This is a genomic window from Flavobacterium sp. (assembly GCF_041392005.1).
In the GTDB taxonomy this organism is placed as follows: Bacteria; Bacteroidota; Bacteroidia; order Flavobacteriales; family Flavobacteriaceae; genus Flavobacterium.
On the sequence record NZ_JAWKMX010000001.1, the window covers coordinates 1 to 57,671 of the forward strand.

At 31.8% G+C, this 57,671-nt stretch carries 61 protein-coding genes and 1 pseudogene (1 of these 62 running past the window's edge); 34 read left to right on the forward strand and 28 right to left on the reverse strand.

The window, feature by feature from the left end; translation table 11 throughout:
• The 5 genes and pseudogenes from R2808_RS00005 to rpsF all read right to left on the reverse strand — a co-directional run.
• Positions 1-261: pseudogene (locus R2808_RS00005) on the reverse strand (NAD-dependent DNA ligase LigA); the annotation flags it as partial.
• A 4-nt stretch (positions 262-265) separates the two neighbouring features.
• Entirely contained in the window at positions 266-739 is a 474-nt protein-coding gene (locus tag R2808_RS00010) for a DUF6495 family protein (RefSeq protein ID WP_371268861.1), read from the reverse strand.
• A 62-nt stretch (positions 740-801) separates the two neighbouring features.
• A complete protein-coding gene (rplI, locus tag R2808_RS00015; protein WP_371268862.1) occupies positions 802-1,245 on the reverse strand; it encodes a 50S ribosomal protein L9 in 444 nt (147 codons plus the stop codon).
• Positions 1,246-1,309: 64 nt separating this feature from the next.
• Positions 1,310-1,606 (reverse strand): 30S ribosomal protein S18, encoded by a 297-nt coding sequence (gene rpsR / locus R2808_RS00020; protein WP_371268863.1) that lies wholly within the window; start codon positions 1,604-1,606, stop codon positions 1,310-1,312.
• A 2-nt stretch (positions 1,607-1,608) separates the two neighbouring features.
• Positions 1,609-1,950 carry a 30S ribosomal protein S6 gene (rpsF, locus tag R2808_RS00025; RefSeq protein ID WP_371268864.1) on the reverse strand — a complete coding sequence of 114 codons (342 nt, stop codon included), beginning with the start codon at positions 1,948-1,950 and terminating at the stop codon, positions 1,609-1,611.
• Positions 1,951-2,087: 137 nt separating this feature from the next.
• Between rpsF and R2808_RS00030 the strand changes: the two genes are divergently transcribed.
• Positions 2,088-2,786: a LytR/AlgR family response regulator transcription factor gene (locus R2808_RS00030; protein WP_371268866.1), complete on the forward strand. Its 699-nt coding sequence runs from the start codon at positions 2,088-2,090 to the stop codon at positions 2,784-2,786.
• Here the strand turns inward: R2808_RS00030 and priA are convergent.
• From priA to menD, 6 genes are all read right to left on the reverse strand, one after another.
• Positions 2,783-5,230, reverse strand: a complete 2,448-nt coding sequence (gene priA, locus R2808_RS00035; RefSeq protein ID WP_371268867.1) for a primosomal protein N' — start codon at positions 5,228-5,230, stop codon at positions 2,783-2,785. The two genes, R2808_RS00030 and priA, sit on opposite strands and share 4 nt — an antisense overlap.
• Positions 5,231-5,338: 108 nt before the next feature.
• The gene (locus tag R2808_RS00040) at positions 5,339-5,905 is read right to left on the reverse strand and encodes a chalcone isomerase family protein (RefSeq protein WP_371268868.1); all 567 of its coding nucleotides are present in this window, start codon (positions 5,903-5,905) and stop codon (positions 5,339-5,341) included.
• A 20-nt stretch (positions 5,906-5,925) separates the two neighbouring features.
• A complete protein-coding gene (locus R2808_RS00045) occupies positions 5,926-6,852 on the reverse strand; it encodes a YihY/virulence factor BrkB family protein (RefSeq protein WP_371268869.1) in 927 nt (308 codons plus the stop codon).
• Position 6,853: 1 nt separating this feature from the next.
• Complete coding sequence (gene nadC / locus R2808_RS00050) at positions 6,854-7,711, reverse strand: carboxylating nicotinate-nucleotide diphosphorylase (protein ID WP_371268870.1); 858 nt, start codon at positions 7,709-7,711, stop codon at positions 6,854-6,856.
• A 90-nt stretch (positions 7,712-7,801) separates the two neighbouring features.
• Positions 7,802-8,143, reverse strand: coding sequence for a DUF2853 family protein (locus R2808_RS00055; protein ID WP_371268871.1), 342 nt, complete (start codon positions 8,141-8,143; stop codon positions 7,802-7,804).
• A gap of 81 nt (positions 8,144-8,224) precedes the next feature.
• Positions 8,225-9,886, reverse strand: a complete 1,662-nt coding sequence (gene menD, locus R2808_RS00060; protein WP_371268872.1) for a 2-succinyl-5-enolpyruvyl-6-hydroxy-3-cyclohexene-1-carboxylic-acid synthase — start codon at positions 9,884-9,886, stop codon at positions 8,225-8,227.
• A gap of 72 nt (positions 9,887-9,958) precedes the next feature.
• Here menD and R2808_RS00065 point away from each other — a divergent pair, with 72 nt between their 5' ends.
• Entirely contained in the window at positions 9,959-10,456 is a 498-nt protein-coding gene (locus R2808_RS00065; RefSeq protein ID WP_371268873.1) for an N-acetyltransferase family protein, read from the forward strand.
• A gap of 2 nt (positions 10,457-10,458) precedes the next feature.
• Here the strand turns inward: R2808_RS00065 and R2808_RS00070 are convergent, their stop codons facing one another.
• Positions 10,459-11,043 (reverse strand): glutathione peroxidase, encoded by a 585-nt coding sequence (locus tag R2808_RS00070; RefSeq protein ID WP_371268874.1) that lies wholly within the window; start codon positions 11,041-11,043, stop codon positions 10,459-10,461.
• A gap of 74 nt (positions 11,044-11,117) precedes the next feature.
• On the opposite strand from R2808_RS00070, the gene R2808_RS00075 reads away from it, so the two are divergent.
• The 10 genes from R2808_RS00075 (at position 11,118) to R2808_RS00120 (ending at position 22,277) form a co-directional block, all read left to right on the forward strand.
• Positions 11,118-11,495: a potassium channel family protein gene (locus R2808_RS00075; RefSeq protein ID WP_371268875.1), complete on the forward strand. Its 378-nt coding sequence runs from the start codon at positions 11,118-11,120 to the stop codon at positions 11,493-11,495.
• A 55-nt stretch (positions 11,496-11,550) separates the two neighbouring features.
• Positions 11,551-13,413 carry an ABC-F family ATP-binding cassette domain-containing protein gene (locus tag R2808_RS00080; RefSeq protein WP_371268876.1) on the forward strand — a complete coding sequence of 621 codons (1,863 nt, stop codon included), beginning with the start codon at positions 11,551-11,553 and terminating at the stop codon, positions 13,411-13,413.
• A 182-nt stretch (positions 13,414-13,595) separates the two neighbouring features.
• The gene (locus R2808_RS00085) at positions 13,596-14,450 is read left to right on the forward strand and encodes an O-methyltransferase (RefSeq protein WP_371268877.1); all 855 of its coding nucleotides are present in this window, start codon (positions 13,596-13,598) and stop codon (positions 14,448-14,450) included.
• A gap of 83 nt (positions 14,451-14,533) precedes the next feature.
• Positions 14,534-15,223, forward strand: coding sequence for an ABC transporter ATP-binding protein (locus R2808_RS00090; protein WP_371268878.1), 690 nt, complete (start codon positions 14,534-14,536; stop codon positions 15,221-15,223).
• A 167-nt stretch (positions 15,224-15,390) separates the two neighbouring features.
• Positions 15,391-15,966: a cob(I)yrinic acid a,c-diamide adenosyltransferase gene (locus R2808_RS00095; RefSeq protein WP_371268879.1), complete on the forward strand. Its 576-nt coding sequence runs from the start codon at positions 15,391-15,393 to the stop codon at positions 15,964-15,966.
• Positions 15,967-16,066: 100 nt separating this feature from the next.
• A complete protein-coding gene (locus R2808_RS00100) occupies positions 16,067-16,288 on the forward strand; it encodes a DUF2795 domain-containing protein (RefSeq protein WP_371268880.1) in 222 nt (73 codons plus the stop codon).
• An 80-nt stretch (positions 16,289-16,368) separates the two neighbouring features.
• Positions 16,369-19,728 carry a preprotein translocase subunit SecA gene (secA, locus tag R2808_RS00105; protein WP_371268882.1) on the forward strand — a complete coding sequence of 1,120 codons (3,360 nt, stop codon included), beginning with the start codon at positions 16,369-16,371 and terminating at the stop codon, positions 19,726-19,728.
• A 134-nt stretch (positions 19,729-19,862) separates the two neighbouring features.
• Positions 19,863-20,471: a uridine kinase gene (gene udk / locus R2808_RS00110; protein ID WP_371268883.1), complete on the forward strand. Its 609-nt coding sequence runs from the start codon at positions 19,863-19,865 to the stop codon at positions 20,469-20,471.
• A 5-nt stretch (positions 20,472-20,476) separates the two neighbouring features.
• On the forward strand, positions 20,477-20,821 hold the full coding sequence (locus R2808_RS00115) for a septum formation initiator family protein (protein WP_371268884.1): 345 nt from the start codon (positions 20,477-20,479) through the stop codon (positions 20,819-20,821).
• A 79-nt stretch (positions 20,822-20,900) separates the two neighbouring features.
• Positions 20,901-22,277, forward strand: coding sequence for a methylmalonyl-CoA mutase subunit beta (locus tag R2808_RS00120; RefSeq protein WP_371268886.1), 1,377 nt, complete (start codon positions 20,901-20,903; stop codon positions 22,275-22,277).
• 196 nt (positions 22,278-22,473) lie between these two features.
• Here R2808_RS00120 and R2808_RS00125 read toward each other — a convergent pair whose 3' ends face one another.
• Positions 22,474-22,650 carry a hypothetical protein gene (locus R2808_RS00125; protein ID WP_371268887.1) on the reverse strand — a complete coding sequence of 59 codons (177 nt, stop codon included), beginning with the start codon at positions 22,648-22,650 and terminating at the stop codon, positions 22,474-22,476.
• 49 nt (positions 22,651-22,699) lie between these two features.
• On the opposite strand from R2808_RS00125, the gene scpA reads away from it, so the two are divergent.
• The 3 genes from scpA (at position 22,700) to R2808_RS00140 (ending at position 28,556) form a co-directional block, all read left to right on the forward strand.
• Positions 22,700-24,826, forward strand: a complete 2,127-nt coding sequence (gene scpA, locus R2808_RS00130) for a methylmalonyl-CoA mutase (RefSeq protein ID WP_371268888.1) — start codon at positions 22,700-22,702, stop codon at positions 24,824-24,826.
• The gene (locus R2808_RS00135) at positions 24,827-25,882 is read left to right on the forward strand and encodes a hypothetical protein (RefSeq protein ID WP_371268889.1); all 1,056 of its coding nucleotides are present in this window, start codon (positions 24,827-24,829) and stop codon (positions 25,880-25,882) included.
• A gap of 259 nt (positions 25,883-26,141) precedes the next feature.
• Positions 26,142-28,556, forward strand: a complete 2,415-nt coding sequence (locus tag R2808_RS00140; protein WP_371268890.1) for a T9SS type B sorting domain-containing protein — start codon at positions 26,142-26,144, stop codon at positions 28,554-28,556.
• Here the strand turns inward: R2808_RS00140 and R2808_RS00145 are convergent, their stop codons facing one another.
• Complete coding sequence (locus R2808_RS00145) at positions 28,557-29,057, reverse strand: hypothetical protein (RefSeq protein ID WP_371268891.1); 501 nt, start codon at positions 29,055-29,057, stop codon at positions 28,557-28,559.
• 146 nt (positions 29,058-29,203) lie between these two features.
• On the opposite strand from R2808_RS00145, the gene R2808_RS00150 reads away from it, so the two are divergent.
• The 7 genes from R2808_RS00150 to R2808_RS00180 all read left to right on the forward strand — a co-directional run bounded on the left by R2808_RS00150 (position 29,204) and on the right by R2808_RS00180 (position 34,891).
• Positions 29,204-29,968 (forward strand): ParA family protein, encoded by a 765-nt coding sequence (locus R2808_RS00150; RefSeq protein WP_371268893.1) that lies wholly within the window; start codon positions 29,204-29,206, stop codon positions 29,966-29,968.
• Between the two features lie 7 nt (positions 29,969-29,975).
• The gene (locus R2808_RS00155; protein WP_371268894.1) at positions 29,976-30,872 is read left to right on the forward strand and encodes a ParB/RepB/Spo0J family partition protein; all 897 of its coding nucleotides are present in this window, start codon (positions 29,976-29,978) and stop codon (positions 30,870-30,872) included.
• Complete coding sequence (locus R2808_RS00160) at positions 30,872-31,438, forward strand: DUF5683 domain-containing protein (RefSeq protein ID WP_371268895.1); 567 nt, start codon at positions 30,872-30,874, stop codon at positions 31,436-31,438. Before R2808_RS00155 ends, R2808_RS00160 begins: the two co-directional genes overlap by 1 nt.
• A gap of 46 nt (positions 31,439-31,484) precedes the next feature.
• The gene (gene dapB, locus R2808_RS00165) at positions 31,485-32,192 is read left to right on the forward strand and encodes a 4-hydroxy-tetrahydrodipicolinate reductase (RefSeq protein WP_371268896.1); all 708 of its coding nucleotides are present in this window, start codon (positions 31,485-31,487) and stop codon (positions 32,190-32,192) included.
• A gap of 24 nt (positions 32,193-32,216) precedes the next feature.
• The gene (locus R2808_RS00170; protein WP_371268898.1) at positions 32,217-32,576 is read left to right on the forward strand and encodes a four helix bundle protein; all 360 of its coding nucleotides are present in this window, start codon (positions 32,217-32,219) and stop codon (positions 32,574-32,576) included.
• 44 nt (positions 32,577-32,620) lie between these two features.
• Positions 32,621-34,198 carry a signal peptidase I gene (gene lepB / locus R2808_RS00175; protein WP_371268899.1) on the forward strand — a complete coding sequence of 526 codons (1,578 nt, stop codon included), beginning with the start codon at positions 32,621-32,623 and terminating at the stop codon, positions 34,196-34,198.
• 78 nt (positions 34,199-34,276) lie between these two features.
• Positions 34,277-34,891: a WbqC family protein gene (locus tag R2808_RS00180; protein WP_371268900.1), complete on the forward strand. Its 615-nt coding sequence runs from the start codon at positions 34,277-34,279 to the stop codon at positions 34,889-34,891.
• On the opposite strand, the gene R2808_RS00185 is transcribed toward R2808_RS00180, so the two are convergent.
• The 8 genes from R2808_RS00185 to R2808_RS00220 all read right to left on the reverse strand — a co-directional run bounded on the left by R2808_RS00185 (position 34,892) and on the right by R2808_RS00220 (position 41,473).
• Complete coding sequence (locus R2808_RS00185; RefSeq protein ID WP_371268901.1) at positions 34,892-35,923, reverse strand: endonuclease/exonuclease/phosphatase family protein; 1,032 nt, start codon at positions 35,921-35,923, stop codon at positions 34,892-34,894.
• Entirely contained in the window at positions 35,923-36,771 is an 849-nt protein-coding gene (locus R2808_RS00190) for a rhomboid family intramembrane serine protease (protein ID WP_371268902.1), read from the reverse strand. The genes R2808_RS00185 and R2808_RS00190 overlap by 1 nt, the downstream gene beginning before the upstream one ends.
• Positions 36,772-36,922: 151 nt before the next feature.
• Complete coding sequence (locus R2808_RS00195) at positions 36,923-37,681, reverse strand: rhomboid family intramembrane serine protease (RefSeq protein ID WP_371268903.1); 759 nt, start codon at positions 37,679-37,681, stop codon at positions 36,923-36,925.
• Positions 37,678-39,549 carry a DNA mismatch repair endonuclease MutL gene (gene mutL, locus R2808_RS00200; protein ID WP_371268904.1) on the reverse strand — a complete coding sequence of 624 codons (1,872 nt, stop codon included), beginning with the start codon at positions 39,547-39,549 and terminating at the stop codon, positions 37,678-37,680. Before mutL ends, R2808_RS00195 begins: the two co-directional genes overlap by 4 nt.
• A complete protein-coding gene (locus R2808_RS00205) occupies positions 39,550-39,837 on the reverse strand; it encodes a riboflavin synthase subunit beta (RefSeq protein WP_371268905.1) in 288 nt (95 codons plus the stop codon).
• 7 nt (positions 39,838-39,844) lie between these two features.
• Positions 39,845-40,081: a hypothetical protein gene (locus R2808_RS00210; protein ID WP_371268906.1), complete on the reverse strand. Its 237-nt coding sequence runs from the start codon at positions 40,079-40,081 to the stop codon at positions 39,845-39,847.
• 103 nt (positions 40,082-40,184) lie between these two features.
• Complete coding sequence (gene ribH / locus R2808_RS00215) at positions 40,185-40,688, reverse strand: 6,7-dimethyl-8-ribityllumazine synthase (protein WP_371268907.1); 504 nt, start codon at positions 40,686-40,688, stop codon at positions 40,185-40,187.
• 5 nt (positions 40,689-40,693) lie between these two features.
• Positions 40,694-41,473, reverse strand: coding sequence for a tol-pal system YbgF family protein (locus R2808_RS00220; RefSeq protein WP_371268908.1), 780 nt, complete (start codon positions 41,471-41,473; stop codon positions 40,694-40,696).
• Between the two features lie 148 nt (positions 41,474-41,621).
• On the opposite strand from R2808_RS00220, the gene R2808_RS00225 reads away from it, so the two are divergent.
• From R2808_RS00225 to R2808_RS00265, 9 genes are all read left to right on the forward strand, one after another.
• Positions 41,622-42,701 (forward strand): DNA replication/repair protein RecF, encoded by a 1,080-nt coding sequence (locus R2808_RS00225; protein WP_371268909.1) that lies wholly within the window; start codon positions 41,622-41,624, stop codon positions 42,699-42,701.
• Positions 42,702-42,714: 13 nt separating this feature from the next.
• A complete protein-coding gene (murB, locus tag R2808_RS00230; RefSeq protein ID WP_371268911.1) occupies positions 42,715-43,722 on the forward strand; it encodes a UDP-N-acetylmuramate dehydrogenase in 1,008 nt (335 codons plus the stop codon).
• 87 nt (positions 43,723-43,809) lie between these two features.
• Positions 43,810-44,013, forward strand: a complete 204-nt coding sequence (locus R2808_RS00235; protein WP_371268912.1) for a membrane or secreted protein — start codon at positions 43,810-43,812, stop codon at positions 44,011-44,013.
• A 14-nt stretch (positions 44,014-44,027) separates the two neighbouring features.
• Positions 44,028-45,137, forward strand: a complete 1,110-nt coding sequence (locus tag R2808_RS00240; protein WP_371268913.1) for a glycosyltransferase — start codon at positions 44,028-44,030, stop codon at positions 45,135-45,137.
• Positions 45,128-45,694, forward strand: coding sequence for an RNA polymerase sigma factor (locus R2808_RS00245; RefSeq protein ID WP_371268914.1), 567 nt, complete (start codon positions 45,128-45,130; stop codon positions 45,692-45,694). Before R2808_RS00240 ends, R2808_RS00245 begins: the two co-directional genes overlap by 10 nt.
• A 94-nt stretch (positions 45,695-45,788) precedes the next feature.
• Positions 45,789-46,664 (forward strand): lipoyl synthase, encoded by an 876-nt coding sequence (lipA, locus tag R2808_RS00250; protein WP_371268915.1) that lies wholly within the window; start codon positions 45,789-45,791, stop codon positions 46,662-46,664.
• Complete coding sequence (locus R2808_RS00255; protein WP_371268916.1) at positions 46,664-47,317, forward strand: DNA alkylation repair protein; 654 nt, start codon at positions 46,664-46,666, stop codon at positions 47,315-47,317. Before lipA ends, R2808_RS00255 begins: the two co-directional genes overlap by 1 nt.
• 1 nt (position 47,318) lies before the next feature.
• On the forward strand, positions 47,319-48,323 hold the full coding sequence (gene gap, locus R2808_RS00260) for a type I glyceraldehyde-3-phosphate dehydrogenase (protein ID WP_371268917.1): 1,005 nt from the start codon (positions 47,319-47,321) through the stop codon (positions 48,321-48,323).
• 118 nt (positions 48,324-48,441) lie between these two features.
• Positions 48,442-49,884: an ATP-binding protein gene (locus R2808_RS00265; protein ID WP_371268919.1), complete on the forward strand. Its 1,443-nt coding sequence runs from the start codon at positions 48,442-48,444 to the stop codon at positions 49,882-49,884.
• On the opposite strand, the gene R2808_RS00270 is transcribed toward R2808_RS00265, so the two are convergent.
• Together R2808_RS00270 and lpxK are read right to left on the reverse strand one after the other, a co-directional pair.
• The gene (locus tag R2808_RS00270; RefSeq protein WP_371268920.1) at positions 49,873-50,688 is read right to left on the reverse strand and encodes a purine-nucleoside phosphorylase; all 816 of its coding nucleotides are present in this window, start codon (positions 50,686-50,688) and stop codon (positions 49,873-49,875) included. The two genes, R2808_RS00265 and R2808_RS00270, sit on opposite strands and share 12 nt — an antisense overlap.
• The gene (gene lpxK / locus R2808_RS00275; protein ID WP_371268921.1) at positions 50,678-51,667 is read right to left on the reverse strand and encodes a tetraacyldisaccharide 4'-kinase; all 990 of its coding nucleotides are present in this window, start codon (positions 51,665-51,667) and stop codon (positions 50,678-50,680) included. The genes R2808_RS00270 and lpxK overlap by 11 nt, the downstream gene beginning before the upstream one ends.
• 101 nt (positions 51,668-51,768) lie before the next feature.
• Here lpxK and R2808_RS00280 point away from each other — a divergent pair, with 101 nt between their 5' ends.
• Complete coding sequence (locus tag R2808_RS00280) at positions 51,769-52,863, forward strand: Nif3-like dinuclear metal center hexameric protein (RefSeq protein WP_371268922.1); 1,095 nt, start codon at positions 51,769-51,771, stop codon at positions 52,861-52,863.
• Between the two features lies 1 nt (position 52,864).
• Positions 52,865-53,644: a zinc ribbon domain-containing protein gene (locus tag R2808_RS00285; RefSeq protein WP_371268924.1), complete on the forward strand. Its 780-nt coding sequence runs from the start codon at positions 52,865-52,867 to the stop codon at positions 53,642-53,644.
• A gap of 184 nt (positions 53,645-53,828) precedes the next feature.
• Here the strand turns inward: R2808_RS00285 and R2808_RS00290 are convergent, their stop codons facing one another.
• The gene (locus tag R2808_RS00290; RefSeq protein WP_371268925.1) at positions 53,829-54,452 is read right to left on the reverse strand and encodes a hypothetical protein; all 624 of its coding nucleotides are present in this window, start codon (positions 54,450-54,452) and stop codon (positions 53,829-53,831) included.
• A gap of 1 nt (position 54,453) precedes the next feature.
• A complete protein-coding gene (locus R2808_RS00295; RefSeq protein WP_371268926.1) occupies positions 54,454-55,707 on the reverse strand; it encodes a DNA cytosine methyltransferase in 1,254 nt (417 codons plus the stop codon).
• Between the two features lie 150 nt (positions 55,708-55,857).
• Here R2808_RS00295 and rluF point away from each other — a divergent pair, with 150 nt between their 5' ends.
• Positions 55,858-56,646, forward strand: coding sequence for a 23S rRNA pseudouridine(2604) synthase RluF (gene rluF, locus R2808_RS00300; RefSeq protein WP_371268927.1), 789 nt, complete (start codon positions 55,858-55,860; stop codon positions 56,644-56,646).
• Here the strand turns inward: rluF and R2808_RS00305 are convergent.
• Entirely contained in the window at positions 56,643-57,137 is a 495-nt protein-coding gene (locus tag R2808_RS00305; RefSeq protein WP_371268928.1) for a GNAT family N-acetyltransferase, read from the reverse strand. The genes rluF and R2808_RS00305 overlap by 4 nt on opposite strands.
• Before the next feature lie 80 nt (positions 57,138-57,217).
• A protein-coding gene (locus R2808_RS00310; RefSeq protein WP_371268929.1) for a GEVED domain-containing protein crosses the window boundary here: on the reverse strand, positions 57,218-57,671 show its 3' end. The gene runs 3,038 nt beyond the window's last position; only the last 454 of its 3,492 coding nucleotides appear in the window; its start codon lies off the right edge, out of view; its stop codon occupies positions 57,218-57,220.

Genomic DNA, 57,671 nt, shown 5'->3' on the forward strand with positions numbered 1-57,671 from the left:
TTTTGAATAGGAATTGTCTAACGAATACATTCTGTATTCGTGCTGAACCGTTTGAAAATTTTTTGTTACCGTTCCTCCTACGCGTTGTGTAGGCGAATTTTCATCAAAATAGTCAGGATACTTTGCTTCTAAATCTTGAAGTTTTTTAAGTTTAGCATCAAACTCAAAATCAGAAATAGTAGGATTATCTAGCACGTAATAGCTATAATTATGCTCGTTTAATTCGTTGCGCAATGCTGTAATTTCTGCAAAAACATCCATAATATTACTGGTTTAAAAGTGCTTGTAGTTTTGTGTATAATTCGCCTTTGCTAATTATACCACCTTGTTTTACAAGTTTAAAAAGTTCGCCATTTCTATCGTTTGCAATTTCTTTTTTTCCTTGATGAATTTCAACCAAATTAGAGGTAATGTTTTGGCTAAGCCAATTAATTCCTTCCTTTGTTAAAAAATTTATATCAGAATTTAAGGTTTTAATTACATACGAAAAAACGGTAGTATTAACGCATTTAAAAAGAAAAACAAAATGCTCGGAGAAATGGTCTATATACGAAACATTTGTCATAGCTCTATCCCAAATCATATCAGAGAAAACATCTATTTCTTGTTCTGCTACTTCTGGTTTGCTTTTTTTAAGCTCGTCCCATTCTTTTTTATCTATAGATTGCGTGGCTAAAAAAGTAATAAATTCGGGGTGTAACTCGTTTAATTGCTCTTTTGTTAATCGTATATACTTCATCTTGTAAAAATAAAAAAAGTCCAACAAAAATGTTGGACTTTAAAAAATATTTTTAAACAAAATTATGCTTGTTCTGCTACAATTTCGTAAGGTAATTCTACTACTACTTCTCTGTGTAAACGTACCGTAGCGTTATATTTACCTAATCTTTTTACAATACCACTTGTAACATATTTTCTATCGATTGTATGACCATTAGCTTGTAATGCTTCTACAATATTAGTGTTTGTTACTGAACCAAATAATTTTTCGCCACCAGCTTTAGCAACAATCTTAATTTCTAAGTTTTTAAGTGCTTCGGCTATTGTTTTAGCATCGTCAATTAATTTTTGTTCTTTGTGTGCTTTTTGTTTTAAATTTTCGGCTAGCACTTTTTTAGCAGATGGCGTAGCCAATACTGCAAAACCTTGCGGTATTAAGTAGTTACGACCGTAACCGTTTTTTACAGTTACTACATCGTCTTTGAAGCCTAAATTTTGAACGTCTTTTTTAAGAATAATTTCCATGTTGTTGTCCTTTTTTAAAATTAGAAGTTAGTTCCGCTATGCGGAACAACAACTTAAATTGTTTTTATTTTAATAAATCGGCTACGTATGGCATTAAAGCTAAATGACGTGCTCTTTTTACCGCTACCGATACTTTACGTTGGTATTTTAATGAAGTACCTGTTAAACGGCGAGGTAAAATTTTACCTTGTTCGTTAACAAATTTCAATAAGAAATCAGCATCTTTATAATCTACATATTTGATACCTGATTTTTTAAAACGACAATATTTTTTTTGCTTGTTAGTATCAATATTTAAAGGTGTTAAATATCGAATATCGCCTTCTTTTTTTCCTTTTGCAGATTGTTCTAAACTTGCCATAATTAGTTTGATTTAGCTTTTAATTTTTCTCTTCTTCTTTCTGCCCATGATACAGCGTGCTTATCTAAAGCAACTGTTAAGAAACGCATAACGCGTTCATCGCGACGAAACTCGGTTTCGTAACCCGCAATTAGTTCTCCTGGAGCTTTAAACTCGAACAAATGATAAAAACCACTTTTTTTGTGTTGAATTTCGTACGCCATTTTCTTTAGGCCCCAATCTTCTTTCGATACCATCTCTGCCCCATTAGAAGTAAGATAATTTTCAAACTTGCTTACTGTTTCCTTTATCTGTTGCTCAGATAAAACGGGATTTAAGATGAAAACAGATTCATAATGATTCATAATAAATACTTTTTTATTTAAAATTGGGTGCAAATATAGACTATTTATTATTTTTAATAGCATAAATTTTAAAATATTTTAAAAAACATTTTGTTTTTAAAGTAATATGGTTAACTTAGTCGATAAAATGCTTAAAAATGAAGTTGAAATGTATTGTTGTTGACGATAGTGCTACACAAAGGATCTTAATAACCAAGCTTGTTAACGAAAATATTAATCTCGATTTAATAGGAGATTTTGCTAATGCCTTAGAAGCTAAAACCTGTTTATCTATTAGTGCTATTGATGTAATTTTTTTAGACATTGAAATGCCATTAATTAGTGGTTTCGATTTGTTAGATGGTTTAAAGATAAAGCCTCAAATTATTGTTATATCGTCTAAATCTGATTACGCCATAAAAGCATTTGATTATGACGCAACCGATTTTTTACAAAAACCTCTTTCTAAAGAACGCTTTAACAAAGCGGTAAAAAGAGCCGTCGCTTTGCATTCGTTAAAAAGCAATAATCAGAATAGTAATGATGGCGAAACTATTATTATAAAGAGTAATCTTAAAAGATTTAAAGTTTCAATAAATAAAATTAAATGGGTAGAAGCTTTTGGCGATTATATTAAAATAACAACCGATACCGATAGCTACATGGTTTTATCGACTATGAAAGCATTTGAAAATAAACTTCCACAAAACAAATTCGTACGAATTCATAAATCGTATATTGTTAATATAGAACGAATTGATAAGTTTACGAGTAAATTTGCCGAAATTAGTGGAACAAAAATTCCAATAAGTAGAACTAAAAAAGAAATTATTCCTGAAGCGCTTGCCAAACTTTAATTTACATCTACGTTACTTGTTATTTTAACACTTTTATATTGTGCTATTGCTTCAAAGCTAGTAAGCACTTTAGTAATGGTTAATTTTGTATTTCCTAAATGAGTTTGCGTAGGAATTTTTATTAAAATGGTGCGAATATACTGGTTGCGTATTCTGCTAATCATTGGTTCTTCTGGTCCTAATATCGGAACATTTAAACTTTGTTTTAATACATTATACAACCATAGGGAAGCATTTTTTAGATGTTCAAAATCGCGATGTTTAATGGTAATTCGTATTAATCTGTAAAATGGCGGATATTTAAAATTATTGCGTTCGTAAATTTGTTCTTTATACATTGCTAAATAATCGTTATCTACTACTTGCTGAATGGTTGTATGATATGGATTATACGTTTGAATAACAACTTTTCCTTTTTCATTTTTTCGTCCTGCTCTACCTGCAACCTGCGTCATCATTTGATATGCACGTTCATACGCTTTAAAATGCGGTTGGTTCAACAAATTATCGGCGTTTAAAATCCCTACTAGAGAAACATTATCGAAATGTAATCCTTTGGCTAACATTTGCGTTCCTACTAAAATATCGTATTCTTTATTTTTAAAAGCATCAATAATTTTTTCAAAACCAAATTTTCCACGAGTAGTATCTTGATCCATTCGACCAATTTTTATTTTTGGAAACAAGGCTTGCAATTCTATTTCAATTTGTTCGGTTCCAAAGCCTTTTGTATTGATTTCTACAGAATTGCAATTATGGCAATGGGTTGGTTTGGCTATAGTATGGCCGCAATAATGGCATTTTAGTTGATTTCTTAATTTGTAATAGGTTAAACTTACATCGCAATTTGGACAGTGTGGTACATGACCGCAAGTTGTACATTCTAAAAACAAAGAAAATCCTCTGCGATTTTGAAATAAAATAACTTGTTTTCCTTTTTCAATTTCTGCAGTAATATTTTCCAATAATACATTAGAAAAATGACCTGTCATTTTTTTTCTAAAATACTTATCTTTTAAATCGACTAATACAATTTCGGGTAACACCACATTTCCATAGCGTTCGGTTAAGGTGGTAATTCCATATTTATGAATAGTAGTATTGTAAAACGATTCCAAACTTGGCGTAGCACTTCCTAATAACACTTTTGCCTGGTGTTGCTTGGCTAAAACAATTGCTGCATCGCGAGCATGATACCGAGGCGCTGGTTCTTGTTGTTTATAGGTAGCTTCGTGTTCTTCATCTATTACAATTAAACCTAAATTAGAAAAAGGCAAAAACAAAGCACTGCGAACACCAATTACTACTTTTGCTTTTTCAGAATTCTCTAAAACTTGGTTCCAAACCTCAACACGTTCGTTATTTGAATATTTAGAATGAAAAACAGCAACCTCGTTACCAAAATATGCGGTTAACCGTTGTACTAATTGCTCAGTTAAGGCTATTTCGGGCAATAAAAATAAAACTTGTTTGTTTGTCTTTATATAGTGTTCTATTAGTTTAATATAGATTTCGGTTTTCCCAGAAGCGGTTACGCCGTGAAGCAAATTAACATCAACATTTTTAAAATTATTTTCTATTGAAGCTAAAGCTTTCGCTTGCGAAGCACTTAGCTGAAAATTTGCATTTTCTTCTTTTTCAAATGAAACTCTATCGTGGTTAATGTAATATTCTACAAAAATTTCTTTACCTAACAACGGTTTTAAAACACCCGAAGAAACGCCTGAAGTTTCTAATAATTGTTTTACCGAAATTGGATTTTTTTCTTGCGCTTGCAATTGAAAATAATGCAATACCAATTCTCGTTGTTTTTTTGCACGCGATAAAACTTCTAACAATTGTGTTAACTGGTCTTGCTGCAAAAATTCATCTTGTAATTTAATGTAACGCGTTAACTTGGGTTTATAAACTTCTTTTATTTCTTCGTGAAGCGAAATAGCGCCTTTTGCAATTAATTTGTTTATTACTGGAAAAACTGTTTTTTTACCTAAAATTTTGATTATTTCTGCAACCGTTAATGATGATTGTGCTTCTAAAGCTTCAATAATTAAATATTCGTCGTCTTTTAACTGTACGCTATCTATAACTTTGCTTTTTGACGAAATAAGTGTTTCGCTTTCTAATACAAATGCCGATGGTAATGCGGCACGAAAAACTTCGCCAAGCGAACACATATAATAAGTAGCTATCCACTGCCAATGTTTAATTTGAAGATTGTTAACGATTGGTTTTTCGTCTAAAATTTGATGAATTTCTTTTGCAGTATAAAGCAGTGGTGGTTTATTATGTTTTTCTAAAACCAATGCCGTATAAATTTTAGTTTTTCCAAAAGGAACAGCCACCCGCATACCTGTTTGTATATAGTTAAATTCGGTTTCTGAAACTTGGTATGTAAATGTTTTAGCTACGGCTAGCGGCAAAACTACTTCTATAAAATACTGCATTGTACAAATGTAAAAAGGTAAAAGGTAAAAGACAAGTAGAAACAAATGTGTTACAACAAAAAAAGCGTTCTTTTTTGAAGAACGCTTTTGTATTAGACTAATTAAGATTTATTTTCCTAACATATCTTTCTTTAAATCTTTATCTACAGGATTGTTAGATAACCAAATTCCGAAAAATGCTTTTTGAAAATCGTCGCCTTCTACTACTCCTTTTTTAACGCCATTTTTAAAAGCTACTATACCTGTTCCTGGCACAAAAACTAATGTAAAATCGTCGCCTTTACTAATTTCTTCTTTAAAAAAAGAAATAAGTTTTGCCATTTCGTCTTTAAATTGTGCGGTATTTCCGTTTGTTGATTTTTCCATTCCTTCGTTTAAAGCTGCAATCATTTTTGATGAAGAAATCATACCTGAAACAATATTTAGCTTAACCGCTTTTGGTGTTTTTGGACTTAAAATTTCAGCAGTATTATTAGATTTTTTTGGTAGATATAATGAACCCACATACAAGTCAATCCACATTTTTTCTCTAACACCTGCCCCGTTCAAAATTAAATTTTGTCCTTCAATTGATAATTTGCTATTCAATTTTACACCCGATAATTCTGTTTGCGCTTGCATTGAGAATACTGTCGAAAATACAGCTACAAGCATTACAATAAATTGTTTTTTCATAATTGTTAATTTTAGTTTTGTTAAATATATAAATTTTTTCTTTTCAATTTACTTAGGGTAGCATTTAATTCGAAACCTAATAAAAGTACCATACAGTTAATCCAAATATAAAACATTAGTACAAGAAGTGTACCAATTGATCCATAAAGTTCGTTATAACGTGCAAATTTTTCAACATAAATTCCAAAAACGTATGACGACACTAGAAATAACAATGTGGTGATAAACGTTCCGTAACTAAAAAATTTTACATCTCTAGTTTCGCGCGTACCAAATTTGTATAATATTGATGTTGCTATTAAAATCATTAACGTAACAAATAAATAGCGCCCCCATTGAATTAAAATTACTTCGTTAGTAATAAAACCTCTAGCTTTTATTTGTTGAATTAAAACCTCGAAAAATAAGATAGCGACTACAGTAATTATTAACAAAAAAGATAGCGATAACGATATGGCTAAAGCCATAAAATATTGCTTAAAAAAGCCACGAGTAACAGTAATATGCTCTGACATTTCGAAGCCTCCAAAAATAGCATTAACACCATTTGTCATTAAAAAAATAGATAAAATAAAACCCGATGAAAGCAAACTATTATAACTATTATTCAAAATATCGTAAATGGTTAGTTGTATAGCATCATAAGTATTTGGCGGTACATTTATAGAAACAAAATACAAAAAATCTTCTTGAAAATTATCTATAGGAATATACGGAATTAAGTTTAAAATAAATAAAGCAAAAGGAAATAATGCCATAAAAAAACTAAACGCAATGGCACTAGCTCTATACGAAAATGCACCTTTTAAAATACCCATAACATACATTTCTAATATATCGTATAGCGACATACCTTCTAACGAACTGAATGTTATTTTTTTGGCTAAACCTATTAATTGCTTTACAACAGGTATTTTGTTGAGTTTGTTTTCAACGGCTTCAGACATTTTAAATTGCTTTTAAACTTAAATCCATATTGTAAACCGAATGCGTTAAAGCACCCGATGAAATATAATTTACCCCACATTCTGCATACTGGCGAATGGTTTTTTCGTTAATATTTCCTGACGATTCCGTTAGGCATTTGTTACCAATAAGCTGTACTGCTTTTCGAGTGGTTTCAAAATCGAAATTATCTAGTAGAATGCGATAAACACCTTCCGATTGTAGAATTTCGTTTACCTCGTCTAGGTTTCGAGCTTCTACAATTATTTTTAAATCTTTACTGTTTTCTTTTAAGTAGGTTTTGGTTTTTGCAATAGCTTTTGTTATGCCACCAGCAAAATCGATGTGGTTATCTTTTAACATTACCATATCATATAATGCAAAACGATGATTTTCGCCACCGCCTATTTTTACCGCCCATTTTTCTATAGCTCTAATTCCTGGTGTAGTTTTACGAGTGTCTAAAACTTTCGTATTTGTTCCTTCTAATAAATCAACAAAAACTCTAGTTTTGGTTGCAATAGCACTCATACGCTGCATAGCGTTTAGAACCAAACGTTCTGCTTTTAAAATAGACTGAGAGCTGCCATGAACATGAAAAACAACATCGCCGTATTTTACAATACTTCCATCGTCAATAAAGGTTTCTACTTTTAAATTTTTATCTACAAAATCAAAAATCATTTTAGCAAATGCCACGCCTGCAATTATACCATTATCTTTTACCAATAATTTTGCGCTTCCTTGTGCGTCTTTTGGAATACAAGCCAGCGAACTATGATCGCCATCGCCTACATCTTCTCTTATAGCGTTGCTAATAATTAATTCTAATTCTTTTTGAAATTGTGCTTCTGAAATCATACTACTAAAATTCTTGTGCTAAAATAGGTAATTTTTTGATAAAAAAAATCCCGATAAAAAAATCGGGATTTGCAAGTAAATTATTTTTAATTATTTATAAACTGATTCTTTTTTAAAGTGTTTTGCTAATAAATAATATACAACTGCTCTATATTTATTGCGGTTAGAACGACCATATTGTTCAATTACAGCATCAATTGCTTTATCTAATTCTGGTCCGTCTTTTAACCCTAATTTTTTGATTAAGAAGTTATTTTTTACTGTTGCTAATTCTTTTTCATCTGTTCCTGAAACTGTTGAAGAATCGGCATTATAAATTGATGGCCCTAAACCAACAGTTACTTTTGTTAAAAAATCCATATCTGCAGTAACATTGCATTTTTCTTTTAAGTCGGCAGCATATTTTGCAATTAACTCGTCTCTTTTACTCATAATTGTGTTTTTTTAATCGTTAATATTATCTCAAATATACTTAATTTTATTATTAAACACTATGTTTTGCCTTTTTTTTATTTATGAAGCCAATTTTTTAAAAAAATCTTTTAAAACCTTATCATTTTCCTTTTCTGGAGTAAACACTTCTAAAAGCGTAGGCTGCTTGTTTTTTTCGAATAAAAGTTGCAAATTTTGCTCGACTTCTGATTCGTTTTTAGCCATTAAATACTTTATGTTAAACATTTTACACAAGCATTCTGCTGTTAAATTATGTGTTGTTTCAAAAAAATGATTAAATGTTTTATTTTCTTGATGCCCTGGTAATATTCTAAAAATACCGCCTCCTGAATTATTAATTAGTATTATTTTAAAATTTGTAGGAATATTTCCATTCCAAAGTGCATTGCTATCGTAAAAAAAACTAATGTCGCCAGTTAATAAAACTGTAGGCTTTTCTGATGCTACTGCCGCACCAATTGCTGTTGATGTACTGCCATCGATACCGCTTGTGCCACGATTACAAAAAACTTCAATTGAAGTCTCTAAATTCATTAATTGCAAATACCTAATAGCCGAACTATTGCTTACTTGCAGTTGAATATTCGAAGGTAATTTTGTTACAATTGTTTCGAAAACTTTAAAATCAGAAAAAGGTGCGGTTGCTTGAAACTTCTCTTGATTTTTCTTGCGTAAAGCAGCAATATTTTGAACAAATTGTTGATAACTTGAATTATGATTCGATTGAACTACTGGCAATAATTTATTGAAAAAAGTAGTTACATCTGTTTTAATGTAATTTGTTAAACAGCCATACGTATCATAAGCGCGAAGTGTATCGATATGCCAATGATGTTGTGGTTGATAGCTTCGTAAAAAGGCTTTTACTCGTTTAGAAACCACCATTCCGCCAAAGGTTATCAACAAATCGGGTTGTAATTGTTGAAAATTTTCATCAGAAAATGGAGTAATAATAGTATCTATGTTTGAAATAAAAGTTGAATGATGCAAATTTGAAGTTTTTTCAGTAAACACAACAATACTTTCATCTCGCGCTAATTTTTCTAAAATTTCAGATGAAAGTGTATTTGGAAATAATTCGCCAACCAAAATCATTTTTTTAGCCGCATTATTCCATAGTTGCACAATATCTTCAGAAATTTGAAATGTTTCTACAGAATTATTATTGTTTTTAAAAACGGATTTTACGGAACAAAAATCTTGTGTGTCGTACAAAGGTTCTTCAAACGGAACATTAATATGAACTGGCCCTTTTTGATTTACCGAAACTGTAATTGCTTCAAACATTAAACTATCATTTTCAATAGAAGCATCTTCATTTAAATTTGCATTAAAAAGAGAATGATTACTAAAAACATTTTCTTGACGAATGGTTTGTCCGTCGCCAATATCAATTTTTTCTTTGGGTCTATCAGCAGAAATAACAACCAAAGGAATTTGACTATAAAAAGCTTCGGCAACTGCCGGATAATAGTTTAACAATGCCGAACCCGAGGTGCATACGACAGCTACTGGTTTACGCAATTGTTGCGCCATTCCAAGTGCAAAAAAAGCCGCACAACGTTCGTCTACAACACTATAACATTGAAAAGCATTATTATTGGTAAACCCAATTGTCAATGGTGCGTTTCTCGAACCTGGAGAAATAACAATATGCTGAATTCCTTGTAAACGACAAACTTCGATTACGCTTTGAGCCAAAGGAATTTTAGGATAAATCATAGTAAAAATTTAGAACAACAAAGATACGAACTCACCTTATTTTTAATTACTTTTACGTTATAATATTTTAGTATGTCCATACAAATTAGACCATATTTAGTTACAGATTGTGAAGCTATTTTAGAAATTATTAATGATGCTATTTTAAACACTACAGCTTTATACGACTATAACCCAAGAACATTAACACATCAAAAAACTATTTTTCAAGATAAATTAGATAAAAATTTCCCAATATTGGTTGCTATTGAAAATGAAACAGTGGTGGGTTTTGGTTATTATAGTGAATTTCGCTTTCGTGAAGCCTATAAATTTACCGTAGAACATTCTGTTTATGTACATCAAAATCATCAAGGAAAAGGAATTGGAAAACTACTTTTAGTTGAATTAATTGAATTAGCAAAAAAACAAAATATTCATACGATGATTGGTGTAATTGATGCTGAAAATACAGCAAGTATAAAGTTACACGAAAAGTTTGGCTTTGATAAAGTAGGTTTAATTAAAGAATCGGCATATAAATTTGACCGATGGCTTCATTCGGTGTTTATGCAACTTTTGTTAAAATAAGATTATTTCCCTTCAATCCAATTAATAATTTTTTCATCATTTGGAAGCGTTCGAGGTGAAATTATCATTTCCAATTCGCCATTTTCATTGAGTAAATATTTTTGAAAATTCCATTCTACTTCGCTATCAGCTACGCCATTTTCACTTTTTTGGGTTAAAAATTGATATATTTCAGCCATGTCATTTCCTTTAACTGAAATTTTACTCATCATAGGAAAACTTACACCATAATTGCGCTGACAAAAAGTGGCAATTTCTTCGTTTGAACCCGGTTCTTGACTTAAAAAATTATTAGCAGGAAAACCAATAATTACAAAATTTTTATCTTTATACTGTTGATAAATTGCTTCCAATTGCTCATATTGTGGCGTTAATCCACACTTAGAAGCAGTATTAACCACCATAATTTTTTTCCCTTTTAAAGTTTCAAAATTAAAATCGTTTCCTTCAATGTCTTTTACTTTAAATTGATGTATTGATTTTTTTTGCATGGTTTCAGTAGTTGTCAATTTTTTATTTAAACTTTCTTGTTGTTTGCAACCAATAATGGTAAGTCCAAACATAAAAAGTTGTAGTAATTTTTTCATTTTTGTATTTTTTTCAAAGTTACGAATTATTGTATCTTTACGCACTTATTTTCAATAATAAAAATCTTCCAACTATGTTTTTTATAAAAACTATTGTTTCTTTTTTAAAAGACGATGAATATCGCGATTTACTAATTACAACTATAATTATTTTAGCTGTAGGCACAATAACGTATCATTATTTAGAAGGTTGGAGTATTATTGATTCCTTGTATTTTTCGGTGGTTACATTAACTACTATTGGTTATGGCGATTTTTCGCCACAAACCGATTCTGGTAAAATATTTACTATTGTTTATATAGTTGTTGGTATCGGAATGATTTTAAGTTTTATCAATACTATTCAACATCATTATACCATGATGCGTCATAAAGAAAAACGCGACATAGTAAAACATTTAAGCCGAACCGATGTTCACACTAAAAAAGTTATTGAAAGAAATAACAATTAACTTTTGTACCAATCAATTTTCAAATTGACTCATTTTCAAATTTTCAAATTAACCTATGAATTATCTTTCAGTAGAAAATATTTCTAAAGCTTACGGCGAACGTATTTTATTTGAAAACATTTCATTTGGTATCAATAAAGACCAAAAAATCGCATTTATTGCCAAAAACGGTTCGGGTAAAACTACCATTATGAATATGTTAGCAGGTTTTGACGAACCCGATAGCGGCCAAGTGGTTATTAGAAAAGATTTGAAAATGGCATTTTTGTCGCAAAATGACAACTTACAACCCGAATTAACCATTGAAGAAAGTATTTTTGCCAGTGATAACGAAGTATTAAAAATTATAGAGAAATACGAAAAGGCACTCGAAAATCCGGAAGACGAAGAAGCGTATCAAAAAGCATTTGATAATATGGATCGTCACAATGCTTGGGATTTTGAAACCCAATACAAACAAATATTATCCAAATTAAAATTAGACGATTTAAAACTGAAAGTCAAAAACCTATCGGGTGGACAAAAAAAGCGACTTTCGTTGGCTATTATTTTAATCAATAAACCCGATTTTTTAATTTTAGATGAGCCTACCAACCATTTGGATTTGGAAATGATTGAATGGCTTGAAGAGTATTTTGCCAAAGAAAACCTCACGCTATTTATTGTTACCCACGACCGATTTTTCCTAGAGCGTGTTTGTAATGAAATTTTAGAATTGGATAACGGAAAATTATATCAATACAAAGGAAATTATTCCTATTATTTAGAGAAAAAAGAAGAACGTGTAACTTCTGAAAATGCAAGTATTGATAAAGCAAAAAACCTATTTGTAAAAGAATTGGAATGGATGCGTCGCCAACCAAAAGCACGTACAACCAAATCAAAATCGCGCCAAGATGACTTTTATGTGATTAAAGAAAAAGCTATGAGTCGCCGCAAGGAAAATGTGGTGGAACTCGAAATCAATATGGAACGCATGGGTAGCAAAATTATTGAATTGGCAAAAATCAATAAAAACTTTCCCGACAAGACTATTCTTAAAGATTTTAGTTATGCCTTTCAACGTGGTGAACGCGTAGGAATAATTGGTAAAAATGGTACTGGAAAATCGACTTTTTTAAATATAATTACGGGAACTATTAAACCTGATAGCGGTAAAGTAATAGTTGGCGACACCATGAAAATTGGATATTACACGCAAAGTGGAATCAATCCAAAACCACAACAAAAAGTAATTGATATTATTAAAGAATACGGTGAATATATTCCGCTTACTAAAGGCAAAATTATTTCGGCATCACAATTACTAGAACGTTTTTTATTTGATGCTAAAAAGCAATACGATTATGTAGAAAAATTGAGTGGTGGCGAACTTAAACGTTTGTATTTGTGTACGGTTTTAATCCAAAATCCTAACTTTTTAATTCTTGATGAGCCAACCAACGATTTGGATATTGTAACCTTAAATGTACTGGAAAATTTCTTATTGGATTATCCAGGATGTTTATTGGTCGTAAGCCACGACCGTTATTTTATGGATAAAATTGTTGATCATTTATTTGTTTTTAGAGGCAATGGCGAAATTGAAGATTTTCCTGGGAATTATTCCGATTGGAGAAGTTACGAAAACAGTACTGAACCTGTCAGTTCGAACGAAGTCGAAAACAAGGAAAAAAACAACTGGAAAGAAAAGCAAATAAAAAATGGTTTGTCGTTTCAAGAACAAAAAGAAATTAGCAAAATTGAACGCGAAATAAAAGATTTGGAATACCAAAAAAAGGAAATCGAAAAATTATTTGCCGATGGAAAAGTAGCCGACGATACCATTGAAACCAAAGCCAACGAATTGCAAAAAATCATTCAATCATTAGAAGAAAAAGAAGAACGCTGGTTTGAATTAAGTGCAAAGATGGAATAATAATAGTAAATAGTGAGTAGCTGAATTTTCACTTTTTAATTTTGACTAAAAATGCTACAAAAACAAGAAGTTTAGAAGTTAAAATAAATTAAAATTAATTTCTCAAAGATTCACTAAGATAACCCAAAGATTATATAAGTTTTTTTACTTTGTGTAACTTACTTAAAACTCTGTGAAACTCTGTGTTAAAACAACTAAAATCATATATAAAATTTAAATGGAATGCCCAAAACGAACACGGCATTCACTCGCCATTTGTGTTTGATTTAATTACAAAATGTTTTTATGACACAACAATTTATCCCGAATACGAAGTATTAAAACAGTATAGAAAATCACTTTTAGCAAATAAAAATACTATTGAAGTTACCGACTTTGGTGCGGGTTCTCGTGTTTTTAAATCCAATACACGCCAAATTTCAGCTATTGCTAAAAACGCAGGAATTTCAACCGAAAATGCGAAGCTATTATTCCGAATGGTTCGCTACTTTCAACCAAAAAATATTTTAGAAATCGGAACTTCTTTAGGTTTAGCTACAAACTCATTAGCATTAGGTAATCCAATTACTACATTAACAACATTGGAAGGTTGTAAAAACACTCAAGAAATAGCTATAAAATTATTTGAAAAACAATTTCAAGGAGCAAATGGTAGAGATTTTACTTACCCAAAGCCAAATGTAATATTTGTCAACACTGAATTTAAAAGCTATTTAAAATCTTTCGACTTTCAACATTCAACTTTCGACTTCATTTATTTTGACGGCAACCATTCTTTAACAGCAACATTAGAGTATTTCAATCTACTATTACCCACAATTACCAACGAAACCGTTTGGATTTTTGATGATATTCATTGGTCGCCCGATATGGAAAAAGCTTGGAAAATCATCAAAAATCATCCACAAGTAACAGTAACCATCGATACGTTTCAATGGGGAATTGTATTTTTCAGAAAAGAACAACAAAAACAACATTTCATTATCAACCCAAAACGAAATATTAGTTCACTTTTATTTAAAAAAATAAAAATCTAACTGTAACATTTTACTCGTTTTTATGTCTTATAAACAAAGTTTAGAAAACTTTTAAACTTTCAACTTTTAAACTTTCAACTAAAATGTCAAAACCTATTATCGATATTAAAGGCATTACCCGCGATTTTCCTTTGGGCGACGAAATTATTCATGTATTAAAAGGCATCGACTTAGTTATTAACAAAGGTGAATATGTAGCACTTATGGGGCCATCGGGTTCTGGTAAATCAACTTTAATGAACATTTTAGGTTGTTTAGACACACCAACTTCTGGTAGTTATATACTAAATGGAAAACAAGTTAGCGAAATGCACGACGACGAATTAGCAGAAATTCGTAACAAAGAAATCGGTTTCGTTTTCCAAACCTTCAATCTTATGCCACGTACTACAGCACTCGATAATGTTGCTTTACCAATGGTATATGCAGGCTACTCAAAGTCGGATCGCAACCAACGTGCCACCGAAGTATTAACACAAGTTGGATTAAATGATCGTATGGATCACAAACCCAACCAATTATCGGGTGGACAACGCCAACGTGTTGCTGTTGCACGTGCATTGGTTAACAAACCCGCAATGATTTTAGCCGACGAACCTACAGGAAACCTCGACAGTAAAACTTCCGTTGAAATCATGAATCTTTTCGATGAAATTCACGCCAATGGTAATACCGTTGTTTTGGTAACACACGAAGAAGACATTGCCGAACACGCACACCGTATCATTCGATTGCGCGATGGACTTATCGAAAGCGATATTCGCAATAAGTAATCAGTTTTACTAGCTTACTTTTTAAAAGCGAATCTTTAGTTTTATTTGTAAACCCTATTCCCGCTGTTCGTGCTACACGGTAGCTTACTACCATCGGGGCTATAAAGTAATTTATAGGTATTTTTGCTATCTTTGAAAAATTCTGACTTCAAATTTCTAAATTATCTATGAAAATATATACAAAAACTGGCGATAAAGGTACAACAGCTTTATTTGGAGGTACTCGCGTTCCAAAACATCATATTCGTATCGAAAGTTATGGAACGGTTGACGAGTTAAATTCGCACATTGGGCTTATTCGCGACCAAGAAATAAATTCGTTATACAAAACTGTATTAATCGAAATTCAAGACCGGCTTTTTACTTTAGGGGCTATTTTAGCAACACCTCCAGAAAAAGAAATGCTCAAAAACGGAACGCAGCGCTTGAATATTAATCGTATTACCAAAGAAGACATACATTATTTAGAACAAGAAATAGACAAAATGGACAGTGAACTTCAGCCTATGACAAATTTTGTTTTACCAGGCGGACACACAACCGTGTCATATTGTCATATTGCACGCTGTGTTTGCCGTAGAGCCGAACGTTTAGTCGTACATTTAAACGAAATTGAACCCACAGACGAGTTCGTTTTAACCTACTTAAACCGACTTTCTGACTACTTATTCGTCTTGGCACGAAAGTTGTCGCACGACTTACAAGCCGATGAAGTAAAGTGGATTCCTAGAAAACAAAGTTAAAGGCAAACAACGTTCTTAAAAACTATTAAAAAATAATTCAAAAAAAACTTGACTTTTTAAGTTAAAAATTTATTTTTGCAGAAAATTAAATCGATAAAAAATGTATTGGACATTAGAATTAGCATCTTATTTAAGCGATGCACCTTGGCCAGCTACAAAAGACGAACTTATCGACTATGCGATTCGTACAGGAGCTCCTCTTGAAGTGGTAGAAAACCTACAGTCTATTGAAGACGAAGGAGAAAACTATGAATCAATGGAAGAAATTTGGCCAGATTATCCTACCGATGAAGATTATCTTTGGAACGAGGATGAATATTAAAAAAATAATAACGCAAAAATTTAAAAGTCTCTTTACGAGGCTTTTTTTGTAAATTTGCACACCTAAATAATAAATAAATTATGAGTATTGTAGATTCAATATTAAAAATATTTGTTGGCGATAAATCAAAAAAAGATATAAAAGCCATTCAACCTTTAATTACCAAAGTAAAATCATTCGAGAGCAGTTTACAATCGCTTTCACACGATCAATTAAGGGCAAAAACAACCGAATTTAAAGAAAAAATAAAAGCAGCAAGAGCCGAAAAAGACAATGAAATTGAAGCTTTAAAACAAAAAGCCGAAGCTACAGACGATATTGATACTCGTGAAGATATTTATACCGAAATCGATAAGCTTGAAACCGAAGCTTACGAAATTTCAGAAAAAGTATTACACGATATTTTACCCGAAGCTTTTGCTGTAGTAAAAGAAACGGCACGTCGTTTTAAAGAAAACGAAACTATTACGGTAAAAGCTACTCCAAAAGATATAGAGCTTTCGGCTTCAAAACCTTATATTGAAATTGATGGCGACAATGTAATTTGGTCAAATTCTTGGGATGCGGCAGGTAAACCCATAACTTGGGATATGATTCATTACGATGTTCAGCTTATTGGTGGTGTAGTACTTCACCAAGGAAAAATTGCCGAAATGCAAACAGGTGAAGGTAAAACTTTAGTAGCCACTTTACCTTTATATTTAAATGCGTTAACAGGAAACGGTGTGCATTTAGTAACAGTAAACGACTATTTGGCAAAACGCGATAGCACTTGGAAAGCACCTTTATTCGAATTTCACGGAATGACCGTGGATTGTATCGACAACCACCAACCAAATTCTGAAGGTAGAAGAAAAGCCTATAATGCAGATATTACCTACGGAACAAATAACGAATTTGGTTTCGATTACCTACGCGATAATATGGCACATAGCGCTAACGATTTAGTGCAACGCAAACACAACTATGCTATTGTTGACGAGGTTGACTCTGTTTTAATTGATGATGCTCGTACACCGTTAATTATATCGGGGCCAGTGCCCGATGGCGACCGCCACGAATTTATGGAGCTAAAACCAAAAGTTGAAAACCTAGTAAATCTACAACGTAAATTAGCAACCGATTGTTTAACCGAAGCAAAACGTTTATTTAAAGAAGGAAACAACAAAGAAGCTGGTTTTTACTTATTACGCACACACAGAGCTTTACCTAAAAACAAAGCGTTAATTAAATTTTTATCGGAAGAAGGTGTAAAACAATTACTACAAAAAACCGAAAACTATTATATGCAAGATAATAACCGAGAAATGCCAAAAATTGATGAAGCATTATACTTTGTTATTGAAGAAAAAAACAATCAGGTAGAATTAACCGATAACGGAATACATTACTTATCGCACGATACCGATAAAAATTTCTTTGTGCTTCCCGATATTGGAACTGAAATTGCTAGAATTGAAAAAGCCAATCTTTCATCTGAAGAAGAAGCCGAAAAAAAAGAAGAATTATTTAAAGATTTTTCTATAAAATCAGAACGTATTCATACTTTAACACAATTACTAAAAGCCTATGCGTTATTCGAAAAAGACACCGAATACGTTATTATGGATAATAAGGTAATGATTGTAGATGAACAAACGGGTCGTATTATGGACGGTCGCCGTTATTCTGACGGTTTACACCAAGCGATTGAAGCAAAAGAAAATGTAAAAATTGAAGCAGCAACACAAACTTTTGCCACTATTACACTTCAAAATTATTTCCGTATGTACAATAAATTGTCTGGAATGACAGGTACTGCGGTAACAGAAGCAGGCGAATTATGGGAAATTTACAAATTAGATGTTGTAGAAATTCCAACCAATCGTCCTATTGCACGTAACGATAAAGACGATAAAATTTACAAAACAGTTCGCGAAAAATACAACGCCGTTATTGATGATGTTGTTAAATTATCGCAAGCAGGTCGTCCAGTACTAATTGGTACAACTTCGGTTGAAATTTCAGAACTTTTAAGCCGTATGTTAAAAATACGCAACATTCATCACAATGTATTAAATGCCAAAATGCACAAAAAAGAAGCCGAAATTGTTGCCGAAGCAGGAAAACCAGGCGTAGTAACTATTGCTACAAATATGGCAGGACGTGGTACCGATATTAAGCTTTCTAACGAAGTTAAGAAAGCAGGCGGTTTAGCCATTGTAGGCACAGAACGTCACGATTCTCGCCGAGTTGATCGTCAGCTTCGTGGTCGTGCTGGTCGTCAAGGCGATGTAGGTAGTTCACAATTTTATGTGTCGTTAGAAGATAATCTAATGCGTTTATTTGGCTCGGAAAGAGTAGCTAAAATGATGGATAGAATCGGACTTAAAGAAGGCGAAGTTATTCAACATTCTATGATGACAAAATCTATCGAAAGAGCACAAAAACGAGTAGAAGAAAACAACTTTGGTGTGCGAAAACGATTATTAGAATACGATGATGTAATGAACGCACAACGTGAAGTTGTTTACAAACGTCGTCGTCATGCTTTAGAAGGAGAACGCTTAAAAGTAGATATTGCCAATATGATGTATGATACTTGCGAAAGTATTGTAGAACGAAACAAAGTAACTAACGATTTTAAAAATTTCGAATTCGATTTAATTCGTGTACTTTCAATAAGTTCGCCTATTTCGCAAAACGAATTTTCTAAATTAACCGATAGAGAAATTATAGCTAAAACATATAAAGCGGCTTTACACCATTACACCGAAAAAAATGTACGCACCGCAATAGAAGCTTTTCCTATTATTAAAAACGTTTACGAAAACAATAATGGTAAATACCAACGCATTGTAGTGCCGTTTACCGATGGTATAAAATCGTTAAATGTAGTTACCAATTTAGAAAAAGCATACGAAACAGAAGCTAAATCGTTAATTTCTGATTTCGAAAAAAACATTACGCTAGCTATTATAGACGAAACTTGGAAAAAACATCTTCGTAAAATGGACGAATTAAAACAATCGGTTCAATTAGCGGTACACGAACAAAAAGATCCGTTGTTAATTTATAAATTCGAAGCTTTTGAATTGTTTAAAAAAACAATGGACACGATAAATAAAGAAGTAATTTCATTTTTATTTAAGGCCGATTTGCCATCGCAAAACCCTAACACAATAAGCGAAGCTAAAGAAGCTAAACAAAAAGACAATTACACCGAAAGCAAAGAAGAATCGTTAAATTCTGATGAACTTGCAGCTCGTAACAGACAAGCTGGGCAACAAGCTTCGCAGCCACAGCAAGTAACCGAAACCGTTGTGCGCGAAACACCAAAAATTAATCGTAATGATACGGTTACTATTAAACACGTTATGAGTGGAAAAACAGAAACCATGAAGTTTAAAAAAGCCGAATCGCTTGTTAAATCTGGCGAATGGGTTATTACCAATAATTAATTACAATTTTTATACTACTAGAAATCCTCAATTAAAACAATTGAGGATTTTTTTTACACTTAATCGAATACAAATTTTCTTTCCTAATCAATATTTCTTTACTTTTGTGTTTTAAACTAATTAAAAAGTAAACCATGTTAATTATAGGAATTGCTGGCGGAACAGGTAGTGGTAAAACAACTGTTGTACATCAAATTATGAACGAATTACCATCAACCGAAGTAGGCATAATTTCACAAGACTCGTACTACAAAGAAACCCACCACCTTACTTATGAAGAACGAACCAAAATAAACTTCGATCACCCAAGAGCTATCGATTTTGAATTGTTAACCCAGCACCTAAAAGAACTTAAAGCTGGAAATGTAATTGAACAACCCGTTTACTCTTTTGTAACACACGACAGAACTTCAGATACTGTAATTACACATCCTAGAAAAGTAATGATTGTAGAAGGTATTTTAATTTTAACCAATCCGGAACTTCGCGAAATGTTCGATATTAAAATTTATGTTCATGCCGATTCTGACGAACGACTAATTCGTAGATTAAAAAGAGATATTGCCGAACGCGGACGCGATATGGAAGAAGTTCTAAATCGCTATCAAACCACTTTAAAACCAATGCACCAACAATTTATAGAGCCTACAAAAGCCTATGCCGATATTATTATTCCAAACGACAAATACAATACCGTAGCAATTGATGTTGTAAGAACCGTTATAAAACAGCGTATTCATTAATTCTTTTGGAAAAACTTAAAAAAATAGTAGCCCGTTTTCCTTTCCTACGCTATTTAGGAAACAAATATATTTTAGTGCTTTTTGGTTTTCTAATTTGGATGCTTTTTCTTGATAATTATTCGTATCTTGAACATCGCATTCTTAATAAAGAAATAAACGAACTCGAAGACAATATTAACTATTACACAAATGAAATTTACAAAGACAGTGTAAAAATTAAAAAACTTAAAAACGACGCCGAAATTGAAAAATACGCACGCGAAAAATACTATATGAAACACGAAAATGAAGATGTGTATATTATAGAACACGAAAATACTAACGCCCAAGAAAATAGCAATATAGAGTAGTTTTTTTTTGCGTAAAGCACATTCTATTTTCCTATAGCTACTTTTTAAATAATTGGGTTACTAAAACTTTTTAATAAAAATGGCAACTCAAAAGTTATTTAACCAATTTTTACCCATTTCATCAAAAGAATGGAAAAACAAAATACAAGCCGAACTAAAAGGTGCCGATTATAACAATACCCTTGTTTGGGAAAGTTTAGAAGGCATCAAAGTAAAACCCTTTTACCATTACGACGAATTTGAAAATAAAATTACCGTAAGCACCGAAACTACAAAATTTAAAATTTTACAAGATATTTTTGTTCACAACGTAGCAAAATCTAACGCTAAGGCGAAAGACATTTTAAATCGTGGTGCCGAAAGTATTCGTTTTACTATCGAAAACGATACCGTTTCTATTGAAGAATTAATGCAAAATCTTCCCTTAGAAAACGTAAACTATTCTTTTTATTTGCCTTTTATTGCAAACGATTTCCTTCAAAAAATAGAAAATTTTGCTTCTCAAAATAAAGCTCATTTTTCAATTCAAATTGACCCAATTGGGCATTTAGTAAAAACTGGTAATTGGTTTAAAAACCTAGAGCACGATTTTGAAAACCTCAACAATATCGAAAAAAAAAGCACTATTCCATTTTTAAGTATAAATACTACAACCTATCAAAATGCAGGTGCTACTATTGTACAACAATTAGCTTATGCTTTAGCCCACGTAAACGAATATTTTAACAGGATAAATTGGTCTGTTCGAGCAAAATCAGAAACAACCATTACATTTGAAGTAGCTGTTGGTTCTAATTATTTCTTCGAAATTGCTAAACTTCGTGCATTACGATTGCTATTTTACTCTTTGTCAAAAGAATACGACGCCTTTTTCGAATGCAAAATTGTAGCCATTCCTAGTAAACGCAACAAAACAATTTACGATTACAACGTAAATATGCTACGCACCACTACCGAATGTATGAGTGCTATTTTAGGCGGTGCAAACGAAATAAGTAATTTACCTTACGATGCCATTTATCATAAAAACAACGAATTTGGCGATAGAATTTCGAGAAATCAATTACTAATATTAAAAAACGAAAGTTATTTCGATAAAGTAAACAATCCTGCTGATGGTGCATATTATATCGAAACATTAACCGAACAATTAGCCGAAAAAGCGTTGGATTTATTTAAAAATATTGAAGCAAATGGCGGGCTAATTACCCAATTAATTGAAGGAACTATTCAACGAAAAATTAAAGAAAGTGCCGATAAAGAACAAGAATTGTTCGATAATGGAAAAGAAGTTTTATTGGGAACAAATAAATATCCTAACAAAAACGATAGAATGAAAGATAACTTGGAATTGTATCCGTTTGTGAAACAAAATCCAAGAAAAACACTTATCACTCCAATAATTGAGAGAAGATTAGCCGAAAAATTAGAACAAGAACGATTAGAACAAGAATAGATGATTTTAGGATTTTCAACACTATTATTTATAGTTGGGCTTATTATTACAATCTTTAGCTTCTCACTATTACATAAAAACAAAAACGAAAAATACAACAGAAGTGCTAAAGTTTATATTTCAATTGGTTTGTTAACAATGTTAAGTCCATTTATCCTTGTTGCAATTTATACTTTGATTAGCAGTTTTTAAAAATTTAAAAAATGAGTAATATTTTTTCCATACTCGTACTTTTAGGAATTCTAATATTAGTAATTAGTGCGTATCGTTTATATAACGCATTAAAAACTAAAAATAATAACGATAAAAAAGCAGCACTACTTGGAATAGTAATAGGAGTTCTACTTTGTTTAAGTCCAATTCTGCTTATCATTCTTTTTTTTCTATTAGGAGGAAGCTATCACGAATAATCGCATCAAAAAATGAGAAAAAACATACAACATATACAATTAGTCAAAAGTCAAAAGTCGAAAGTCGAAAGTACTTCTATTGAAAACTTTACAACAGCTGAAGGCATTGAAGTAAAATCAACTTACACTAAAGAAGATATTGAAAATCTAGAACATATAGGTTTTGCAGCAGGTTTTGCACCTAATCTTCGTGGCCCATACAGTACCATGTACGTTCGTCGTCCGTGGACTATCCGTCAATATGCAGGGTTTTCAACTGCCGAAGAAAGTAATGCTTTTTACAGAAGAAACTTAGCTGCCGGACAAAAAGGTCTTTCAGTTGCTTTCGATTTAGCAACGCATCGTGGTTACGATTCTGACCACGAACGGGTTGTTGGCGATGTTGGAAAAGCCGGAGTAGCCATTGATTCTGTAGAAGACATGAAGATTTTATTCGACCAAATTCCACTAGGTGAAATGTCGGTTTCGATGACTATGAATGGTGCGGTTTTGCCTATTATGGCATTCTATATAGTAGCTGCCGAAGAACAAGGCGTTGCTCCTAACCTTTTATCAGGTACGATTCAGAATGACATTTTAAAGGAATTTATGGTGCGCAATACCTACATTTATCCACCAACGCCTTCGATGAAAATTATTGCCGATATTTTCGAATATACGAGTAAAAATATGCCAAAATTCAACTCGATTTCTATTTCGGGTTATCACATGCAAGAAGCTGGTGCAACTGCCGATATTGAGTTGGCATATACTTTAGCCGATGGTTTAGAGTATATTCGCACAGGAATTGCAGCAGGAATGGATATTGATACCTTTGCTCCTCGCCTTTCGTTTTTCTGGGCAATTGGAATGAATCATTTTATGGAAATTGCCAAAATGCGTGCCGGTCGTATGCTTTGGGCAAAACTATTGAAACAATTTCATCCAAAAGATGAAAAATCATTAGCATTACGAACACATTGCCAAACTTCGGGTTGGAGTTTAACCGAACAAGATCCTTTTAATAACGTTGCTCGAACAGCCATTGAAGCAGCAGCAGCAGCCTTTGGAGGAACCCAATCGTTACACACCAATGCTTTAGACGAAGCGATTGCTTTACCAACCGATTTCTCGGCACGAATTGCCCGTAATACACAAATTTATTTACAAGAAGAAACGAAAATTTGCAAAACAGTTGATCCTTGGGCAGGAAGTTATTACGTAGAAAGTTTAACGGCTGAAATTGCTGAAAAAGCATGGACATTAATACAGGAAGTCGAAGAATTAGGCGGAATGACAAAAGCTATTGAAGCAGGAATTCCAAAACTACGAATTGAAGAAGCGGCAGCACGAAAACAAGCACGTATTGATAGCGGACAAGATATAATCGTTGGCGTAAACAAATACCGTTTAGAAAAAGAAGATCCGTTACATATTTTAGATGTGGATAACCAAATGGTGCGCAAACAGCAAATTGAACGTTTAGAACAAATTAAAACAACTCGAAACAACGAAAAAGTTACCGAATGTTTAGCTAAATTAACTGAAGCTGCAAAAACAGGAAATGAAAATTTACTATCTTTAGCAGTAGAAGCAGCACGAAACAGAGCTACATTGGGCGAAATAAGTGATGCTTTAGAAGTAGTTTTCGGAAGATACAAAGCACAAATTAGAAGTTTTAGCGGCGTGTATAGTAAAGAAATTAAAAACGACGAAAGTTTTGAAAAAGCAAAACAATTAGCAGACACCTTTGCCAAAAAAGAGGGACGTCGCCCAAGAATTATGATTGCCAAAATGGGACAAGACGGTCACGATCGTGGTGCAAAAGTAGTTGCAACTGGTTATGCCGATGTTGGATTTGATGTTGACATTGGTCCACTGTTTCAAACGCCACAAGAAGCTGCCAAACAAGCGGTTGAAAACGACGTGCATATTTTAGGTGTTTCTTCGTTAGCAGCGGGGCACAAAACTTTAGTTCCTCAAGTTATTGAAGAATTAAAAAAATATGGTCGTGAAGATATTATGGTAATTGTGGGTGGTGTTATCCCTGCACAAGATTACCAATTCTTATTCGATGCTGGAGCTGTAGCGGTTTTTGGCCCTGGAACAAAGATTAGCGATGCCGCGATTAGTATTTTAGAAATTTTATTAGAAGAATAAATGATAAAAAAAATAGTTTATACACTACTAATTTTAATTGTTTCTGTGGCTAATGCACAAGACTACTGTAAATACTTGCCTTTTGCCAAAAATGATGTTTATGGTTTAGTAAACGACAAACAAGAACAAGTTGTTGAACCTATATATGAAAAGATGCAAATTGTAGGCGATTATGAATTTGTAGTATTTAATAACCAATATTGTTATAACCTTGCCAACGGAAAAAATGTTACATTAGTGTTAAACGACAATACCTGTCTTGTAATTATTGAAAAGGAGTTATACGTTTTTAATTTAGTTAACAACTCTCTAATAAATGCTTTTTCTAAAGAAAAAATAAATTTAAAGTTAAAATATAAGAACTTCTATAACAGAACTTTTCACAATAAACTTACCAATAAAAAATGTGAAGTTATTGTAGGTTTAACTACCGAAAACAAAAACATTTTTTTTGCCAATAGTAAAGCTTTACTACCTATTATAAAAGGAAAATTTGATTACAGCGATTTTGAAGTTATTACATATTCTGAAAATGGAATTGAAAAAGAAATTGGCATTATGACTAAAAATGGCAATACTATTACTTGTTATAATTTCGACGGAACACAATCGTTTATATTAACCGAAAAAGATTACAAAACTATTGACGATTACGGCATAAATTTTAAAGATAACGTACGTGAAAAATTTGAAAATTTATTTCAGTTTCAATCCGATAGATTTCCAAAATACTACACTTTAAGCGGAAAACTCAGTATGGCGGCAACTGGCAATTATTTTAATCGTTTTGTTAGTAAAATAAATTTAGGTAACAACTATTATTTAGAAGCTAACAACTATAAATATGAACTAAAATCTAACAAACCAATAAACTTCGAAAATGTTAGCTATACTGGTATTTATATTTACGATTATCAAGAAAGATTCAATTATATTGAGTTTACCAATACAACATCAAATGAAAAAATACAATTTTTTGTAAATCATTCAAAGATTAATCCAACCATTCTAATGTGTCCGCAAAAAATATTAAAAGAATTTGAGTTAGTAGAATAACGAGCTAATTGTTTTATTAAACATTTTTCTTTTGCTTTACTTAAATTTGATAAAACTTTAATTGTTGCCACACAAAAACTAAATATGTTGCAACCTAACCATACATTTCCTCAACACTGTATTTATTTTGAAAACAGAAAACTCTTAAGCTACGTTTAGTAGTACAATTACATTTTGAAATTTTTGTAGTGTTTATATAATGCTGATTTCTTTTTTATTTGTATAATATAGTTTATTTTTAAAAATTGAAAATAATAGCATGTATTTAAAACGTATTTTCTTCATAATAACAATTCTTTTTACAATTCAATCTAATGGGCAATTGGGTTTTTGCAATGGAAGTTTAGGTGAGCCTATTTTTTTAGAAAACTTTGGAAGCGGTACCGATTATGGCCCTGCTTTACCTAATGGTATTACGAATTACAATTATGTTTCATCTGGTTTTCCAGATGATGGCGAGTACACATTATATTATAGAACAAACTTAATTCCGAATAGTGTAAATTGGCATTATTCATTAGACAGAACACCCGACAACGAACCTAACGGAACAAACGGAAAGTGTTTAATTGTAAATGCAAGCTATACCTCTGGACAATTCTACCGTAGGGAAGTTACAAATTTGTGTAGCGCTACAAGGTTTGAATTTTCGGCTTGGCTCTTAAATATTTACAATGCTTCTTCAGGAGCTTGTTCGGGTTCGGGTATTCCCATAAATGTAACTTTTGAAATTTGGAATGCTTCTGAAACTACCTTATTAGAATCAGGAAGTACTGGTAATATTAATGGAAGCTCTTCACCTAATTGGAATCAATATGGTCTAGTTTTTACTATGCCCGCAGGAGAATCATCTGTTATTCTTAAAATGCGAAATAACGGTTCAGGCGGCTGCGGAAATGATCTTGCTATAGATGATATTATGTTTAGAGCCTGTGGCGAAGCAAGTACCGTTGTTAACGCTACTGGAAATACAAGTATGGTAATTTGTGAAAATACTACTTTAAACAACACTACACTTCAAGTAAACTCTTCTGGAACTCAAACTTTGTTTTACCAATGGCAAATAAGTACTAATAACATTGATTTTACTGCTATTACAGGAGCTACAAACAGTTTTTATATTATACCAAATACACCTAGTATAACAACTTATTATAGAGCAATAGTAGCACAAGACCCAAGTGTTTTAAACAATTCGTTTTGTTCCACTATTTCCGATGTTTTTACTCTTTTTGTTAACCCAGAACCTCCAGTACCACAATCAAATGGTGATCAATATTTGTGTACAAATACTGCAACAACAACTTTATCGGTTACAACACCTACTAATGTTGGTGTTAATTGGTACGATAGCCCTACTAATGGAAATTTAGTAGTTGCTAATTCCAACCAGTTGACTACTTCATTAATTGGAACATATTATGCCGAATCTTTTGATTATGCCACAGGTTGTACAAACAATAACAGAATAGCTGTAACTCTTTTTCCTCCTGTAGAAGTTTCCCCTATACCCGATTTTACCATTTGTTCTGGAGAACAAGTAAACATACCTTTAACAAGTACCATAAATAGCGTATCATTTACTTGGAATGGTAGTGGTAGTAATACAACAGGTTTTTCAAATGGAACAGGTACAGTTATTGCCGATACACTTAGTAATACTTCTGAAAATATAGGTTATGTTTATTATACTATTATTCCCATTTTTAACGGATGTGAAGGTAATTCTTATACCTTAACAATTACTGTTTCGCCCAATGTTACTAGAGATGTCGAATTTTATTCGCTTGAAACTAATTATTGTATAAATTCAATTCCACAGGTTTTACCATTACAATCTGAAAATACTTCGCCAATAACAGGAAGTTGGACGCCAAGCAACATCGACACTTCTATTTTAGGTGTATCAATTTATACTTTTACACCAAATTCTCAAAATTGTGAAACTATTGCTCCCTACGTTTTAGAAGTAACTGTTGAAGAAGCTTTTAGCCCCAATTTTGAAGATACTTTAACTATCTGCAAAGGCAGTGAAGTGCCTTCATTAAATTCAATATCTCCAAATGGAATAACTGGAAACTGGAGTCCGAGTAGTATTGACAATCAAAACTCAGGAACTTATCTTTTTACACCTAATTCTCAAGCTTGTTTTAGCAATCATACCTTAACAGTTACTGTTACTGAACCAGTTAGTACGTTATTTACATACACTTACATTCATTCCTTTTCAAATTATACTACCATAACACTAAACCCTCAAGATTCAACTGGCGATTTCTTATACCAAATTGATGATTTAGAAACACAAGATAGTCCCGTATTTAATACTGTAATTCCAGGTGTTCATAAGTTTACGGTTTACGATAAAAAAGGTTGTGGTATTCCTTCTACGCAATTTATAACCAGCATAGGTTTTCCATCATTTTTTACCCCTAATGGCGATGGGTTTAATGATACTTGGCAAATAAAAGATGTTAATTTATTTGACGAATGGAAAATATTTATTTTTGATCGATACGGTAAACTTTTAAAAGAATTACATCGAAATTCTGAAAGCTGGGACGGCACATTTAACGGTAAAAATTTACCCGCTAATGATTATTGGTTTGTTATTGAGTACAAATGGAACGAAAAAAACAACCAATTTAAATCGCATTTTAGTTTAAAACGATAATTATAATTGTTCAATTGCTTCAATCGCAGGTAAAAAATCGGAAATAACACGAACAATAAAATCTTGTGGTCTTTTTAAATACATAAACGTATAATCTTCCATATCTATCACTGTTTTTTCAACTAAATCAGTTGTACGAACAAATTTATCAGAAGTTAACGATGATAAACTAGGTAAATTTAATTTGGGTTGGGTACAAATTGGCTTTCCATTTTCAAACAATCCACCCTCGTAACCATATAAAGAAGTTGCTGTAATTTCAATTGGTTTACCAAAACCCAACTCATTTGGCATTTCTTCCTCTTTTCCTACAATTGCAGCAAAACCCAATAGAATATTTATATCGCTATCGGGTAAATTCATCATTGCTTTGGCTGTTGCTTCCCTACCAATTTCAGAAGTAACCAAATTATAGTTGTGTTTTTTATTTTGAATCCTCGCAATAGCACTCTTTACCTTTTCGCTTTCAATTTCCATTGGCGTAATAATATTGATTTTCATAATCTTAATTTGGTACAAAAATAAAAGTTTTAAAACATTCTTATAAATAGGTTAAATAAATTAAAAAAGTAACATTTGTTGAAAACTTACACTTGAATAAACCATAAATAATTGTATTTTTACCGTCTTAAATTTTAGTATAACTAATGGGTAAAATTATAGCAATTGCGAATCAAAAAGGTGGCGTAGGAAAAACCACAACTTCAGTAAATCTTGCTGCTGCTTTAGGTGTTTTAGAAAAAAAAGTGCTTTTAATAGATGCCGATCCGCAGGCTAATGCCAGTTCGGGTTTAGGTATCGATGTTGAAAATGTAGCAGTAGGAACATACCAAATTTTAGAACATAGTAATACGCCCGAAGAAGCAACAGTAAGTTGTACTGCTCCAAACGTTTCGATAATTCCCGCGCATATCGATTTGGTTGCCATTGAAATTGAATTAGTAGATAAAGAAAACCGCGAGTATATGCTAAAACAAGCATTACAATCGGTAAAAGAAAAATACGATTACATTATTATTGATTGTGCGCCATCGCTAGGTTTACTTACCCTTAATGCGCTAACAGCTGCCGATAGTGTGGTAATACCTATTCAGTGCGAATATTTTGCCCTAGAAGGCTTAGGCAAATTATTAAACACGATTAAAAGCGTGCAAAAAATACACAACCCTAATTTAGATATTGAAGGTTTATTGTTAACCATGTACGATTCGCGTTTGCGCTTATCGAACCAAGTGGTAGAAGAAGTTCAAAAACACTTTAACAATATGGTTTTTGATACCGTTATACAACGAAATATTAAATTAAGCGAAGCTCCCAGCTTTGGCGAAAGTATAATTAATTATGATGCAACTAGTAAAGGAGCAAGTAATTACTTAAATTTAGCCGAAGAAATTATACAAAAAAACAAGTAATACAATAATGGCAAAAGCAGTTAAAAAACAAGCATTAGGAAGAGGTTTATCGGCACTATTAAAAGATCCTTCAAACGATATTAAATCGGTAGAAGACAAAGATGCAGATAAAGTTGTGGGCAATATTATAGAACTTGAATTAGAGGCTATAGAAATAAACCCATTTCAACCAAGAAGCAATTTTAACGAAGAAACCTTACAAGAATTAGCAAAATCGATAAAAGAATTAGGCGTAATTCAACCTATTACTGTACGAAAATTAGATTTTAATAAGTACCAATTAATTTCTGGGGAACGAAGATTACGAGCTTCTAAACTAGCCAAATTAGAAACTATTCCAGCTTACATTCGCTTGGCTAACGACAATGAATCGTTAGTTATGGCATTGGTCGAAAACATACAACGTCACGATTTAGACCCAATTGAAGTTGCCCTTTCTTACCAACGATTAATCGACGAAATAAACCTTACACAAGAAGAGTTAAGCGATAAAGTAGGTAAAAAACGTTCTACAATTGCTAACTATTTGCGCTTACTAAAGCTAGATCCTATTATTCAAACAGGAATGCGCGATGGCTTTATTTCAATGGGGCACGGTAGAGCTCTAATTACTATTGACGATGCCGATGTACAAAGCGATATTTACCATAAAGTAGTAACCCAAAACTTATCGGTTAGAGAAACCGAAGCCTTGGTAAAAAAATACCAAGACAGCTTAAAACCCAAAGCAGCTAAAAAATTGGCAACATCGTTTGATGTAGAAGAAAACGACAAAAAAGCATTTACCAATTTTTTTGGAGCAAAAGTAGAGGTAAAAGTAGCAGGTAACGGAAAAGGAAAAATTACAATTCCTTTTCATTCGGAAGAAGATTTTAATCGTATTGTAAAACTAATCAATAATTAGTGCGTTTTATTGTTTACATATTCGTTATAATTTTAGTTCACAGCACTACTGCTTTAGCACAACAAGAAAACGAACTAGCGCTTATAGCGAAAGATACCACGCAAACCAAAATAAACCCATTAGCACCAGCAAAAGCCGCTTTTTATTCGGCATTAGTACCTGGTTTAGGCCAAGCTTATAATAAAAAATATTGGAAAATTCCTATTGTTTATGCAGGTCTTGGTGCTGGAATTTACTTCTATTCTTTTAACAACAAAAAATACCACGAGTTTAGAGACGAATACAAACGTCGTTTAGACGGAACTTCTCTAGGCACAGCACATCCTATTTATGGTGGATTATCAGACGACAGACTTATTCGGGCACAACGCTTTCATCGTAAAAACAGAGATTTATCGGCTTTAATTACAGCAGGAATTTATATTTTAAACATTGTAGATGCAAATGTAGATGCGCATTTAATGCAATTTAATGTAAACGACAACTTATCGGTTACGCCAGACATTAGACAAAATGAAATTGACTATAAGTTTACTACAGGCTTAAAACTGACCTATAATTTTTAACATAATTTTAATTAACGTAACTAAAACAACTAGCACTAATACCATTATGAAAATTGCACTTTTAGGCTACGGAAAAATGGGAAAAGTTATCGAACGTATAGCTTTAGAACGCAATCATGAAATTGTTTTACGAAAAGGAAGTAACGACTCATTTAACGGATTAGAAAATGCCAATGTAGCAATTGATTTTAGTGTTCCTAATTGTGCTGTCGAAAATATAAGTACTTGTTTTAAAAACAATATTCCTGTAGTAAGCGGAACAACTGGTTGGCTCGATAAATACAACGAAATGGTAGCATTATGCAATCAAAATAATGGAAGTTTTATTTATGGTTCAAATTTTAGTTTGGGTGTAAACATCTTTTTTGAATTGAATGAGTATTTAGCAAAAATGATGGCAAATTTAGAACAATACAACGTTTCAATGGAAGAAATTCATCATACACAAAAATTAGATGCACCAAGTGGAACGGCAATTTCATTGGCAAACGGTATTATAAAAAATACAGATTATGCTAATTGGACATTGGAAACCGCAAAAAAAAATGAAATTCATATTGACGCCAAAAGAATCGAAAACGTACCCGGAACACACAGTGTTTTTTACGATAGCGAAGTCGATCAAATTGAAATAAAACATACCGCACATTCACGCGAAGGTTTTGCCTTAGGAGCCGTTATTGCAGCCGAGTGGATTTTGGGTAAAAAAGGCGTATTTACAATGAAAGACGTACTTTTTTCAGAAAATAGATAATAGACTATAGAAAAAAGACAATTAATGAGTGGAAAAAGACATAATTATAAAAATTTGAAAATCTGGCAATTCAGTTTAGAAATTGCAAATGACGTTTCAGGTATTTTAATAAATTTTCCCATTCATGAAAGATATGATTTAAGTTCTCAAATAAGTAGATGTTCGATTTCAATTCCAAGTGATATTGCTGAAGGTTCTTCAAGAACAGATAAATCATTCAGCCATTTTATTGATATTGTGTTAGGTTCATCTTTTGAATTGACAACTCAACTAATAATTGCAAAGCATAGAAAATATATTACCGAAGAAAAATTTAATATAATAGAAATAAAAATCGAAGAATTTCAAAGAATGGCTATGGGATTTCAAAACAGACTTCAATAAGTCTTTTTTCTTTACTCTATATTCTTCACTCTAAATAAAAAATTATGGAAACATCAAGTTGGATTATATTTATTTTAATTATTCAAGTTATTCACGGATTAAGCACTTGGAAATTATACCAAAAAGCAGGTAGAAAAGCATGGGAAGCCTTTGTGCCTATTTATAACGCAATTGTTTTAATGAAAATCATTAATCGTCCTACTTGGTGGACACTGTTGCTCTTTATTCCTATAATCAATTTGTTTATGTTTCCTATTGTATGGATAGAAACCTTGCGAACTTTTGGCAAAAAAACCACACTCGATATGGTATTAGGCGTGGTTACATTTGGTTTGTATATTGCCTATGTTAATTACACACAAAATGTAACTTATTATGCCAATCGCGATACCAAAGCACCAAACAAAGCAATGGAAACCATTGGTTCGTTAGCTTTTGCTATTATTGTAGCTACGTTTGTACATACCTATTTTATTCAACCGTTTACTATACCTACATCTTCATTAGAAAAAACATTATTAGTAGGCGATTTTTTATTTGTAAGCAAATACAACTACGGAGCTCGCACACCTATGACTACCGTTGCTGCGCCAATGGTACACGACACCATTCCGTTTTTACACACAAAATCGTATTTGTACAACGATAATGAAAACGAAAAAGATTCATGGAAAAACAAATTTCAATTACCGTATTTTCGCTTACCAGGTTATCAAAAAATAGAACGCAACGATATTGTAGTTTTTAACTGGCCTGCCGATACAGTACGCCAATTTTTTACAAAAGAACGAAAATACATAAAACCTATAGACAAAAAATCGAACTATGTAAAACGATGCGTAGGTATTCCTGGCGATACAATTGAAATAAAAAATAGCATTTTGTACTCAAATGGCAAACCGTTAATACTGCCCGAAAGAGCAAAACCGCAATTTTCATACAAAGCCGTTTGGGACGGAACACCTATAAACACAGACTATTTAGTACAAGAACTTCAAATTACCGATCCTGCGGGTCAAATTGCTACCGATACCTTATTATTTACCGCACTTTCTAATGAAGCTGCCGAAAGACTAAAAAACGTACCTGGTATAAAAAAATTAATTCCAGTAATTGCAACAGAAAAAGAAGCTACTATTTTTCCATACAATCAAAATTGGAATGTCGATAATTTAGGACCAATTTATATTCCCGAAAAAGGAAAAACAGTTGAACTGAATGATGAAACATTACCTTTTTATAAAAAACTAATTACCGATTACGAGCATCATACTTTAGATGTAAAAGGAAACGAAATTTTAATTGATGGCAAACCCACAACAACCTATACTTTTGGGCAAGATTATTACTGGATGATGGGCGATAATCGCCATCGTTCGGAAGACTCAAGGTATTGGGGTTTTGTTCCAGAAGACCACATTGTAGGTAAGCCTATATTTATATGGATGAGTTGGGATTCTAACGCTAAAGGAATTGCAAATAAAATTCGTTGGAATCGTTTATTTACAACCGTTTCTGGAGACGGACAGCCAAAATCGTATTTTTTATATTTCTTAGTTGCTCTTGCCATATATTTTGGTTTTGACTATTTCCGTAAGAAAAAGAAAAAAGATAACGCCTAGATTTTTTGTTACAAGTTTTAGGTTTCAAGTTATTAATTTGAGCCTTAAACAAAAACAACTTGAAACAAATACAAACAAATGAAACAAATCATTTTACACCCAACATACTTCCCTTCTATTAGTCATTATGTGGCTATGATACAAGCCAATGAAATTACTTTTGAAGTAGAAGATAATTTTCAAAAACAAACCAATAGAAACCGAATGTACATTTATAGTCCAAACGGCTTGCAAATGTTAAATATTCCTATAAAACACAATAAAGATAAACGACAAAAATTTAAAGATGTTCGCATAGAAAACGATTTTGATTGGCAAAAAAATCACTTTAAATCATTAGAAGCAGCCTATAGAACTTCACCTTATTTCGAATTTTTTGAAGATGATTTTTTACCCATTTTTCAAAAAAAACAAGAATTTATGATGGATTTAAATTTCGAAATTTTTGAAATTGTAAACAATTGTTTAGGCATTACATTGCCCTTTGAAACAACAACCGAATATTTTCATAAAATTGAAAATAAAACCGATTTTCGCTATTTAGCAAATGGTAAAAAAGATACATTTATTAACGAATCGTACATTCAGGTATTTAATGAAAAACACGGTTTTTTAGCTAATTTAAGTATTTTAGATTTACTTTTTAATGAAGGAAGACACGCTGTTGCTTATCTAAAAAAACAAGCTTTATAATTATTTTTCTAAACTCATTCGAGTATAAACCGGAAAATGGTCGCTTAATTTTACTTTAGTATCGGTTTTAAATTCTTTTATTTTAAAAACAGGTTCTGTTAAAACATAGTCGATACGAGCTGGATAAAAGTTAAAATTATACGATTTTCCAAAACCTGTTCCTGCTTGTTCAAAGGCATCGTTCAAGTTTCCTTTTATGGTTCTATACACATACGAAAAAGCACTATTATTCATATCGCCGCAAATAATTTTCGGATACTGGCATTTTTGGTAATGCTCACTTATCATTTCGGCTTGTAGTTGTTGTTCGCTAAAAGCCTCGCTAATGCGCTTAAAAATAAATTTCGACTTGCTTTCGTCTAATTTTTCGTGAATATCGGTACTAATTTTAACCGATTGTAAGTGCATACTATATATTCTAATAGTGTCGTTTTGGTTTACAATATCGGCAAAAATTACATTGTTATTCGAATTCGGAAAATCGAGTTCGCCTTTGTTTATAATTTTAAATTTAGAATAAATAGCCTGTCCCGATTTGTTTTTTCCTCCATACACTTTTACATATTTATACGGATAGTTTCGCAAGCGAACTCTATCGTTTGGCGAATATTCTTGTAAACATAAAATATCGGCATTGTAATTTTGAATAACATCGGTAATTTGTTCGGGAACATTTTTAATAGGCAACCATTCGTATAAATTAAATAAGCGAACATTGTAGCTCATTAAAGTAAAATCGGTAGGTTCTTTTGGTAAATTGGTTTCCGAAAAGTTGTATAATTTGGTTACAAAAGTTAAACCTAAGAGTAAAACAATTCCAGAAAGGAACATTTTTCGTTTTAATTGTAATGCCCAAAGAATAAAAAAAGCAAAGTTTAAAATAATTAATAACGGAAATGATAAGGTTAAAACACTTAAAAACGGAAACAATTTAGGCGCTAAAAAAGGCAAAATATAGGCCAAAACCGTAAGTAAAGCCAATACTTTATTACAAAAAAAAGCTATTTTACTTATAAAAGATTCTTGTTTCACTAGTTACCTGCTTTAAATAAATATTCCTTTTCGGCTTTGGTTAAACTATCGTAACCCGATTGACTAATTTTGTCTAAAATTTCATCAATTTTTTGTTGGTGTTCTGTTTTTGTATAGGTTGTTTTAGTTTTATAATTTGTTTTGTTTTTATGCACTTTTTTAAAAGGTATTTTGGCTTTGTTTCGGTTTTCAATTGCATCTTGAAATTGAGAAATAGGCTTTGTTAAATCGGTTCCATTTTGAAGCAATTTTACATATAAAAAACCAAATAATGCACCTGCTAAATGTGCTAAATGCCCACCACTGTTTTCAACTGGAAGCTGAATTAAATCGATAACCAATAAAACTGCTGTAATGTGCCAAAGCTTTACACGACCAATTAACGCCAAACGAATTTCCATATACGGTGCATAAGCAGCTGTAGCCACTAAAACTGCCATAATAGCACCGCTTGCGCCAACTAATTGTGCAGAAATTCCTAATACACTATATAAAAGTACAAAAGCAATTCCAGAGAAAATTCCACCCAAAATATAAACACCAAACAACTGCCTTTCGGTAAAAAATGTAGTAAACAATCGCCCCGAAAAATTAAGCACAATAAGATTAAACAACAAATGTAAAAAACCTGCGTGCACAAACATATAGGTTACAGCTGTCCAAGGTGTTTTTAAAAATTCAGACGCTTTAGCATGCAACGACAACCAATTTGGAAACTGAAAATAATTGCCTTTAAAATGATAGAAAAAAATTAACGACAAAAGAAACACACCAACATTCCAGAAGATTAGTTTTTGTACTATTCCTCCTGTTTTGTATTGTAATTTTAAATCGTCTAGTATAGGCATATTTTATTTCACTTTCAACTTTCAACTTTCAACTTTCAACTTTCAACTTTCAACTTTCAACTTTCAACTTTCAACTTTCAACTTTCAACTTTCAACTTTTGACTTTCAACTTTCAACTTTTGACTTTTGACTTTTGACTTTTGACTTCTACTTATCTATCCCAACGGTTTTTATCGAACTGATTTTTTTTCCAATACCACATCATAAAAAACCCGCAAATTGCACCACCAAGATGAGCAAAATGTGCTACGCCTGTTCCTGTTCCACCGAATAATGAATCGCCTCGTAAACCTAAAAACAAATCAATTCCTAAAATTATAGGCACAAAATACTTTGCTTTTATAGGTACTGGGATAAACATCATAGCCAATTCTGCATTTGGATACATAAACGCAAACGCAACTAACAGCCCATATATTGCACCCGATGCACCCACAGCAGGCACATTATAAGCCATAGACATTTTATTTATAGCGTTTTGCATTAAAAACTGGTCTGCAGTACTATTTACATTAATACTTCCGCCTTGTAATAAGGTTTGAATACCCTCAGCCGAAATACCATTTTCTATTAAAAAGTTATAATTAGAATGAAACTCGTAGTAATTTACACCTGTGTGCAGCAACATAGCGCCTATGCCACAAGAAATATAGAAAAACAAGAATTTTTTGCTTCCCCAATATTGTTCTAAAGCAGTACCAAAGGAAACCAACGCAAACATATTGAAGAAAATGTGCATAAGATTGCCGTGCATAAACATATGGCTAAGCGGTTGCCAAATTTTAAATTTTGGATTTTCAAAATAATACAACGCAAATAATTCCTCTGCTTGTGGTGCTATTTGGCTTCCTATAAAAAATATAATATTAATGATTAGCAAATGCTTAACCATTTCGGTCATTCGCATCATAAAGCAAATTTTTTATCTAAATCTTCTACACTTAACGTTATAAAAGTGGGTTTATTAAAAGGTGAAATTGTAGGTTCTTTGCAAGCAAAAAGCGAATGTACTAAATTTTCTTGCGCTGTACTTGTTAAAGTTGTACCTGTTTTTACGGCTAAACTTTTTGCCATTGTTTTGGCTATGCCATCATGTAATGAAAAATTATTATTTGGAATTTCACTTTGCAAATTAGCAATTAATTCTTCTAAAACAATTGAAACTTCGCTTTCTTGAACATTTACTGGAATTCCAGAAATTTGAACACTTTCCGAGCCTATAGCATCAAAAACAAAACCTGTATTTTCTAAGGATACTTGTAGTTCTTTTATGAATTCGATTTCGTCGAACGAATAATACAATTCTAATGGAAATAATAATTGTTGACTCGCTGCTTCTTGAACCGTAATATTTGTTAAAAATTGTTCATATAAAACACGCTGATGCGCTTTGTTTTGATCAACAACTAACATTCCCGATTTTATAGAACTTACAATATATTTTTTATGAATTTGATAAAACGATGTTACTGTTGCTACTTTTTCATCAGTAAATAATGAGCCTACTTCTTCTTCTTTTTCATATGAAATAGACGATGTTATTGCTCTTGTATCATTTTTTAAATCAACATATAAGCTTTCCCACGATTGCGTTTCTTTTTTAGGAATGAAATTACCTTTTGAAGCAAACGAAACCGAACGTGAATTTGAATTTTCTGATTTTTCTTCACTCGCAAACGGATTAAAATTAGCATCTACCTGAATACTTGGCATATTGCTTGTTTTATCTTTATAACTGTAAGGTGTATCTAAATTTTGGTCGTGTTCAAAATCGAGAACAGGCGCTACATTAAATTGTCCTAAACTATGTTTTACCGAAGCGCGAAGAATAGCGTATAACGATTGCTCGTCGTCGAACTTTATTTCGGTTTTTGTAGGATGAATATTAATATCAATAGTATTTGGTGGCACATCTAAATATAAAAAATAACTTGGCTGGCAACCGTCTTTTATTAATCCTTCGTAAGCATTGGTAATGGCGTGGTGCAAATAGGCGCTTTTTATAAAGCGATTGTTAACAAAGAAAAATTGTTCGTTTCTATTTTTTTTGGCAAATTCGGGTTTACCAATAAAGCCTGTAATTTTAACCAATTCGGTTTCTTCGGTTACAGGAACTAATTTTTCATTGGTTTTTCCGCCAAAAATATTTACAATTCGTTGACGATAATTAGATGGCGGTAAATTAAAGATTTCGCTTCCGTTGTGAAGTAATGTAAAATAAATTTGAGGATGCGCCAATGCTACACGCTGAAACTCATCTACAATATGACGCATTTCAACCGTATCTGATTTTAGGAAATTTCGCCTTGCAGGAATATTAAAAAACAAATTTTTAATTAAAAACGAAGTTCCTTTGGGTAAAACCGCCACATCTTGCGAAACAAATTTACTACCTTCAATAATAATATGTGTTCCTAATTCTTCTTGGTCTTGTTTGGTTTTTAACTCTACATGCGCAATTGCAGCAATAGATGCTAAAGCCTCGCCACGAAAACCTTTAGTATGTAAATTAAATAAATCTTCGGCATTTTTTATTTTAGAAGTAGCGTGGCGTTCAAAACACATTCTGGCGTCGGTTACACTCATTCCTTTACCGTTATCAATAACTTGAATTAGTGTTTTTCCAGCATCTTTTATAACCAACTTTATATCGGTTGCAGCGGCATCAATACTGTTTTCTAATAACTCTTTTACAACCGAAGCTGGGCGTTGCACTACTTCTCCAGCTGCAATTTGATTGGCAACATGATCGGGTAAAAGTTGAATAATACTTGGCATTTACTTTCTTTTGAAAATAGACAAATCGAAATCGATAATAACTAAAAAAACAATCAGTAAAACCGCTACAATAATAAGTATTCTTCGGTTTGCTTCTTTGTTTTGATTGTGTTTAAAATCGTTCAAAGCAGCAATAAACTTTGCTTTTAAGCCTTTGTTGTTTCCTACCGTAACTCGGAACTCGTCGAACATTGGTTTTATTTCAAACGGATTTCCTTTGCCTTTATCGTCAAAATAACGTGGCTGATAACTAAATTTTTTATTTTTTCTTCTACTCAAAAGTCCCATACTACATTTACTTTATATACAAATTTGCTATATATAACCCAATTAACACTAAAAGCAATAGCGCAATATAAATGGGTAATGACAAAGCGCCTTTTACTTTTCTATTTTGTTTTCGATTTTCATTCCATTTCAATATAAAATCATTTTTTTCTGAAGTTATATCGTCTGTTATTTCTGTTACATTTTCCTTTAAAAATCGAGGTTGGTATTTAAACGTTTTATTTTTTACTTTCCCAAGCTTCATTTTCGATTTTTTTCAAAAATACGGATTTTTTGAAGATTTTTTCCTGAAATATTTGTTAAGAAAAAATCCCGAATAAATCGGGATTCTATTTGAATTTGAAATGCTATATTTTATCTAGGGATATATTTCTTTTTAAGGCTGCCATTTTTATAGCAGCAATTGCCGCTTCGGTTCCTTTATTGCCGTGTTTACCACCACTTCTATCTATAGACTGCTGCATAGTATTATCGGTTAACACACAAAAAATAGTAGGTTTGCTATAGTTAACATTTAAATCTTTAATTCCTTGCGTAACGCCTTCGCAAACAAAATCGAAGTGCATGGTTTCGCCTTTTATAACGCTTCCTATTACAATAACGCAATCTACATCTCTATGTTCTAGCATTTTTTTTGCGGCAAAAATTAATTCGAAACTACCTGGAACATTCCAGCGAATTATATTTTTTTCTAAAGCACCACAATCTAAAAGTGCTGTTTTTGCTCCGTTAAACAAACCTTCGGTTATGGTTTCGTTCCATTCTGAAACAACAATCCCAAACCGAAATAATTCCGCATTTGGGATTGTAGCTTTATCGTATTGTGATAAATTTTTATTTTCGGTAGCCATTTAGCTTATTTTGTCATTTCAATGTAAGCATCAATATTTTGAGCCTCTCTAGAAGTTTCGTATTTATCTTTAATTTCTGTAAAAAGCTTATTAGCTTCTTCCTTTTTATTGTTTAAAAATGCTAATTGTGCGGCTTTTGTTAAGAATCTTGGTGCAGTATAATCGTTCTCACTAATTGAAGCTGCTTTTTTGTATGCTTCTATAGCTTCGTTAACTTTACCTAATTCTGAATACGCATCGCCTAGTGCACCTTGCGCCATAGCACCTAAAACAACCTCATCGGTTTTAAAATTTAATAAATATTTTTCAGCATTTTTAAAATCTTGTAAGTGCATATACGACATACCTGCGTAATAGTTTGCTAAATTTCCTGTTTTAGTTCCGCTATAAGTATCGGCTATACCAACAAAACCTTGTTTACCTTCGCCTCCGTTAAGTGCTAATTTAAACAACGAATCTTGAGCTGTTGTGTTCGTAAGTGCTTCGTTAAAGTATGATTGTGCTTGATAAATATCGTTTAAAGCTTGCTCGGTTTTAGGTTCAACCACAAATTTATTGTAAAAAAAGTAGCCTAATGTAGCTAATGCAATAACCGCAATAACTGCTAAAATTACCTTTTGATTTTTTACAACCCAATCTTCGGTTTTATTTGCTGTTTCATCAAGCGCATCAAAAACCTCTGCTGTTGTACTATCTGAAGTATCAACTACTTCTTCGAATTCATTTTCAAATTTTTCTTCTTTCGGTTTAGGAGCTTTGTAACCTCTTTTGTTATAAGTCGCCATTTATTTCAAATTTATTAGAGGTGCAAAAATATAATTTTTATTGAAACTCACATAAAAAATAATTTAAAAATAACATTCGTTTTAAAAAACTTTATTTTAAAAGCTACTTTGTGGAATATCTATTATTTTTGTAACCAAATTTTTTATTGTGTTTTTAAAGCAGCTTCATCTTATCAATTATAAAAATATAGCGCAAAACGAATTTACTTTCGATAGTAAAATTAATTGTTTTGTGGGGAAAAATGGTGTAGGCAAAACCAATATTTTAGATGCTATTTATCATTTGGCATATACTAAAAGTTATTTTAATCCGCAAGCTGTTCAAAACATTAAACACAACGAAGATTTTTTTTTACTAGATGCTGTTTTTTATAAAAACGATAAAGACGAAAAAATAACATGCAGTTTAAAAAAAGGGCAAAAAAAAATAGTAAAACGCAATAATAAAATTTACGAAAAACTTTCGGAACATATCGGTTTTATTCCCTTAGTTATTATTTCGCCTTCAGACAACGATTTAATTTCGGAAGGAAGTGAAACCAGACGAAAATTTATTGATAGTGTAATTTCAACTCAAGATAATTTGTATTTGAACGAATTAATTCAATATCAAAAACTGATTTCGCAACGCAATGCTTTACTAAAATATTTTGCAGCAAACAACACTTTCGATAACGACAATTTAGCCATTTACGACGAACAAATTGTGCCGCTTGGTAATGTCATTTTTGAAAAACGCCAACAATTTTTAGCGCAGTTCATTCCTATTTTCAAAAAATATTATACCGAAATTTCAAATAAAGCCGAAAATGTAGATTTGGTTTATCAGAGTCAGTTGTTAAACAAATCGTTTAACGATTTGCTAAAAGAAAACCGCAATAAAGATCGAGTTATTCAATATACAAGTTCTGGAATTCATAAAGACGATTTAATGTTTGAAATTGAAGGTTACCCTGTTAAGAAATTTGGCTCGCAAGGACAACAAAAATCGTTTTTAATAGCGTTAAAATTAGCCCAATTTGCCTTTTTAAAACAAAAAAATGGTTCTGCGCCTATTTTACTTTTTGACGATATTTTTGATAAACTAGATGCGTCAAGAGTTGAAAAAATAGTAACTATGGTTGATAATGATGTTTTTGGGCAAATTTTTATTTCCGACACGCATGAAGAACGAACCGAAGGCATTGTAAAACAAACACACCAATCGTATAAAATATTTAATTTGTAATTCTTTTTTTAAAATGAACTACCAACATCATTTTTCGCTAAAAAACTATAACACTTTCGGAATTGAAGCACAAGCTAAATCGTTTATTGAAGTTACTTCAACAAAAGAATTAGCAAATGTTCTAAAAAATAATCACGATATTTTTATTTTAGGTGGCGGAAGTAATATGCTACTCACTCAAAACATTGAAAAACTAGTTGTTCATATAAATATAAAAGGAATTGAAGTAGTAAAAGAAAACGAAAATTTCGTTTGGGTAAAAGGAAATGCAGGCGAAAATTGGCATGAATTTGTACAATGGTGTATCGCCAAAGATTTTGGTGGTATCGAAAACTTATCGTTAATTCCTGGAAATGTGGGCACAACGCCCATACAAAATATTGGTGCCTATGGCGTGGAAATAAAAGATACTATGTTTAGCTGCGAAGCTATGGAAGTTGCCACACAGCAAATGCGAACGTTTACAAATGAAGAATGCCAATTTGCCTATCGTGAAAGTGTATTTAAAAATGAATTAAAAAACCAATTCATTATTACATCGGTTATTTTTAAATTGACTAAAAAGAAACACAACCTCAACACTTCTTACGGCGCAATCGATGCTGAATTAGCGAAAATGAATGTTGAAAACCCAACAATTAAAACTATTAGCGAAGCTGTAATCGCCATTCGCAGTAGCAAATTACCCAATCCGAAAGAGCTGGGCAACAGCGGAAGTTTTTTCAAAAATCCTATTATTTCAAAAGAACTTTACGAAAAGGCAGTTCAAAATTATCCTGAAATGCCGCATTACAAAGTTTCCGAAAACGAAGTTAAAGTGCCTGCAGGTTGGCTTATTGAACAAGCTGGTTTTAAAGGAAAACGTTTTGGCGATGCGGGTATTCACAAAAATCAGGCTCTGGTTTTAGTAAATTATGGCGAAGCTACTGGAAAAGAAATTTTTGATTTGTCGAAATTGATACAAAAAACAGTTTTAGAAAAATTTGGCATTGCCATTGATGCAGAAGTGAATATTATTTAATTACGAATTATCAATTACGAATTATCAATTACGAATTATCAATTGGAAATCATTTTTCTTTTGTAAATTTGCACCAAATAAACTTTTATGAAACTTGCATTAATTACCATAGGATTATTATTAGTAGCAGTTGCTGGAATTGCCATTAAAATTTGGAGTAAAAAAGATGGTAAATTTGCCGGAACTTGTGCTAGCCAAAGTCCGTTTTTAAACAAAGAAGGCGAAAGTTGTAGCTTTTGCGGCAGAACGCCAGACCAGTATCAAGATTGTAACGAAACTTCACATTCTTAAGTTTTACCTTTTTTATGGTTTTAGAAATTTTACTCTATGCTTTAGGCGTGGTTACGCTTATTCAATTTGTATATTATATTGTTATTTTTGGAAAATTTTCGTTTTTAAAAGCTAGAAATGGAACGCCAAAAAAAGTTTCGGTTTCAGTAATAGTTTGCGCTAAAAACGAAGCCAAAAATGTAAAACAATTTGTTCCGTTACTACTGCAACAAAACTATCCAAACTTTGAATTGGTTTTAATTGATGACGCATCTACCGATGAAACCCTCGATATTTTTGAAGAATTTGAAAAACAAGACAGCCGTGTAAAACTAGTTAAAGTAGCTAATAATGAAGCTTTTTGGGGCAATAAAAAATACGCACTAACTTTAGGAATAAAAGCTGCTAAAAACGATTATTTATTGTTAACCGATGGCGATTGTTTCCCAAATTCTAAAAATTGGATTTCGGAAATGACAGCACATTTTACCGAGAAAAAGACGATAGTTTTGGGTTATGGCGCTTATACAAAAGTTAAAAACTCGTTTTTAAATAAAATTATTCGTTTCGAAACCCTTTTAACTGCTACACAATATTTTGCTTGGGCAAAAAATGGCAAACCTTATATGGGAATTGGTCGAAATTTAGCTTATAAAACTACCGAATTTTATAATGTTCGCGGTTTTATTGATCATATGAAAATTCGTTCTGGCGACGACGATTTATTTATAAACCAAGCCGCAACGGCTAAAAATACAACAATCTGTTTTTCGGAAGATAGTTTTACCTATTCTGAACCAAAGCATACCTTTAAGGAATGGATTACGCAAAAACGACGCCATATTACAACGGCAAAACATTATAAAACGTTCGATAAATTCCAATTAGGATTATTTTACTTTTCACAATTGTCTTTTTTAATACTAGCCATAATTTTACTGGCTTTTCAACATAAATGGATAATTGTACTAACTCTTGTTGCTGTTCGTTATCTTTTTACATGGATTTCACTAGGAATGGCATCAGAAAAATTAAAAGAAAAAGATGTTATGTATTGGTTTCCAATTATCGAAATAATTGTTATCTTCACACAATTATCGCTTTTTATAACTAATATTTTTTCAAAACCGAACCATTGGAAATAACTTCTGAAATTATTCAAGCTAATATACAACAAGCAAAACAAGGCGACCAAGTTGCCTTTACTTTTTTGCTCGATTTTTATTGGAACGAAGTATATGGTTTTATGCTAAAACGCACCGAAAACGAATACGATGCCGAGGAAATTGTAATTGAAACATTTGCCAAAGCTTTCGACAAAATACAATCTTATAATACCGATTTTGCTTTTAATACTTGGCTAATTGCCATTGCAAAAAATGTACATATCGATTTGCTTCGCAAAAAGAAATCGTCTTTATTTGTAACAATTGACAACAACAATCATAACCAAACAATTAATATTATTGATGATACTCCATCTGCTGAAGACGAACTAATTACAGAGCAAAATTTATCGCAACTTTTGTTGTGTATTAAACAATTAAAACCTGCTTATCAAGAAGTTATTCAAATGCGTTATTTTCAAGAAATGAGCTATAAAGAAATGGCTGAAGTGCTTGATGAACCACTGAATAACATCAAAATAAAATTGCTACGTGCTAAAAAATTATTAGCCGAAATTATTTCGAAGAAAAAGTAATTTATAATGGTTTTGTAAAGTCCCAAAATTCTAATTTCTAAATTCTAATTTCTAAATTTCAAGTTGTATCTTTGCATTTCAAATTTTTCATGAAATGAAAGAAGTTACTGAAAACGTATTTCCTCCTAGAGAACCCAAACCAAAATGGCTACGCGTAAAATTACCAACAGGTAAAAACTATACCGATTTGCGTGGTTTGGTTGACAAATACAAACTCAACACTATTTGTACATCAGGCAGTTGCCCCAATATGGGCGAATGCTGGGGCGAAGGCACGGCTACTTTTATGATTTTAGGAAATATTTGCACGCGCTCGTGTGGTTTTTGCGGTGTAAAAACTGGACGACCTGAAGATGTGGAATGGGACGAACCTGAAAAAGTAGCACGTTCAATAAAGTTAATGAACATTAAACATGCAGTTATAACTTCGGTTGATCGTGATGATTTAAAGGATATGGGTTCGATAATTTGGGCAGAAACCGTAAAAGCCATTCGTCGAATGAATCCAAATACTACATTAGAAACTTTAATTCCAGATTTTCAAGGCGTACATCGCAATATTGATCGTATTATTGAAGTTGCACCCGAAGTAGTTTCGCACAACATGGAAACCGTACGTCGATTAACGCGTGAAGTTCGTATTCAAGCCAAATACGACCGAAGTTTGGAAGTTTTAAAATATTTAAAAGAACAAGGCATCAACAGAACCAAATCGGGTATTATGCTAGGTTTGGGCGAAACCGAAGAAGAAGTTATTGAAACCTTACATGATTTAGCAAATGCTAAAGTAGATATCGTTACTATTGGTCAATATTTACAACCCAGCAAAAAACATTTACCAGTAAAAGAATACATTCGCCCTGAGCAATTTGAAAAATATGAAAAAATAGCGAAAGACTTAGGTTTCCGTCATGTTGAAAGTGGTGCATTGGTACGTTCTTCATATCATGCAGAAAAACACATTTTGTAATGATGTTTTCTCAATTATATAATGATCTTTGTTTAGCCTCAAATCCTGAAAAAAAGGTGGCTATGGAAAAGTATATGAAAAATAATTTTCCATTTATTGGCGTTCAAAACCCAATAAGAACAGCAATTCAGAAACCCTATTTACAAGCACTTAAAAGTGAAAAAAATATTGATTGGAAAATAGTTTTTGAACTTTGGAATTACAAAGAACGAGAAATGCATTATGTAGCAATGGATTATCTTATTGCTAAAAAAAAACATCTTACAGCCAATGATTTTGATAATATATTAAAATTATTAACTTCCCATCAATGGTGGGATTCTATTGATACCATTACTAGCCATATAATTGGCTATATGTTTTATCAGTTTCCTGAAACAAAAGCTATTTTAAAAAAATGGAATGCTACAGACGATATGTGGTTGAAAAGAACTACTATAATTAGCCAGTTAAAAGGAAAAGAAAAAACAGATACAGCGTTTTTAACTTACGCTATTACCAGCAACCTCAACTCAAAAGAATTTTTCATTAATAAAGCTATAGGTTGGTCGTTGCGAGAATATGCTAAAAAAAATCCAGAATGGGTACGTCAATTTATCTCCAATCACACTTTAGCATCTTTAAGTAAAAAAGAAGCCAGTAAATATTTATAATATGCCTCAAAAAATTCGAATAGCAATTAATGGTTTTGGACGAATTGGTCGCAATCTATTTCGATTATTACTCAACCATCCTACTATTGAAGTTATTGCTATAAATGACATTGCCGATAACAAAACCATGGCGCATTTATTGAAATATGACAGCATTCATGGGGTATTAAAAGAATCTATTTCTTCTAATGAAAATGGAATTTTAGTTAATGAAAAACAATATTTATTTTTTCATGAAAAAGAAATTAAGAATCTCAATTGGGAACCATTTGATATCGATTTTGTTATTGAGTGTACTGGAAAACATAAAACTACAGAATTATTAGAACAACATTTACATGTAGGAGCTAAAAGAGTAATTTTATCTGTTCCACCTGAAGACGATAAAATAAAAACTATTGTTTTAGGTGTGAACGAATCGATTATTGATGGTAGCGAAAAAATAATTTCGAATGCTAGTTGTACCACCAACAATGCTGCGCCCATGATAAAGGTTTTGCAAGAGCTTTGCGAAATTGAACAAGCCTATATTACCACGGTTCACTCCTACACTACCGATCAAAGTTTACACGATCAACCTCACAAAGATTTACGAAGAGCTCGAGGCGCAGCGCAATCAATTGTACCAACCACTACAGGAGCGGCCAAAGCTTTAACAAAAATTTTTCCTGAATTATCGGGTAAAATTGGAGGTTGCGGCATTCGAGTTCCTGTTCCAGATGGCTCACTTACTGATATTACTTTTAACGTAACAAAACCAATTTCTATCGAAGAAATAAATGCAGCTTTCAAAAAAGCTTCAGAAACAAATTTAAAAGGAATTTTGGCCTACACTGAAGATCCAATTGTTTCTATTGATATTATAGGAAATACACATTCTTGTTTGTTCGATGCACAATTAACTTCTGTAATTGACAAAATGGTAAAAATTGTTGGCTGGTATGATAATGAAATTGGATATTCGTCGCGAATTATTGATTTAATTGTATTTTTGACTAAAAAATAATACTTTTATCATTAAAATTCCCTACTTTACCCATAAACCTAAACAATTGAAAATAAAAAAGTTATTATTCATATTATTATTTTTTTTACTAACTTTTTCAAGTTACTCGCAATACATATTGCCCAACAGCATTATTTCTAAAAACAATTTAATAACAGCGTTAGATAACTTTCCAAAAACCACTGTATTTCATTACAAAACAATTGATTTTAATATCCAAAGTAAAGAAATTGAATTGCTTGATAAAGACAAACAAGTACAAGAAAAATCTATTCAAGAAAAATCAAACCAATTTACACAATTAATAAGCATTTTAAGTATTGCTCTAATTTCTATTTTATCGTTATTAAGCTTATCGTTGTATAAAAATAATAGAATACGAGTACATTCTAACGAATTGTTAATGAAAACGAATAAAGAGCTTATAGAAGAAAAAGAAAAAGTAGAAAAAGCATCAAAAATACGAGCCGAGTTTTTAGCAACCGTAAGCCACGAACTGCGCACACCTTTAAATGCAATTAACGGTATTTCGTATTTACTTTTACAAGAAAACCCTAGAGCCGACCAAATAAAATATATAAAATCCTTAGAATTTTCTGGAAATTATTTGCTTAATTTTATTAACGATATTTTAGAAATAAACCGATTAGAATCTAGCAAAATTGAACTTGAGCACATTAGTTTTAACTTAAAAGAACTGGTTAACAACATAAACGCTTCGTTTAATGAAATTATTTTTACTAATAATGTTACGTTTCTTACCAATTTTGACCCGTTAATTAAATACAATATTATAAGCGACCCTACACGACTTTCTCAAATTATTATTAATTTACTTAATAATGCTATAAAATTTAGTAAAAACGGTAATGTATGGTTTACTATTTCACAAAAATTAGACGCTAACAATAAAGTTGTTATTCATTTTGAAATAAAAGATACAGGCATTGGTATTCCTTATGAAAAACAAAAAGAAATATTTGAAAGTTTCAGTCAAGGTGCTATTGCTATTAATAGAACTTATGGCGGAACTGGTCTAGGTTTATCAATTGTAAAAAAAACATTAGAATTGTTTCAAAGCGATATTCATCTTGTAAGTGAGCCTAAAAAAGGGGCAACTTTTAGCTTTGAAATTGAATTTGAAAAAGACAATGCCATACTAGCAACTACTGTTAATCCTACTGTTAACATAAGTTATAAAAACAAAAAAATTCTTTTGGTTGAAGATAACAAAATTAACCAAATGATTACACTTAAATTACTCAGGAACAAAGAAGCAGTGGTAACACTAGTAGAGTCTGGAGAAGCAGCTATTAAAAACCTTAAAACAACTACTTACGATTTAATTTTAATGGACATTCATTTACCAGGTATAAATGGTACTGAAGCAACTACGCAGATACGAAAATTTAACACCATTACACCAATAATTGCCTTAACCGCTATTTCTTTAGATGAAAATAGAGAACACTTACTATCATTTGGCATGAACGATGTTATTACAAAACCATTTAAACCTGATTCTTTTTATGATAGCATTAGTAAATATTTAGCTGTTTAATATAAGTTGTTTTATTAATTCTCGCACTTTAGGTTCGGCCGATTTTGCTGCTAATAAAACTTCTTCGTGATTTACTTCTTCAATATTTTCTTCATCGCCCATATCGGTAATTACCGAAATACCAAAACATTCCATATTCATGTGGCGTGCAACAATTACTTCGGGCACGGTTGACATTCCCACGCAATCGGCACCCATAGCTTTTACCATTTTATACTCGGCAAGGGTTTCAAATGTTGGTCCTTGTAAAGCTAAATAAACGCCTTTTTTCAAATCTATTTGTAGTTCATGAGCAATGTTTATTGCCGTTTCTTGCAATTTCTTAGCATAAGGCTCACTCATATTTAAAAACCGTGGACCAAACCGATTGTCGTTTGCACCTCGTAACGGATGTTCTGGCATCATATTAATATGATCGGTTAGCATCATTACATCGCCCACTTTAAAATTTGGGTTTACACCGCCAGAAGCATTGGAAACAATTAATTTTTCAACACCTATATATTTCATTACCCGAATAGGAAACGTAACTTGCTTCATATCGTAGCCCTCGTAATAATGGAATCGTCCTTGCATGGCAACCACTTTTTTTGTTCCAATAGTTCCAAACAACAATGCGCCTTTATGTCCTTCTACAGTAGAAACAGGAAAATTTAGAATTTCGGCATAAGATATTTCGTACGCAACTGATATATCGTTTGCAAAACCGCCTAAGCCAGAACCTAGTACCACACCATATTCAGGCAAAAATTGGTTGGTTTTATCGTTTATAAATGCTACTGTTTCTTGAACTTTATTCCACATAATCGTTTATAATTTTAGTAAAAGCAGTTGCATTATTAATTTCGATAGTTATTGGTAAATAATACAATTGTTCTTTATTTATTTTATTTTTTAATCGTGTATAATCTTTTTCGGTTGTAATAATTTTTCTTCCATTGGCTATTGCCAAAATCTTTGCAATATCTTCCTCTGAAAAATTATGATGATCAGGAAAAAGTAAAACTTCATCATTTTCCTTTTTTACAAAATCTACAAAAGGTTTTGGCCTCGCAATTCCAGCAACGATTACTTTAGCATCTATTGCTGATAAAGACAATTTTTCAATATCATTATAAACAAATTCATCATAACAAATCGTACTAAAAAAAACGGGAACACTTACGTGTAATTTTTTTCTAATTTTTTGCATCGCAATTTCAGAAATATCTTTGGGACATTTCGTGACAATAATCATATTTGCTCTTTTTTTTCCAATCGCCGATTCGCGTAAATCGCCAAAAGGCAAAATAAAATCATCAACAAAAAGTTTGTTATAATCCGTAAGCAACATATAAAAACCTGCTTTTACTTTTCGATGCTGAAAAGCGTCGTCGAGCAAAATAACATCTGGATTAACCAATTCTTGCAACTGTTTTACACCATTTTCACGATTGGCATCAACCGCAACCGAAATTTGATTTTTAAATTTGGAATAAAACTGATACGGTTCATCGCCTAAAATTACTGCTGTAGACTTTTCATCTGCTAAAACAAAACCTTTCGATTTACGCATATAGCCTCTACTTAACGTAGCAATTTTTTTATTACTAAGTAATCGTATTAGATATTCAATATGCGGCGTTTTACCCGTTCCGCCCACACTTAAATTGCCAACTGCTATACTTTTTGTAGGAATTTTATAGCTTTTAAAAATACCCCAATCGTAACATAAATTACGACAATAGGTTATCAACCAATAAATGATTCCAAGTGGAGCAAGTAAAATTCGGAATAATTTCATAATACGAAAGTAAACAAATTAAATATTTTTAAATAATAAAGTCATTATTATGCAAGTTTAAAAAATAGATTTTTAAATTTGTAAATACCTAAATTAAAAAAATGCAATTACACAAAATTATTTCAGTTTTAGAAGAAATGGCACCTTTGGCGTATGCCGAAGATTTTGACAATGTAGGTTTATTGGTAGGTAATACCAATCAAGAAATTAACGGAATAGTAGTTTGCCACGACGCTTTAGAAGAAGTAATTGACGAAGCGATTGCTAAAAACTGCAATTTGGTGGTTTGCTTTCATCCTATTTTGTTTAGCGGATTAAAAAAAATTACAGGTAAAAACTATGTCGAACGAGCTATTATAAAAGCAATTCGGAACGATATTGCTATTTATGCTATTCATACTGCACTTGACAATCATAAAAACGGTGTGAATAAAATATTTTGCGATGCTTTAGGTTTAACAAACACTAAAATTTTAATTCCGAAACAAAATTTTATAAAAAAACTGGTTACCTATACAATTCCCGAAAATACTGAAAAACTACGTAATGCACTATTTGAAGCAGGTGCTGGAAATATTGGTAACTATGAAAATTGTAGTTTTAATTCGGAAGGAATAGGAACCTATAAAGGCAACGAAAACAGCAATCCGAAAATTGGAAACAAGTTTGAATGGGTACAAAACACCGAAGTTAAAATTGAAGTAACGTTTGAAAAACATTTAGAAAGCAAAATTTTAAAAGCCCTTTTCAATAATCATATTTACGAAGAAGTGGCGTACGAAATCTATTCGCTTACTAATTCGCATCAAAATATAGGTTTAGGAATGCTAGGCGCATTTAAAAATGCAGTTTCAGAAACTGATTTTCTACAACTTGTAAAAGAAAAAATGGGTTGTGGCGGTATTCGTCATAGTCAATTTTTAGGCAAACCCATACAAAAAGTTGCCGTTTTAGGCGGTTCGGGAAGTTCTGCGATTAAAAATGCAATTGCTGCAGGTGCAGATGCTTTTATTACTGCCGATTTAAAATACCATCAATTTTACGAAGCCGAAAACCAATTACTTTTAGCCGATATTGGTCATTTTGAAAGCGAAAGATTTACAAAAAATTATATATTTGAGTATCTTACAAAAAAAATCACTAATTTTGCAATCGTTTTATCAGATGTAAATACAAACCCGGTTCAATATTTTTAATATGGCAAAGACAAAAGAACTAACTGTTGAAGATAAATTAAAAGCTCTTTATAGTTTACAATTAATTGATTCTAAGATAGATGAAATTAGAAGCGTACGTGGCGAACTTCCGCTAGAAGTTGAAGATTTAGAAGCTGAAGTAGAAGGTTTAACCAAACGTTTAGAAAAACTAAAACTAGAGTTAGACGATGTGGATCATCAAGTAAAAGAAAAGAAAAATGCTATAGATGAGCACAAAGCGGCTATTAAAAAATACAAAGACCAGCAAAATAATGTGCGTAACAACCGCGAGTATAACTCGCTAAGCAAAGAAATTGAGTTTCAAGAATTAGAAATTCAATTAGCAGAAAAGCACATTAAAGAAATGAAAGCTTCTATTGAACACAAGAAAGAAGTTGTAAGCCAAACAAAAGAAAAGTTAGACAGCAAGCAAACGCACTTAAAACACAAAAAGGGCGAGTTAAAAGATATTATGTCTGAAACTGAAAAAGAAGAAGAATTGTTGTTAAAAAAATCAGACGAGTTTCAAAAACAAATAGAAGACCGTTTGTTGAGTGCCTATAAACGTATTCGCGAAAACGTTCGCAATGGTTTAGCTGTGGTTTCTATAGAACGTGGCGCTTCGGCAGGTTCATTTTTTACAATTCCACCGCAAACACAAATGGAAATTGCAGGCCGTAAAAAAATTATTACAGACGAGCACAGCGGACGTATTTTAGTAGATAATGTTTTGGCTGAAGAAGTTAAAGAAGAAATGGATAAATTATTTGCTAAGTTGTAAAAACTGGTAAATTTAGATACAGAAAATCCCGCTTGGTTTAAAAACTAAGCGGGATTTTCTATTTTCTAGTATTTCGTTTCTTAAACGAAATTTTTTTCTTTTTGGTTATATTTTTTCCTGGCGAAACAAAATAGAGAATTAAAATGATTATGATTATTGCAATGGATAGCATTAATTTTTTAACCTATTTAATTAAATCTAATTTTTCACGAGTGATAATCTGATTACTTTCAATAACTTTTACTGTTGGTGGTTCTGAAAACTCAAACTCTTTTATTTTTTTAATCAAATCATTAAACTCTTCGTTTGTAGCAACTATAACATCATCTAATCCAATTACATCTCCTGACTTTATTTTTGCTTTTACACTTTTAGCTTCCTTTTCTTCCAAAGTTATTAAATAACTCAATGCTTTTCTATGAACATACTTTAAGGCTATTGCCTCAAGGTCGGCTTGTTTATATCGTTCTCTCAAACTTGTTTTTACACTCCAACAAATTGGACCTCGTTCCAATGAATAAAACATAATATCATAAATAACATTCGGAACAAAAGCAACTTTTGCACTCATATATAAAGGTAAAATCCCTTCTCTAACACATAAAGTTGCTAAAATATATTCAAAAACTTTACCATTTAAATTATTATTACCTTGTGGATGTGAAACGTATGCGTTCCAATATTTTTGAACATATTCACTTGGTTTTTTATAATCAACTTCTAAAAAATTTGGAAACAAACTGTCAAAAATAACTTCAGCTTTGTTATCTCTTCCAATAGTTATACTTAATTCGTTTAGCTTACCCATTTTACTCAACTATTAATTTTAAAATTTCATTTGCAGTAGCTTCAATTGCAGGAACTGCTACTGAATTTCCAAATTGTTTGTATGCAGATGCATCTGCAACAGGAATTATAAAGTTATCTGGAAAACCTTGCAATCTTGCCCATTCCCTTGGGGTCATTTTTCTAATTCCATTTCTATTTACTTTTCCTTTAATTTTAGTTGTTGGCGTAAAATCTGTTATTCTATCATCAAAAACCAAATTTCTTTCACGTCCCATTCCTCCACAAACTACAGCATTCGCAATTTCATCATCTTGTATAATTTCATAACCAAATCCATTTCCTTTACTTTCATGTCTTTCTTTATGTTTTATAAGAGTTTGAAGATATTGAGTTGATAAATAATATTTAGTTTCTACTACATCTTTCTCTTTAACATCAGAAAACGAAACAGTTTTATCAATTGGTTTAGGGTATTCAAAATCACTAATTTGTAAATCTTTACGGAAACCAACTATATAAATTCTTTCTCTATTTTGTGGCAATCCAAAATCTTTAGCATTCACAATTTTTGGATCAGGAACAAAATATCCTAAATCATTTCTCAAAACATTTAGTATAGTTTCTAATGTTTTTCCTTTATCATGACTTTTTAAACCTTTTACATTTTCTAAAAAAATAGCTTTAGGTTGTTTTCGTTTAATGATTTCAGCCACATCAAAAAAAAGTGTTCCTCTTGTATCTTCAAATCCTCCTCGTTTTCCAGCAATTGAAAATGCTTGGCATGGAAATCCAGCACATAAAACATCAAAATCATCTGGAATATATTTTTTTACTCTCTCTTTAGTAATATCACCGAAAGGTGTTTCTCCGAAATTTACACGATACGTTTTTTGAGCCTTTTTATCCCATTCACTTGAAAAAACACATTTTCCACCAAGATTTTGTAACGCTAATCGAAACCCTCCGATTCCAGCAAATAAATCAATAAACTTAAATTTTGGTTTTTGATTTGGAACAAATGGAATTTCTATATTTTGAAAAATTTCTAATTTATAATTTGATTCTGTAAAATATTCAATTAATCCATCAGAAACGTAATTTTCAATTATTTCATTTGTATATGCAATTGCATCCTTTCTAAAAAATTTAGAAACTCCATTTTTATTATTATGAAGAAAATGTGTAATGACAGCATCTTTATTGTCAAAATCAGCAATTGGATTTTTTCTATCGCTTCTTATTTTATCTAAAGATATTGCTAAAGTATTACTCATTATTTTTAATAAATTTTTATTTAAGTGCAATTTACAATTTTATATAATTATTTTTTAAGATTACTTTTAAAGATTTCAACAAAATAAAATATAATTTCAAGTCTTAAACTTAACAATAATAGAAACAATTAAAAACTCTATCTTTGCGCTATGGAAGACAACAAAACACGTATTAACAAGTTTTTATCGGAAAGTGGTTTTTGTTCGCGCAGAGAAGCCGATAAATTAATTGAGCAAGGTTGTGTTACAATTAACGGAAAAATTCCAGAAATGGGCACAAAAGTTAGCTCAAACGACGAAGTGCGTGTAAACGGTAAACTTATAAACGAAAAAAAAGAAGGTTTTGTTTATCTTCTTTTTAATAAGCCTGTAGGTATTGAGTGTACAACCAACCAAAGCGTAAAAAACAACGTTGTCGATTACATCAATTATCCCGAACGTGTCTTTCCTATTGGTCGTTTAGACAAAGCTAGTGAGGGTTTACTGCTTATGACAAACGATGGCGATATTGTAAATAAAATTCTTAGGGCGCGCAACAACCACGAGAAAGAATATATTGTTACGGTTAACAAACCCATTACCGATCGTTTTATACAACGCATGAGTAATGGTATTCCTATTTTAGATACTGTTACGCGAAAGTGTAAAGTAGAACCAATTAGTAAATTTACGTTTCGTATTATTTTAACACAAGGATTAAATCGTCAAATTCGTAGAATGTGCGAATATTTAGATTACGAAGTTACCGCTTTAAAACGAACGCGTATTATTAATATTTCGCTTGATGTTCCTGTGGGAAAATATCGAGAGTTAACAACAAAAGAATTAGACGATTTAAACAATTTAATTGAACCTTCTAGTAAAACAGAAGAAGCGAGTTTGCCTAGTAATAAAAAAGGATTTTCGGGTAAACGCAATTATGGAACACGCAATCGCTAGAGCTGTACTTCCATAACATAATCGTCCATTACGTAATCGTTACCAATAGCTATTACTTCTTCTTCGGCTATTGTAAAACCCAGTTTTGCATAAAAAAATTGGGCTTTATTGTACTTATTTACGTTTAAAAAAATAGCTTTTTGATTTTCTTTTAAAGCTTCTTGTTTTGTTTTTTCAAACAATAGTTTCCCTAAACCCAAACCTTGACTTTCGGGTAATACATATATTTTATGGATTTTAGTTTTTGAAGGTTTACAATTAATTTCAAAAGATACAAAACCTAAATAATTGTCCATTTCATTTTGTACTAAATAAAATTGATGTTTTTTAGTTAACATTTGAGTATGCAATGCTTCTTTAGCATAAAACAAGCCTAACATATAGTTTATCTGTTCTTGAGTAATAACATTTTTATAGGCTATTGGCCAAATTTTTTGTGCCAAATTTTCGATAATAGGGATATGATTGCTCGTGGCTTTTACAATTTTCATAATACAAATTTTGAACAAAAATAAAAAAACCGTCTCGTTTTGTAACGAGACGGTTAGTTTATTTTAAAAGTAGGTTGCTATTACAACTTTACTTTTTTAGTTGTTTTACCATTTTCGGTTTCAATTTCAACTAATACTACTTGGTTAGTAGCGTTTACTTTTTCTACTGCAAACTCAGAAGTGTTTATATTAGCTTGGCTAAATAGTTTTCTTCCTTGAATGTCGTAAACTGTAACCGATTTTAATAATTGGTTACCTGTTGAAATCATTATTTGATGATTTTCTACATACACAATAGCATCTGCAGTTACTACTGCTGTTTCTGCTTTTAAATTGTTTTTGTACACTAACGAAAAACGCGCATCAAACTGACCTTCGGCTGATGTAAATGTATAGGCACTTGTTTTAATATCGTGAATTACGTTTAATTGTTTATCCCATAAATAAATAGCTTGGTCGTTAAATAAACCATCTACGTGATCTAAAGCAATGGTGTAGTTTCCTGCTGTAGCTGCTACAAATCCTAAAGCTACT

Bases quoted from the DNA above. Each gene is read 5' to 3' on its own strand.
- R2808_RS00010 (WP_371268861.1), bottom strand. From the start codon at position 739: ATGAAGTATATACGATTAACAAAAGAGCAATTAAACGAGTTACACCCC.
- rplI (WP_371268862.1), bottom strand. From the start codon at position 1,245: ATGGAAATTATTCTTAAAAAAGACGTTCAAAATTTAGGCTTCAAAGAC.
- rpsR (WP_371268863.1), bottom strand. From the start codon at position 1,606: ATGGCAAGTTTAGAACAATCTGCAAAAGGAAAAAAAGAAGGCGATATT.
- rpsF (WP_371268864.1), bottom strand. From the start codon at position 1,950: ATGAATCATTATGAATCTGTTTTCATCTTAAATCCCGTTTTATCTGAG.
- R2808_RS00030 (WP_371268866.1), top strand. From the start codon at position 2,088: ATGAAGTTGAAATGTATTGTTGTTGACGATAGTGCTACACAAAGGATC.
- priA (WP_371268867.1), bottom strand. From the start codon at position 5,230: ATGCAGTATTTTATAGAAGTAGTTTTGCCGCTAGCCGTAGCTAAAACA.
- R2808_RS00040 (WP_371268868.1), bottom strand. From the start codon at position 5,905: ATGAAAAAACAATTTATTGTAATGCTTGTAGCTGTATTTTCGACAGTA.
- R2808_RS00045 (WP_371268869.1), bottom strand. From the start codon at position 6,852: ATGTCTGAAGCCGTTGAAAACAAACTCAACAAAATACCTGTTGTAAAG.
- nadC (WP_371268870.1), bottom strand. From the start codon at position 7,711: ATGATTTCAGAAGCACAATTTCAAAAAGAATTAGAATTAATTATTAGC.
- R2808_RS00055 (WP_371268871.1), bottom strand. From the start codon at position 8,143: ATGAGTAAAAGAGACGAGTTAATTGCAAAATATGCTGCCGACTTAAAA.
- menD (WP_371268872.1), bottom strand. From the start codon at position 9,886: ATGATTTATCCTAAAATTCCTTTGGCTCAAAGCGTAATCGAAGTTTGT.
- R2808_RS00065 (WP_371268873.1), top strand. From the start codon at position 9,959: ATGTCCATACAAATTAGACCATATTTAGTTACAGATTGTGAAGCTATT.
- R2808_RS00070 (WP_371268874.1), bottom strand. From the start codon at position 11,043: ATGAAAAAATTACTACAACTTTTTATGTTTGGACTTACCATTATTGGT.
- R2808_RS00075 (WP_371268875.1), top strand. From the start codon at position 11,118: ATGTTTTTTATAAAAACTATTGTTTCTTTTTTAAAAGACGATGAATAT.
- R2808_RS00080 (WP_371268876.1), top strand. From the start codon at position 11,551: ATGAATTATCTTTCAGTAGAAAATATTTCTAAAGCTTACGGCGAACGT.
- R2808_RS00090 (WP_371268878.1), top strand. From the start codon at position 14,534: ATGTCAAAACCTATTATCGATATTAAAGGCATTACCCGCGATTTTCCT.
- R2808_RS00095 (WP_371268879.1), top strand. From the start codon at position 15,391: ATGAAAATATATACAAAAACTGGCGATAAAGGTACAACAGCTTTATTT.
- R2808_RS00100 (WP_371268880.1), top strand. From the start codon at position 16,067: ATGTATTGGACATTAGAATTAGCATCTTATTTAAGCGATGCACCTTGG.
- secA (WP_371268882.1), top strand. From the start codon at position 16,369: ATGAGTATTGTAGATTCAATATTAAAAATATTTGTTGGCGATAAATCA.
- udk (WP_371268883.1), top strand. From the start codon at position 19,863: ATGTTAATTATAGGAATTGCTGGCGGAACAGGTAGTGGTAAAACAACT.
- R2808_RS00120 (WP_371268886.1), top strand. From the start codon at position 20,901: ATGGCAACTCAAAAGTTATTTAACCAATTTTTACCCATTTCATCAAAA.
- R2808_RS00125 (WP_371268887.1), bottom strand. From the start codon at position 22,650: ATGATAAGCAGAATTGGACTTAAACAAAGTAGAACTCCTATTACTATT.
- scpA (WP_371268888.1), top strand. From the start codon at position 22,700: ATGAGAAAAAACATACAACATATACAATTAGTCAAAAGTCAAAAGTCG.
- R2808_RS00135 (WP_371268889.1), top strand. From the start codon at position 24,827: ATGATAAAAAAAATAGTTTATACACTACTAATTTTAATTGTTTCTGTG.
- R2808_RS00140 (WP_371268890.1), top strand. From the start codon at position 26,142: ATGTATTTAAAACGTATTTTCTTCATAATAACAATTCTTTTTACAATT.
- R2808_RS00145 (WP_371268891.1), bottom strand. From the start codon at position 29,057: ATGAAAATCAATATTATTACGCCAATGGAAATTGAAAGCGAAAAGGTA.
- R2808_RS00150 (WP_371268893.1), top strand. From the start codon at position 29,204: ATGGGTAAAATTATAGCAATTGCGAATCAAAAAGGTGGCGTAGGAAAA.
- R2808_RS00155 (WP_371268894.1), top strand. From the start codon at position 29,976: ATGGCAAAAGCAGTTAAAAAACAAGCATTAGGAAGAGGTTTATCGGCA.
- dapB (WP_371268896.1), top strand. From the start codon at position 31,485: ATGAAAATTGCACTTTTAGGCTACGGAAAAATGGGAAAAGTTATCGAA.
- R2808_RS00170 (WP_371268898.1), top strand. From the start codon at position 32,217: ATGAGTGGAAAAAGACATAATTATAAAAATTTGAAAATCTGGCAATTC.
- lepB (WP_371268899.1), top strand. From the start codon at position 32,621: ATGGAAACATCAAGTTGGATTATATTTATTTTAATTATTCAAGTTATT.
- R2808_RS00180 (WP_371268900.1), top strand. From the start codon at position 34,277: ATGAAACAAATCATTTTACACCCAACATACTTCCCTTCTATTAGTCAT.
- R2808_RS00190 (WP_371268902.1), bottom strand. From the start codon at position 36,771: ATGCCTATACTAGACGATTTAAAATTACAATACAAAACAGGAGGAATA.
- R2808_RS00195 (WP_371268903.1), bottom strand. From the start codon at position 37,681: ATGATGCGAATGACCGAAATGGTTAAGCATTTGCTAATCATTAATATT.
- mutL (WP_371268904.1), bottom strand. From the start codon at position 39,549: ATGCCAAGTATTATTCAACTTTTACCCGATCATGTTGCCAATCAAATT.
- R2808_RS00205 (WP_371268905.1), bottom strand. From the start codon at position 39,837: ATGGGACTTTTGAGTAGAAGAAAAAATAAAAAATTTAGTTATCAGCCA.
- R2808_RS00210 (WP_371268906.1), bottom strand. From the start codon at position 40,081: ATGAAGCTTGGGAAAGTAAAAAATAAAACGTTTAAATACCAACCTCGA.
- ribH (WP_371268907.1), bottom strand. From the start codon at position 40,688: ATGGCTACCGAAAATAAAAATTTATCACAATACGATAAAGCTACAATC.
- R2808_RS00220 (WP_371268908.1), bottom strand. From the start codon at position 41,473: ATGGCGACTTATAACAAAAGAGGTTACAAAGCTCCTAAACCGAAAGAA.
- murB (WP_371268911.1), top strand. From the start codon at position 42,715: ATGAACTACCAACATCATTTTTCGCTAAAAAACTATAACACTTTCGGA.
- R2808_RS00235 (WP_371268912.1), top strand. From the start codon at position 43,810: ATGAAACTTGCATTAATTACCATAGGATTATTATTAGTAGCAGTTGCT.
- R2808_RS00240 (WP_371268913.1), top strand. From the start codon at position 44,028: ATGGTTTTAGAAATTTTACTCTATGCTTTAGGCGTGGTTACGCTTATT.
- lipA (WP_371268915.1), top strand. From the start codon at position 45,789: ATGAAAGAAGTTACTGAAAACGTATTTCCTCCTAGAGAACCCAAACCA.
- R2808_RS00255 (WP_371268916.1), top strand. From the start codon at position 46,664: ATGATGTTTTCTCAATTATATAATGATCTTTGTTTAGCCTCAAATCCT.
- gap (WP_371268917.1), top strand. From the start codon at position 47,319: ATGCCTCAAAAAATTCGAATAGCAATTAATGGTTTTGGACGAATTGGT.
- R2808_RS00270 (WP_371268920.1), bottom strand. From the start codon at position 50,688: ATGTGGAATAAAGTTCAAGAAACAGTAGCATTTATAAACGATAAAACC.
- lpxK (WP_371268921.1), bottom strand. From the start codon at position 51,667: ATGAAATTATTCCGAATTTTACTTGCTCCACTTGGAATCATTTATTGG.
- R2808_RS00280 (WP_371268922.1), top strand. From the start codon at position 51,769: ATGCAATTACACAAAATTATTTCAGTTTTAGAAGAAATGGCACCTTTG.
- R2808_RS00285 (WP_371268924.1), top strand. From the start codon at position 52,865: ATGGCAAAGACAAAAGAACTAACTGTTGAAGATAAATTAAAAGCTCTT.
- R2808_RS00290 (WP_371268925.1), bottom strand. From the start codon at position 54,452: ATGGGTAAGCTAAACGAATTAAGTATAACTATTGGAAGAGATAACAAA.
- R2808_RS00295 (WP_371268926.1), bottom strand. From the start codon at position 55,707: ATGAGTAATACTTTAGCAATATCTTTAGATAAAATAAGAAGCGATAGA.
- rluF (WP_371268927.1), top strand. From the start codon at position 55,858: ATGGAAGACAACAAAACACGTATTAACAAGTTTTTATCGGAAAGTGGT.
- R2808_RS00305 (WP_371268928.1), bottom strand. From the start codon at position 57,137: ATGAAAATTGTAAAAGCCACGAGCAATCATATCCCTATTATCGAAAAT.